The sequence below is a fragment of the Caballeronia sp. AZ7_KS35 genome, assembly GCF_023631045.1.
Lineage (GTDB): Bacteria > Pseudomonadota > Gammaproteobacteria > Burkholderiales > Burkholderiaceae > Caballeronia > Caballeronia zhejiangensis.
In genome coordinates this window covers 1-56,664 of the sequence record NZ_JALQDV010000025.1, presented here as the reverse complement: position 1 = coordinate 56,664, position 56,664 = coordinate 1, and the positions used below count along the sequence as shown (strand labels likewise).

Annotated in this window: 54 protein-coding genes (1 of these 54 only partly in view); 9 read left to right on the top strand and 45 right to left on the bottom strand. The window is 64.2% G+C overall.

Annotated features, from left to right (window positions below):
• The 3 genes in view from NCT05_RS16055 to NCT05_RS16045 are tightly spaced (at most 32 nt apart) and all read right to left on the bottom strand, a layout consistent with a single transcriptional unit that may run on beyond the window.
• Window positions 1–574, bottom strand: partial view of a hypothetical protein gene (locus NCT05_RS16055; protein WP_008354074.1) — the 5' portion only. It extends 38 nt beyond the left edge of the window; 574 of the gene's 612 nt are visible here — the first part of the coding sequence; its start codon is at window positions 572–574; the stop codon falls past the left edge of the window.
• 32 nt (window positions 575–606) lie between these two features.
• The gene (locus tag NCT05_RS16050; RefSeq protein ID WP_250440360.1) at window positions 607–1,380 is read right to left on the bottom strand and encodes a molybdopterin-dependent oxidoreductase; all 774 of its coding nucleotides are present in this window, start codon (window positions 1,378–1,380) and stop codon (window positions 607–609) included.
• 3 nt (window positions 1,381–1,383) lie between these two features.
• Entirely contained in the window at window positions 1,384–2,007 is a 624-nt protein-coding gene (locus tag NCT05_RS16045; RefSeq protein ID WP_250436347.1) for a cytochrome b/b6 domain-containing protein, read from the bottom strand.
• 115 nt (window positions 2,008–2,122) lie between these two features.
• On the opposite strand from NCT05_RS16045, the gene NCT05_RS16040 reads away from it, so the two are divergent.
• Both NCT05_RS16040 and NCT05_RS16035 read left to right on the top strand, forming a co-directional pair.
• Window positions 2,123–2,794, top strand: a complete 672-nt coding sequence (locus NCT05_RS16040; protein WP_175982952.1) for a heavy metal response regulator transcription factor — start codon at window positions 2,123–2,125, stop codon at window positions 2,792–2,794.
• Entirely contained in the window at window positions 2,791–4,212 is a 1,422-nt protein-coding gene (locus tag NCT05_RS16035; protein ID WP_250436346.1) for a heavy metal sensor histidine kinase, read from the top strand. Before NCT05_RS16040 ends, NCT05_RS16035 begins: the two co-directional genes overlap by 4 nt.
• Here NCT05_RS16035 and NCT05_RS16030 read toward each other — a convergent pair.
• From NCT05_RS16030 to NCT05_RS15930, 21 genes are all read right to left on the bottom strand, one after another.
• Complete coding sequence (locus NCT05_RS16030) at window positions 4,163–5,089, bottom strand: LysR substrate-binding domain-containing protein (RefSeq protein ID WP_008354080.1); 927 nt, start codon at window positions 5,087–5,089, stop codon at window positions 4,163–4,165. The genes NCT05_RS16035 and NCT05_RS16030 overlap by 50 nt on opposite strands.
• A gap of 84 nt (window positions 5,090–5,173) precedes the next feature.
• Window positions 5,174–6,436: a cytosine permease gene (locus NCT05_RS16025; RefSeq protein WP_250502709.1), complete on the bottom strand. Its 1,263-nt coding sequence runs from the start codon at window positions 6,434–6,436 to the stop codon at window positions 5,174–5,176.
• 29 nt (window positions 6,437–6,465) lie between these two features.
• Window positions 6,466–6,858, bottom strand: coding sequence for an allophanate hydrolase-related protein (locus NCT05_RS16020; protein WP_250502708.1), 393 nt, complete (start codon window positions 6,856–6,858; stop codon window positions 6,466–6,468).
• Window positions 6,859–6,898: 40 nt separating this feature from the next.
• Window positions 6,899–7,861: a carbamate kinase gene (locus NCT05_RS16015; RefSeq protein ID WP_250502707.1), complete on the bottom strand. Its 963-nt coding sequence runs from the start codon at window positions 7,859–7,861 to the stop codon at window positions 6,899–6,901.
• The gene (locus NCT05_RS16010) at window positions 7,858–9,285 is read right to left on the bottom strand and encodes a YlbE family protein (protein ID WP_250502706.1); all 1,428 of its coding nucleotides are present in this window, start codon (window positions 9,283–9,285) and stop codon (window positions 7,858–7,860) included. Before NCT05_RS16010 ends, NCT05_RS16015 begins: the two co-directional genes overlap by 4 nt.
• A gap of 15 nt (window positions 9,286–9,300) precedes the next feature.
• Window positions 9,301–10,851: an acyl-CoA synthetase FdrA gene (gene fdrA, locus NCT05_RS16005; RefSeq protein ID WP_250502705.1), complete on the bottom strand. Its 1,551-nt coding sequence runs from the start codon at window positions 10,849–10,851 to the stop codon at window positions 9,301–9,303.
• A 60-nt stretch (window positions 10,852–10,911) separates the two neighbouring features.
• The gene (locus tag NCT05_RS16000) at window positions 10,912–11,826 is read right to left on the bottom strand and encodes an oxamate carbamoyltransferase subunit AllH family protein (protein WP_250502704.1); all 915 of its coding nucleotides are present in this window, start codon (window positions 11,824–11,826) and stop codon (window positions 10,912–10,914) included.
• Window positions 11,827–11,844: 18 nt separating this feature from the next.
• Window positions 11,845–12,513 carry a cysteine hydrolase family protein gene (locus NCT05_RS15995; protein WP_250436340.1) on the bottom strand — a complete coding sequence of 223 codons (669 nt, stop codon included), beginning with the start codon at window positions 12,511–12,513 and terminating at the stop codon, window positions 11,845–11,847.
• 381 nt (window positions 12,514–12,894) lie between these two features.
• A complete protein-coding gene (locus NCT05_RS15990) occupies window positions 12,895–14,697 on the bottom strand; it encodes an FAD-dependent oxidoreductase (protein WP_250502703.1) in 1,803 nt (600 codons plus the stop codon).
• Window positions 14,694–15,806, bottom strand: a complete 1,113-nt coding sequence (locus NCT05_RS15985; protein ID WP_008354090.1) for a DedA family protein/thiosulfate sulfurtransferase GlpE — start codon at window positions 15,804–15,806, stop codon at window positions 14,694–14,696. Before NCT05_RS15985 ends, NCT05_RS15990 begins: the two co-directional genes overlap by 4 nt.
• Before the next feature lie 274 nt (window positions 15,807–16,080).
• The gene (gene denD / locus NCT05_RS15980) at window positions 16,081–17,046 is read right to left on the bottom strand and encodes a D-erythronate dehydrogenase (RefSeq protein ID WP_250502702.1); all 966 of its coding nucleotides are present in this window, start codon (window positions 17,044–17,046) and stop codon (window positions 16,081–16,083) included.
• Between the two features lie 16 nt (window positions 17,047–17,062).
• Window positions 17,063–17,851, bottom strand: a complete 789-nt coding sequence (gene otnI, locus NCT05_RS15975; RefSeq protein WP_008354092.1) for a 2-oxo-tetronate isomerase — start codon at window positions 17,849–17,851, stop codon at window positions 17,063–17,065.
• A gap of 334 nt (window positions 17,852–18,185) precedes the next feature.
• Complete coding sequence (gene otnC, locus NCT05_RS15970) at window positions 18,186–18,827, bottom strand: 3-oxo-tetronate 4-phosphate decarboxylase (protein ID WP_175982946.1); 642 nt, start codon at window positions 18,825–18,827, stop codon at window positions 18,186–18,188.
• Entirely contained in the window at window positions 18,827–20,104 is a 1,278-nt protein-coding gene (gene otnK / locus NCT05_RS15965; protein ID WP_250502701.1) for a 3-oxo-tetronate kinase, read from the bottom strand. Before otnK ends, otnC begins: the two co-directional genes overlap by 1 nt.
• Entirely contained in the window at window positions 20,101–20,997 is an 897-nt protein-coding gene (ltnD, locus tag NCT05_RS15960; RefSeq protein ID WP_008354095.1) for an L-threonate dehydrogenase, read from the bottom strand. The genes otnK and ltnD overlap by 4 nt, the downstream gene beginning before the upstream one ends.
• Before the next feature lie 10 nt (window positions 20,998–21,007).
• Window positions 21,008–21,712: a FadR/GntR family transcriptional regulator gene (locus NCT05_RS15955; RefSeq protein ID WP_250502700.1), complete on the bottom strand. Its 705-nt coding sequence runs from the start codon at window positions 21,710–21,712 to the stop codon at window positions 21,008–21,010.
• 87 nt (window positions 21,713–21,799) lie between these two features.
• Entirely contained in the window at window positions 21,800–22,138 is a 339-nt protein-coding gene (locus NCT05_RS15950) for a thioredoxin family protein (RefSeq protein WP_008354098.1), read from the bottom strand.
• 55 nt (window positions 22,139–22,193) lie between these two features.
• Window positions 22,194–22,721, bottom strand: coding sequence for a chromate transporter (locus tag NCT05_RS15945; RefSeq protein ID WP_175982943.1), 528 nt, complete (start codon window positions 22,719–22,721; stop codon window positions 22,194–22,196).
• The gene (locus NCT05_RS15940; RefSeq protein ID WP_250502714.1) at window positions 22,718–23,269 is read right to left on the bottom strand and encodes a chromate transporter; all 552 of its coding nucleotides are present in this window, start codon (window positions 23,267–23,269) and stop codon (window positions 22,718–22,720) included. Before NCT05_RS15940 ends, NCT05_RS15945 begins: the two co-directional genes overlap by 4 nt.
• A gap of 5 nt (window positions 23,270–23,274) precedes the next feature.
• Window positions 23,275–24,201, bottom strand: a complete 927-nt coding sequence (gene panE / locus NCT05_RS15935; protein WP_008354101.1) for a 2-dehydropantoate 2-reductase — start codon at window positions 24,199–24,201, stop codon at window positions 23,275–23,277.
• A gap of 29 nt (window positions 24,202–24,230) precedes the next feature.
• Entirely contained in the window at window positions 24,231–24,572 is a 342-nt protein-coding gene (locus tag NCT05_RS15930) for a hypothetical protein (RefSeq protein ID WP_033536684.1), read from the bottom strand.
• Window positions 24,573–24,858: 286 nt separating this feature from the next.
• Here NCT05_RS15930 and gnd point away from each other — a divergent pair, with 286 nt between their 5' ends.
• A complete protein-coding gene (gene gnd / locus NCT05_RS15925) occupies window positions 24,859–26,265 on the top strand; it encodes an NADP-dependent phosphogluconate dehydrogenase (protein WP_008354103.1) in 1,407 nt (468 codons plus the stop codon).
• A gap of 145 nt (window positions 26,266–26,410) precedes the next feature.
• Here the strand turns inward: gnd and NCT05_RS15920 are convergent, their stop codons facing one another.
• From NCT05_RS15920 to NCT05_RS15895, 6 genes are read right to left on the bottom strand one after another with little or no spacing between them, the layout of a single operon-like run.
• Window positions 26,411–27,535, bottom strand: coding sequence for a Gfo/Idh/MocA family protein (locus tag NCT05_RS15920; protein ID WP_175982941.1), 1,125 nt, complete (start codon window positions 27,533–27,535; stop codon window positions 26,411–26,413).
• Window positions 27,532–28,599, bottom strand: coding sequence for a sugar phosphate isomerase/epimerase family protein (locus NCT05_RS15915; protein WP_250502699.1), 1,068 nt, complete (start codon window positions 28,597–28,599; stop codon window positions 27,532–27,534). Before NCT05_RS15915 ends, NCT05_RS15920 begins: the two co-directional genes overlap by 4 nt.
• A 45-nt stretch (window positions 28,600–28,644) precedes the next feature.
• Entirely contained in the window at window positions 28,645–29,610 is a 966-nt protein-coding gene (locus NCT05_RS15910) for a substrate-binding domain-containing protein (protein ID WP_175982940.1), read from the bottom strand.
• A gap of 25 nt (window positions 29,611–29,635) precedes the next feature.
• Window positions 29,636–30,652: an ABC transporter permease gene (locus tag NCT05_RS15905; protein ID WP_250502698.1), complete on the bottom strand. Its 1,017-nt coding sequence runs from the start codon at window positions 30,650–30,652 to the stop codon at window positions 29,636–29,638.
• Window positions 30,633–32,120 (bottom strand): sugar ABC transporter ATP-binding protein, encoded by a 1,488-nt coding sequence (locus tag NCT05_RS15900; protein WP_250502697.1) that lies wholly within the window; start codon window positions 32,118–32,120, stop codon window positions 30,633–30,635. The genes NCT05_RS15905 and NCT05_RS15900 overlap by 20 nt, the downstream gene beginning before the upstream one ends.
• 2 nt (window positions 32,121–32,122) lie before the next feature.
• Window positions 32,123–33,142, bottom strand: coding sequence for a LacI family DNA-binding transcriptional regulator (locus tag NCT05_RS15895; RefSeq protein WP_250502696.1), 1,020 nt, complete (start codon window positions 33,140–33,142; stop codon window positions 32,123–32,125).
• A 193-nt stretch (window positions 33,143–33,335) separates the two neighbouring features.
• Here NCT05_RS15895 and NCT05_RS15890 point away from each other — a divergent pair, with 193 nt between their 5' ends.
• On the top strand, window positions 33,336–33,752 hold the full coding sequence (locus NCT05_RS15890; protein WP_250459161.1) for a YciI family protein: 417 nt from the start codon (window positions 33,336–33,338) through the stop codon (window positions 33,750–33,752).
• Window positions 33,753–33,761: 9 nt separating this feature from the next.
• On the opposite strand, the gene NCT05_RS15885 is transcribed toward NCT05_RS15890, so the two are convergent.
• The 4 genes from NCT05_RS15885 to NCT05_RS15870 all read right to left on the bottom strand — a co-directional run bounded on the left by NCT05_RS15885 (window position 33,762) and on the right by NCT05_RS15870 (window position 36,503).
• Window positions 33,762–34,955, bottom strand: coding sequence for a thiolase family protein (locus tag NCT05_RS15885; protein WP_250502695.1), 1,194 nt, complete (start codon window positions 34,953–34,955; stop codon window positions 33,762–33,764).
• A gap of 13 nt (window positions 34,956–34,968) precedes the next feature.
• Window positions 34,969–35,676: an SDR family oxidoreductase gene (locus NCT05_RS15880; protein ID WP_250502694.1), complete on the bottom strand. Its 708-nt coding sequence runs from the start codon at window positions 35,674–35,676 to the stop codon at window positions 34,969–34,971.
• 81 nt (window positions 35,677–35,757) lie between these two features.
• Window positions 35,758–36,186, bottom strand: coding sequence for a MarR family winged helix-turn-helix transcriptional regulator (locus NCT05_RS15875; RefSeq protein ID WP_033536665.1), 429 nt, complete (start codon window positions 36,184–36,186; stop codon window positions 35,758–35,760).
• A 32-nt stretch (window positions 36,187–36,218) separates the two neighbouring features.
• Window positions 36,219–36,503 (bottom strand): hypothetical protein, encoded by a 285-nt coding sequence (locus NCT05_RS15870; protein ID WP_175982935.1) that lies wholly within the window; start codon window positions 36,501–36,503, stop codon window positions 36,219–36,221.
• On the opposite strand from NCT05_RS15870, the gene NCT05_RS15865 reads away from it, so the two are divergent.
• Window positions 36,476–37,630 (top strand): branched-chain amino acid ABC transporter substrate-binding protein, encoded by a 1,155-nt coding sequence (locus NCT05_RS15865; RefSeq protein WP_008354116.1) that lies wholly within the window; start codon window positions 36,476–36,478, stop codon window positions 37,628–37,630. The genes NCT05_RS15870 and NCT05_RS15865 overlap by 28 nt on opposite strands.
• 36 nt (window positions 37,631–37,666) lie before the next feature.
• On the opposite strand, the gene NCT05_RS15860 is transcribed toward NCT05_RS15865, so the two are convergent.
• The 5 genes from NCT05_RS15860 to NCT05_RS15840 all read right to left on the bottom strand — a co-directional run bounded on the left by NCT05_RS15860 (window position 37,667) and on the right by NCT05_RS15840 (window position 41,896).
• The gene (locus NCT05_RS15860; RefSeq protein ID WP_051079078.1) at window positions 37,667–38,125 is read right to left on the bottom strand and encodes a hypothetical protein; all 459 of its coding nucleotides are present in this window, start codon (window positions 38,123–38,125) and stop codon (window positions 37,667–37,669) included.
• A gap of 21 nt (window positions 38,126–38,146) precedes the next feature.
• Window positions 38,147–38,362 carry a hypothetical protein gene (locus NCT05_RS15855; RefSeq protein WP_008354118.1) on the bottom strand — a complete coding sequence of 72 codons (216 nt, stop codon included), beginning with the start codon at window positions 38,360–38,362 and terminating at the stop codon, window positions 38,147–38,149.
• Window positions 38,363–38,577: 215 nt separating this feature from the next.
• Window positions 38,578–39,249, bottom strand: a complete 672-nt coding sequence (locus NCT05_RS15850; protein WP_008354119.1) for a response regulator — start codon at window positions 39,247–39,249, stop codon at window positions 38,578–38,580.
• Entirely contained in the window at window positions 39,246–40,730 is a 1,485-nt protein-coding gene (locus NCT05_RS15845; protein WP_250502693.1) for a sensor histidine kinase, read from the bottom strand. The genes NCT05_RS15850 and NCT05_RS15845 overlap by 4 nt, the downstream gene beginning before the upstream one ends.
• Window positions 40,731–40,984: 254 nt before the next feature.
• Window positions 40,985–41,896 (bottom strand): LysR substrate-binding domain-containing protein, encoded by a 912-nt coding sequence (locus tag NCT05_RS15840; protein WP_034473137.1) that lies wholly within the window; start codon window positions 41,894–41,896, stop codon window positions 40,985–40,987.
• Between the two features lie 130 nt (window positions 41,897–42,026).
• On the opposite strand from NCT05_RS15840, the gene NCT05_RS15835 reads away from it, so the two are divergent.
• The 3 genes from NCT05_RS15835 (at window position 42,027) to NCT05_RS15825 (ending at window position 45,670) form a co-directional block, all read left to right on the top strand.
• The gene (locus NCT05_RS15835; RefSeq protein ID WP_008354122.1) at window positions 42,027–43,181 is read left to right on the top strand and encodes a methionine aminotransferase; all 1,155 of its coding nucleotides are present in this window, start codon (window positions 42,027–42,029) and stop codon (window positions 43,179–43,181) included.
• A gap of 22 nt (window positions 43,182–43,203) precedes the next feature.
• On the top strand, window positions 43,204–43,986 hold the full coding sequence (locus NCT05_RS15830; protein WP_008354124.1) for an ABC transporter substrate-binding protein: 783 nt from the start codon (window positions 43,204–43,206) through the stop codon (window positions 43,984–43,986).
• Between the two features lie 94 nt (window positions 43,987–44,080).
• Window positions 44,081–45,670, top strand: coding sequence for a DHA2 family efflux MFS transporter permease subunit (locus NCT05_RS15825; protein ID WP_008354125.1), 1,590 nt, complete (start codon window positions 44,081–44,083; stop codon window positions 45,668–45,670).
• A 21-nt stretch (window positions 45,671–45,691) separates the two neighbouring features.
• On the opposite strand, the gene NCT05_RS15820 is transcribed toward NCT05_RS15825, so the two are convergent.
• The 3 genes from NCT05_RS15820 to NCT05_RS15810 form a co-directional block, all read right to left on the bottom strand.
• Window positions 45,692–46,195 carry a DUF29 domain-containing protein gene (locus NCT05_RS15820; RefSeq protein ID WP_250459182.1) on the bottom strand — a complete coding sequence of 168 codons (504 nt, stop codon included), beginning with the start codon at window positions 46,193–46,195 and terminating at the stop codon, window positions 45,692–45,694.
• A 27-nt stretch (window positions 46,196–46,222) separates the two neighbouring features.
• Window positions 46,223–49,909 (bottom strand): DUF748 domain-containing protein, encoded by a 3,687-nt coding sequence (locus tag NCT05_RS15815; RefSeq protein WP_250502692.1) that lies wholly within the window; start codon window positions 49,907–49,909, stop codon window positions 46,223–46,225.
• Between the two features lie 157 nt (window positions 49,910–50,066).
• Window positions 50,067–51,530, bottom strand: a complete 1,464-nt coding sequence (locus NCT05_RS15810; protein ID WP_250436328.1) for a DUF1254 domain-containing protein — start codon at window positions 51,528–51,530, stop codon at window positions 50,067–50,069.
• A gap of 412 nt (window positions 51,531–51,942) precedes the next feature.
• Between NCT05_RS15810 and NCT05_RS15805 the strand changes: the two genes are divergently transcribed.
• Window positions 51,943–54,186, top strand: a complete 2,244-nt coding sequence (locus tag NCT05_RS15805; RefSeq protein ID WP_250502691.1) for a heavy metal translocating P-type ATPase — start codon at window positions 51,943–51,945, stop codon at window positions 54,184–54,186.
• Here NCT05_RS15805 and NCT05_RS15800 read toward each other — a convergent pair.
• Genes NCT05_RS15800 through cdhC form a run of 3 tightly spaced genes read right to left on the bottom strand, consistent with a single transcriptional unit; the run spans window position 54,126 to window position 56,526 of the window.
• Window positions 54,126–54,608, bottom strand: coding sequence for a thioesterase family protein (locus tag NCT05_RS15800; RefSeq protein ID WP_250502690.1), 483 nt, complete (start codon window positions 54,606–54,608; stop codon window positions 54,126–54,128). The two genes, NCT05_RS15805 and NCT05_RS15800, sit on opposite strands and share 61 nt — an antisense overlap.
• A gap of 20 nt (window positions 54,609–54,628) precedes the next feature.
• Entirely contained in the window at window positions 54,629–55,576 is a 948-nt protein-coding gene (locus NCT05_RS15795) for an L-carnitine dehydrogenase (RefSeq protein WP_250502689.1), read from the bottom strand.
• Window positions 55,577–55,596: 20 nt separating this feature from the next.
• Window positions 55,597–56,526, bottom strand: coding sequence for a 3-dehydrocarnitine:acetyl-CoA trimethylamine transferase CdhC (gene cdhC, locus NCT05_RS15790; protein ID WP_008354133.1), 930 nt, complete (start codon window positions 56,524–56,526; stop codon window positions 55,597–55,599).
• Between the last annotated feature and the right edge of the window lie 138 nt (window positions 56,527–56,664).

The window sequence follows — 56,664 nt, the reverse complement described above, 5'->3', positions numbered from 1 at the left end:
TGCGTTGCGCCGCGAAGTCCGAACCAGCCGGAGTCGCGACGACGAACACTTTCTTTCCGGGCTTCAGGTCATCGTGCGTCGCGGGGGCGAACGTCACAACGGGCACGTTCTCCGGTACGGTCACCGAGTTCGCGCCGCCCTTGTACGAGAGCTTCAGATCGCGGCCGCTCGTGCCTTGCACGACCTGGTCGACGTTCGCGTTGGTCATCGAGCTCTTCGGTCCGAGATCCCATTCATAGTGGCCTTCGCCTGTGCCGCGCGCGGCTTCCGGGAACACGAGTACCTCGGTCGCGGTGAGCTTGCCGTCGGTGCCGGTGGTCGCCGCCGTGCCGACGAACGAGCCCGGCTTGATGTCCTGCAGCTTGATGTTCTTCAGCGCGGTGACGGGCGTATCTGCCTTGACGGCGATCTTCACGGTGTCGCCGCTGCGTCGATGAACGGTCAGCGTATCGCCCGACAGCGACACGATATCGCCGCGAATGCGCGCGGGTTTCGCGGCGGGCGTCTGAGCAAGAGCCGCGGATGCGAGTGCGAGCGTCACGATGCTGACGCCAAGTTTGAGTCGAATCGACATGCAATCTCCTTCTGGTGATGAAAGCAAAGGCTTCAGGAACCGCCGAACCAGTTGTAGCCCTGGTTCTCCCAATAGCCGCCGGGATAATCGTTCGTCACAGTGATCGCGACGATGTGCTTCGGATTCTTGTAACCGAGCTTGGTCGGCATGCGCAGCTTCATCGGGAAGCCGTACTTCGCCGGCAAAATCTGGCCGTCGTAGGTGAGCGTGAGCAGCGTCTGCGCGTGCAGCGCGGTCGGCATGTCGATGCTCGTCGAGTAGTTGTCGGCGCAATGAAAGGCCACGTATTTCGCGCTCGTATCGGCGCCTGCACGCGCGAGGATTTGCGCGAATCGCACGCCGCCCCACTTGCCGATCGCACTCCAGCCTTCGATACAGATATGCCGTGTCACCTGGCTTTCCTGCGGCATCGCGTGCAGTTCGTCGAGCGTCCACACACGCTTGCCTTTGACGAGGCCGCCAATCTCCAGCTTGTATGTCGATGGATCGACTTCGGGCACTTCATCGATGTCATAGAACGCGTTGAACGGAAACGGCCGCGTGATCATCGAGTCGGGATAAGTCGGCGCGAGCTGGTTCGGGTCGAATAGCAACGCCTGCATGTCGTCGTTGAAGGATGAAATGCGGCGCAGCATCGCGTTGACCGATTTGTCGTCGGTGATGTTGCAGCCCGACAGCATCGCGAGGCCGCCCAGCGAAAGAATGCGCTTGCCGAACAAACGGCGCGCCGGCGCCTTCAGTTCCTTCGCGGCATCCTTGATGATGAGTTCAGCGTCGGGTCTCGATTTGAATAGCTTGAGCGACATGTGTTAGCGACCTCGGATCATCAGCACGAGCGAGCGCGGCACGAGCGCGACCATCGCGACGTGCACGACGAAGAACGCCACGAGAAAACTCATGCCGAAGAAATGCACGATGCGAGCGTTGTCGTAACCGCCCATCAACGTGCGAAGCAAGGGAAACTGCACCGATTTCCACACCGCGAGTCCCGACAGGATCACGATCGCGATGTCCACGATCACCGCGAGATACGCGAACTTCTGCACCGCGTTGTAATGCGTGAGATCGTCGTGACCGAGCTTGCCGCGTAGCGCGGCGAAGGCGTCGGTGAAAATGCTCTTGATGGAGAGCGGAAACATGCGGCGGCGCAGGCGTCCGGTGAAGAGATTCATCGCGACGTACACGATAAAATTCGCGACCAGCAGCCACATCGCCGCGAAATGCCATTGCAGCGCGCCGCCGAGCCAGCCGCCGAGCGTGATCGCGGACGAGAAGGTCAGCGATTTGAAAATCGGCGATGCGTTGTAGATCTGCCAGCCGCTCGTCACCATGATCAACACGGCGAACGCGTTGAGCCAGTGCGTGATGCGCAGCCATAACGGTTGGATTTGCACGTCGTCGAGCCTCGCGAGTCGTTGAGATTTCGAGGGCATGGTAGCGACGCGCCGCTGATCGATCGATGACCTCTCGATGACTTTTTTGTCATCTTTGCGAGCGTCGCGCGCGCTCTGGCTAGAATGTCGGCAATCCATCGAATGCAGTGCGAGCATGACCATCCTCGTTATCGAAGACGACCGCAAGACAGGCGACTACCTGAAGAAAGGGCTCATCGAGTCCGGCTATCAGGTCGAGCTCGTTCGCAACGGCACGGACGGTCTGCACCAGGCGCTCGCGAATTCCTACGAACTGATCGTGCTCGACGTGATGCTGCCGGGCATCGACGGCTGGCAGGTGATGTCGGCCTTGCGCGCGAAACGTGACTTGCCTGTCATTTTTCTCACCGCACGCGATCACGTGACGGACCGCATTCACGGACTCGAACTCGGCGCGGACGATTATCTCGTCAAGCCCTTCTCTTTCACCGAACTCGTCTTGCGCATTCGCACGCTGCTCAGACGCGGCGTGATGCGCGAATCCGATACGTTCCAGATCGCGGATCTTCATGTGGATGTGCTGCGTCGCAAGGTGACGCGCAAGGGCATCGACATCGTGCTCACGAACAAGGAATTCGCGCTGCTGCATCTCTTTTGCAAGCATCAGGGCGAGGCGCTGTCGCGCACCCTGATCGCATCGGAAGTGTGGGACATGAACTTCGACAGCGACACCAATGTCGTCGACGTCGCGGTGAAGCGGCTGCGCGCGAAGATCGACAATCCATTCGATCTGAAGCTCATTCATACGGTGCGCAGCATCGGCTATTCGTTCGGGGAGAATCCTTGAACCGGCCATCGCGCTCGCTTGCGGTACGTATCGCGTTGTCGTTTGCGGTGATCGTGTGCATCGTCGTCGGCATGATCGGCGCATCGCTCTATCACGCGACGAATCGCGCGCTGTCCACGCGCGCGGATTACCAGCTGATCGCGCGCGTCGAGCATTTCCGCTCGCTTCTGCACGATCTCTACACGATCAAGGAAATCGAAGCGCGACCTCGGCTCTTCGAAACGATGCTAGGCGATCGTCAGGACGTCATCCTCTTCCGACGCGCGGGCTCGGGGCCTTTCATCTACGTCAATCCGGAGAAGATGCCGTTGCCGCCGCTCGATGTCGTGCCTGTGACGCGCGCCATCGGACTCGATGACCTGTACGAAGGCTCGCGCGCGGACGGCGTGCGGATGCGCTGGGTCGGCGCGCAGGCGCGCATCGGCGAGAACGGCGAGGTCGTCGAGATCATCGCCGCGCATGTGATGACGCAGGAAGCGATCGTGTTGTCGGCGTATCTGAAGCGCGTATGGATCAACGTGATCGGCGCGGTGCTCGTGACGTTGCTGCTCGCTTACTGGGTCACGAGCCGCGGACTCATGCCGCTCAAACTGATGGCCGATAAAGCCGCCGAAATCACGCCGAACCGATTGTCCGCGCGGCTCGACGTCGCCCATGCGCCCGCCGAATTGCAAAGCCTCGCGGCGTCGTTCAATGCGATGCTCGACCGGCTCGAACACGGCTACGAGCGTCTGGTGCAGTTCTCCGCCGATCTCGCGCATGAACTGCGCACGCCGATCGGCGTGTTGGTCGGTCAAACGCAGGTCACGCTCGCGCACGAGCGCAGCGTCGCGGAGTATCGCAGCGTGCTCGAATCGAATCTGGAAGAACTGGAGCGCCTCGCGCGCATCGCGCAGAACATTCTCTTTCTCGCGCAGGCGGATCATGAGCAGCAACAGATCGAACGGGAGCGGCTCGATATCCGCGAAGAGCTCGAGACGATCGGCGCTTACTTCGAAGGCATCGCCGATGAACGCCGCATCACGTTCGATATCCAGGCCGAAGGCGAAATGCTTGCGAATGCAATCATGTGCCGCAGGGCGATCGGCAATGTCGTCGTGAATGCGGTGCGTTATGCGACGGCGGGCACCGTGGTCCGGCTGCGCGGTTACGCGGATGAACAAGGCGCGAGCATCGTCGTGGGCAATCGCGGCGCGCACATCGAGAAGGAAGAGCTCGCGAAGCTGTTCGACCGCTTTTATCGCGGCGACGCGGCGCGCAGCGAGTTCACGGAATCGAGCGGACTCGGCTTGTCGATCGTTCAGGCGATCATGCGGCTGCATGGCGGCGTCGCATCCGCCGAATCCACGCCGGACGGGTGGATCGAATTCACCTTGCGCTTCCCTGCTGCGGAGCATCGCCGCACAACCACGCCCTGAATTCCGGTCGCATCAGATAGTCGACGCACCATGCCCGCACCTTGCCGACGCCATCCGAACGATGCGCGAGGAAGAGCCGCGTCGCGTGCTTCTGCTCCTGAATCGACTTACTGACGAGCCCGGCGTCGCCGAATGCCGCGCGGATATGCGTGGGCACATAGCCGATCGCGACATTGCGCGCGATGATTCTCACGGCCATCGAAAAGTCGGGAACGAAGATCGGCTTCTGCCCTTCCAGAAGCCACGCATGCATCGGATCGAAATCGATCGACGTGTCCTTGATGCAGACCGCCGGATACTTCCGCAACTCCGCGCTTTGCAGGATATGCGGCGCATCCGCGAGCGGATGATCGGCGCCCACGAGAAAGTCCCACGCGAGATGGCCGAGCGCGACGCTCGTGATGCCGTCGGTCTTCGGCACGAAATGCGGCGCGCCGACGACGATATCCGCCTTGCTTGCATAGAGCGCGTCCCAGCAGCCGTTGTACACCTCCTGCTGGATCGTGACGCGCGTCGTCGGATACGCATCTTCCAGATCGCACAAGAACTGGATGATCGCGTCGCGCGGCACGATGTTGTTGACGGCCACGGTGAGCTCGGGCTCGATGCCCCCCTGAACGATGGCGAGATTGCATTTGAGCGCCTGCAGATCGTCGAGAATCGCCTTGCTGTGCGCGATGAAGTATTCGCCCGCCTCGGTGAGCCGGATATAGCAACCGCGGCGCTCGAACAGCTTCGCGCCGAACGATTCCTCGAGCTTCCTGACGGTGTAACTGATCGCCGACGGAACCTTGTTCAGCCGTTCCGCGGCCGCCGTGATGCTTTGATACTGCGCAACCAACCGGACTATCCGAATGCTTTCGTCCGAAGTGAACATCGAGCCTGCTTCCACATGAGTATTTGTCCTGCCACATGAGCGAAGCGCGCGATGAACACCGTGCGCTTCGCTCACATCGTTGCGTCAGTGCCCGCTGGGCTTGACAGTGCCGCTCGCCTGCGCGAACCGGCTCAGGATCATGTAGCCGATGCACGCAACGAGAATCGAATCGAGTGAGGGAATCGACGTGACCGTGAACATGCCGTTCACCGTCGCGAAACCCGTGAGCGATCCGAGAATCCACGCGACGAAGGTCATGATCTTGATCTGCGGTTCGCGCTCTGGCGCGGCAGCATCATACCCGTTGCGCCGATACATCACGAAGTCCGCGATATAGATGCCCGCGACGGGCGGCGTCGCGATGCCGAGGAACAACAGGAACGGAATGAACCACGACATGATGTTCATGCTGCCGACGATCGCCGCCAGCACGCCGAGCGCAACCGTGATCTGCCACTTCGGAAAGCGCGTGATGAGCGTCGATGTGACGAGCGTGCCCTGGAACATGTTGCCCGCGTTGCCCGTGACCGTCGCGAAGATCAGCAGCAAGGCGGCCGGCAAGGTCGCGCCGAACACGGCCATCGCGGTGAGCAGCGAGCTCTTGCCCGTGAGCACGCTCGGCGTCGCGCCCGCCCAGTACAGCAGCGGATAGGCGATCAGGAACGTGAGCAGCGCGCCGCCGACCGCGTGTTTGCGGTTATGCGTGAAGCTGCCGAAGTCGGGCAAGGTCGCGACCAGCACGATGATCGTGCCGACGACCGTCGATACCGCGACGCCCATCGGCATGCCGGCGATCGCATCGACGGCAGGCGCCTGGCCATTGAGCGCGACGCGCACGATATAGCACATCATCAACGCGATGACCGGCACGGCGAACTGCGCCACCTTGCCGAGCACTTCGAAGCCGAACGCGGTGGACGCGACGAAGATCACGCAGCCGATCGCGACGAGCAGCGGCGCGGGCACGTTCACGCCATGTTGCGCGAGCAGGTCGGCGACCGAGTGGCCGAACATGTTGGCCGTCACCGCGATCCATCCGAACAGGCTGACCGCGAGCAGCACGTTGATGGCGATCGCGCCTTTCTCGCCGAACGGATACTTCACGATGCCGTAGGTCGGCAGCCGTGCTTTCTCGCCGACCGAGATCGTGATCGACGCGAGAATCGCGAGGATCAGGCTGCCGATCCCGACGACCTTGATCAGATCGCCGTTCGACATCTGATTGCCGAGACTCGACGACGACAGCAACACCGGCGTGACGGCGATGCCGAGCAGGATCATCGCGATGCGATAGCCCGGCGCAGTGCCGGGCGAAGCGCTGACCCGGCTCTCTTTCGATTGACTCATGACAGTTCCTTTGCTGATGCCGATTCCATTCAGGGCGTGTAGTGGTGGCCGGTGTATTCGCGCCATCCGCCGGATGCCGTGATCTCCTTCTGTCCTTCGACGAGCCACGGTTCGGCGAGGACGCCGAGCACTTCGCTGCCGTCCGCGAGCACGACCTTGCCGATCGAAAGACCCGCCGGTTCGCTGAGCAAGAGCGCGCCGAGATTGGCCATCGGCAATTCCCAGACTTCCAGCGATACGGCCACGCCGCCGCTCTTCACGCGCAACATGCCGGGATGACGATCGTTGATGGTCCAGATGCGATAGCACGCGTCCGTGCGATCCTCGCGCACGAATTCGCCCTTCGCCGCCAGCATGTTGTGGTCCAGCCCGAGGCCACGCATCAGCGTGCCGTTCACGGCGAGCAGTATCTTGTCGTTCATGTGTGTCCTTCTCCTTGTTGATGTCGGGGGCGTATGCGCGTTACGGCGTGATCCACGTACCCGTGCGCCGTTCGAGCGCGGGCCTGATCGCCGCCGGACTCGTGATGAGCCCTTCGCCCGCGTGGCCGTCCGGTTCGATGTGCGACACGAAGCGCAGAATCGCCTCCACTTTCGGCAGCATGCTGCCCGCGCCGAACTGACCCTGCGCGATCAGCTCGCGCGCTTCGCTCACGCTCATCGTGTCGAGCCAGCGCTGCTCGGGCGTGCCGAGGTTCACCGCGACCTGTTCGACGCCGGTCGGAATCAGCAGCAGATCCGCTTTCAGTTGCTGCGCGAGCAGCGCCGATGCGAGGTCCTTGTCGATGACCGCCTCGACGCCGGACAGCTTGCCGTTCTTGCGCACCACCGGAATGCCGCCGCCGCCGCACGCGATCACCACGCAGCCTTGCGCGAGCAGGCTCGCGATGACATCGCGCTCGATGATTTCAAGCGGCTCCGGCGACGGCACCGTGCGCCGCCAGCCGCGTCCCGCGTCTTCCATCAAGGTCCAGCCGAGCTCTTCCTGACGCTTCTTCGCGGTCGCTTCGTCGAAGAACGCGCCGACCGGCTTGGCCGGCTTCTCGAACGCGGGATCGTCGGCGCTGACGCGCGTCTGCGTCACGAGCGCAACGACGCGCCGTTCGATGCCGCGACGGTGCAGCTCGTTGGTCAGCGCCTTCTGGAACATGTAGCCGATCGCGCCTTGCGTATCGCCCACCGCGTAGTCGAGCGGCACGGGCGCGACTTCCTGAGACGCGAGTTCGGAACGCCGCAAGATGAAGCCGACTTGCGGCCCGTTGCCATGCGTGAGCACGACGTTCCATCCCGCCGCGATCATGTCGGCGATATGTGTCGCGCTCTCCGTCACCGCTTCGTATTGATCGGGAATGCTCAGATGACGATCGTCGCGAATCAGCGCGTTGCCGCCCACGGCGACGACTGCCAGAGGTTTTCGAACTGTCATGATGCTTGTCCGCTGTGTTGTTTGACGGTCTCGGCGAGCGCGCGAATGGCTTCGACGAAGCACTCCATCGGCGCGGTCGTGATGCCTGCGCCGATCTGCCCGACGCCTGCTTGCTTGTGAGCGATGCCCGTATTGATGACGGGCAAAATGCCGCGGTCGGCCACCTTGCGCGCATCGATGCCCGCGGCGGTCGGCGCGAAGTTGAGCGCGGGCAGCGTGAACGCCGGATTGCCGCCGAGCGTGATGGCCTGCATGCGGCGGCTGTTCGCGGTCGCATCGGCGGGCGTGCCGCCGACGAACTTCACGATCGCGGGCGACGACGCCATCGCGAAACCGCCCACGCCGGCCGTTTCGGTGATCGCGCTGTCGCCGAGATCGGCGGCTGCGTCATCGACGCCATAGCCCGGAAAGAACAGGCCCTCGACCGGATTCGCCTTCGCCTGGAACCAGCGGTCGCCGGTGCCCGACAGACGGATGCCGAAGTTCACGCCGTTGCGCGCCATCACCGAGACCATCGAGCTGAAAGGCACGTTGGCGCACGCGTCCATCATGGCCTTGCACGCGGCCATCGAGATGTTGAGGAAGAAGTGATCGTTGGCGATGATCGCCGCGCTCGCTTCGCGAATCTGCGCGAGCGGCAGTTGCGTGCCGAGCAGCGCGGGCACGATGCGCTTGATGAAGAGGCCCGTCGCCGCGCTGTTGCGGTTGTGGACTTCATCGCCCATATGCAGCGCCTGCGCCATCAGCGGCTTCAGCTCGATCTCGCCGGACACCGCGAGCGCGGCCTTCAGCGCGGGCGCGAGCGTCGCTTTCATCCAGCGCAGACGGTCGAGCACTTCCGTGCTGTTCGCGCCGAAGCGCAGCACCTTGCCGAGACCTTCGTTCAGATTGCTGTACGTGCGATGCCCGTTCGCCTTGTTCTCGACGACGAAAAGCGGCATCGACGGACTGATGATGCCCGCCATCGGACCGACGGCCTGATGGTGGTGACACGGCTCGAGATCGACCTTGCCGTCGAGAATCAGGCGTTCGGCGGCGGCGTGATCGGCGGCCCAGCCTTCGAGCATCACCGCGCCGATGATCGCGCCCTTCACCGGCCCGCACATGTTCTCCCACGCGATCGGCGGACCGGAGTGGAGAATCAGCTTGCGCGCGCCCATAGCGCTGATTGCTTCGGATGCCGTAGCGATGTCTTTCAACACCGGCTGCGCTTCGAGATAACGCGCGAATGCAATGTCGTTCGCCTGCTCGACGAGCGGATGACGCATCAGCCACGCGAGATCGAGGCCCGCGGCGACATCGCCGAGAGCGGGCGGCTGCCAGTTGACGTGACTGACTTCGCCGCCCGCGAGACGCAGGTTGTCGGCGAAGCTCGTGAGCCCGCAGTTCACCACTTTCAGTGGCTGACCAAACAATCGGTTCATTCTTTTTGCTCCTTTTTACGCGTGGCGTCGCGCCTGCAGACGCGCGACGCGGCTCGCCCACAACGCGGCCTCGGCGTTGCATCCGGCGACGAGAACGCCTGCCTCGCGCAATGCGTCGATCTGACGGCTTCTGACTTGCGGATCGGATTCCGTGCCGCACACATGCGCGATCAACAGCGGCGCGTTTTCGCGCGGCAATTGCGCCAGCAATGCGATGAGCCCTTGCGCCGGTTCGTCCGCCGCGCCGTAACCGAGCACGAGATCGAACAGCACGACGGCAGTTGCGGGATCGAGCATCTCGGCGCGCACGCGTTCGTCGCGCAGGGTCGGGTCGATCATCGGATGCGGACGGCCGCGCGTGAAATCGTCGTCGCCCATGTCGACGATCGTGTGGCCCTCGCTTTTCCAGATATCCGCGAGCTTCGCGTTGCCTTTCACCGGCGTGTTCGAGCTCGCCATGAAACCTTCCGCCTTGCAGAGCAGTTGGCTCTCGTAGCAGAACGTGCCGCCCGCGAACACGCCGCGAATGAACTTGCGGCCCGCGCCGAGCGTTTCGCTCCGCTTGACGAGCGTCGCTTCGTCGTTGGCTTCCACGCGCGCGACGCTCGCCGGCAGCGGCGCGCCGTTCAGCAACGCGACGGCGAACTGCGCGGCATCGGCGAGCGTGTGCGCGGGCGTGAAGCCCGGCGCGCGCATCTCGTCTTCGGAAGCGCCGAGAAAATTCACGACGACGGGCTTGCCCGCCTTGCGCGCGCTCTCCAGAATGCGCTCCGCGACCGCGCGTGCGGGCGGCTTGGAGATCAGCACGATCACGCGCGTGTCGGGATCTTCGGCGAGCGCGTCGAGGCCGAATTGCATCGAAATGCCGCCGATGTCCTCATGCAGATCGTGTCCGCCCGTGCCGAGCGCCTGCGAAATGCCCGCGCCGAGCTGGTCGATACGGCAGGTGACTTCCTGCAGCCCCGTGCCCGATGCGCCCACGACGCCGATGCCGCCGCGCCGCACCACGTTGGCGAAGCCGAGCGGCATGCCGTTGACGATGGCCGTGCCGCAGTCGGGGCCCATGACGATGAGGCGCTTTTCGCGCGCGAACGTCTTGATGGCCTTTTCGTGCGCCATGCTGACGTTGTCGCTGAAGAGCATGACGTTCATGCCGAGCTGCAGCGCCTTGATGGCTTCGGCGGCCGCGTAATCGCCCGGCACCGAGATGAGCGCGAGGTTCGACGCGGGTTCGTCGTCGCAGACCATCGCGAGACTGGTGGCCTTGAGCGCTTCGCGCGTCTGCGTGTCGGATGTCGACGCGCGCGCGCTCAGGCGTTCGCGAGCGAGACCGAGCGCTTCTTCGCAAGCGGCTTCGTCGCCGCGCACCGCGATGACGAGATCGTTCGGGCTTGCTTTCACGTCGTCGCCGAGTCCGGCGTCGGCGAGCTGCACGAGATTGGCCGGCGTACCCATGACGACGGACGCCTGCTCGACGCCCGGCAGCTTGCCGATATGCGCCGAAATCTGCATCAGGGAAACCGAATCCTGATACAGATTTTTGAATATTTCGATTTTGATGGCCATTGCACCTCTCCGTTCTTTAATTGCGATTCGCGGTTTCTTGAAAACAGAATCGCAAATGCTTCAAGCCGATTCCGGGAATAATGATTTCGCTTCGCGCATTCGAATCGTTTCTCGCCATGCGCGCATGCCGTGCAAAATGCCGCCGAGACAATCCACGCCGGACGACGCGCCCCAGCGCATCACGGCATCGGCGGCATGTTCGATATCCGCGCTTTCGTCCGCCGCCGATGCAAGCGCGATAAATCGATCGACCGGTTCGTTGAAATGTCCGTCGAGCGCGAGTTGCAGGTAATGGCGGCTGATATCGTTCGTGCGATGCAGATTCGCGCGCAGCTCGGTCGACAAGACATGCCGGTGCGCGTCGATTTGCGGATCGCCGCGCGCGGCCCAAATCGCCGCGAGATAGCCGAGCAGATAATCGTCGCCGTCGGGCGTGAGACCGCCGCCGAGGCCGACGAGCGCGTGAACCGTGGCAGCGAGCGTGGCGGGGTCATCGTGTGGACTCAGCCTGACGGCGCGCGCGTGCGCCGGCCAGCCCGGCAGCCACTGCAGCGCGCCTGCCACGGCGTGCCGCGCGCAGTGCGCCGCAAGCCGCGCCGCGACGCGCTCATGCCGCGCCGACAACGCATCCGGCGACATCCGCACGCCGGTTCCGCTTTGCAGCGCGGGCTGCCAGCACGCCGCGGCGGTCAGATCGACCTGCCACGTCGCGCCGCTCAGACGGCCATTGGAAAACGGGACGCGCTCGCCAGGCCGCGCATGGTCGCGCCAGTCCCAATCCGGCGGCGCGCTCACGCGCGCGCCGCACGACAGGTTCTCGCACGCGGCATCGACGAGCGTGAACCAGTCGCCCGTCTGCGCGACGAGATTGAGCGCGTGCCTGAAACTGCTGTGCACCGCGAAATCCCCGGTGCGCGACAAGCCCGGCCGCGCCAGATAGCCGATGCTCAGGCCGCGTAGCGTGATCGGACTCATTCGCGGGCTCAGCGCGCCTTAGCCGCGCAGCGCTTCGATGACCGCGCCGGCGTCGCTGACCCAGCCGAAGATCGCGCCTTGCGCCTTGATCATCTCGAGCGCGTACTTCTGGAACTCGGGGAAGTACGAACCGACGCAATCCTGCGGCACGATGCATTCGAAGCCGCGATCGTTGGCCTCGCGCACGGTCGTCGTCACGCACACTTCGGTCGTCACGCCGCACACGATCAGCGTGCGGATATCGTGATTCTTCAGGATGAGATGCAGGTCGGTTTCATAGAACGCGCCCTTGCCCGGCTTGTCGATGACCGGCTCGCCCGCGACCGGATACAGTTCCGGAATCAGGTCGTGGCCCTTCTCGCCACGCACGAGGATGCGGCCCATCGGACCGTCGGAGCCGATGAAAGTCTTGCCGCCGCGCGTGAGTTTGGCCGGCGGGCAATCGGTCAGGTCGGCGCGATGGCCTTCCCGCGTATGAATGACGAGCATGCCGGCGTCGCGCGCCGCGGCCAGCACGCGCTTGCACGGTTCGATCGCGGTGCGCACGAACGAAACGTCGTTGCCCAGCGCTTCGCCGAATCCGCCGGGTTCGACGAAATCGCGTTGCATGTCGATCATGACGAGCGCCGTGTGTTTCGGCTCGAAAGCCAGATCGAAAGGTTCGGCGCGGAAATGTTTTTGCGTCACGGCATACTCCTCTTCTTCGTTGAATTAAATGGATCGGTTCGATTGGTTTAAACGCACGAACTCATAAGGAATTCGAAATAATTGAATTCTCCGTTCGCGCGATTATTCGATTCTTAATGCCACTGAAAATCAGTGCGGTTCAAATTCGACAGAACTTCGAACTGATTATAGGCAGCGCGAATTGGAACACGATGAAATGATTGAACGCCGAGGATCAAATTTCTCGAAGCTCAATAATGAGCGCCCAGAGCGTCAATACTGGCGCGGCTTTAGACAGTCTTTTGCAACTGAGTCGGAATGTCGCGTGATCGCGTGATATTCGAAAATAAAAACGGCCACTGTCGAGTGGCCGTTTTTATCGTCCGGAGCGTGATGCGCGTTTTACGCCACGGGCACGCTCAAAGCTTCGCGCTTCGCGAGCAAGCCGTGAATCTGCGCGACGACCGCAGCGCCTTCGCCGACCGCCGCCGCGACGCGTTTGGTCGAACTCGAGCGCACGTCGCCGATAGCGAACACGCCCGGCACGCTGGTTTCCAGCGCCATGACGCCTTCCGTGCGCCCTTCGTGGGCCTCCGGTCCAGTCAGCACGAAGCCTTTCCCGTCGACGTTCACGTTGCAGTTGCGCAACCAGTCGGTATTCGGGTCCGCGCCGGTGAAGAGGAACAGATGCCGCGACTCGATCGTGAGCGGCCCATCCGGCGACTTGCAATTGACCGCCGTGAGCGCGCGGCCGTCGCCGTCGAGCGAGGTGATCTGCGTATGCGTTCGCACCGTGACGTTCGGCAGCGAGCCGATGCGCTCGACCAGATAGTGCGACATGCTCGACGACAGCCCCGCGCCGCGAATCAGCACATGGACGTGCTTCGCATGCGTCGCGAGATAGACGACGGCCTGTCCCGCCGAATTGCCGCCGCCGACGAGCACGACTTCCGCGTTCTTGCAGAGCTTCGCCTCGACCGGCGACGCCCAGTAATACGTGCCGTGCCCTTCATACCGATCGAGCCCCGCGATGTCCGGCCGCCGATACGCCGCACCCGAAGCGATCACGACCGTCTGCGTCGTCACGCGCGTGCCGTTCTGTAGTTCGATCTGGATCGGATTGCAGTCGCAATGCAGCGCCTTGATCTTCGTCGGAATCGCGATATGCGCGCCGAACTTCTGCGCCTGCACGAACGCGCGCCCGGCGAGCGCCTGACCCGAGATGCCGGTCGGAAAGCCGAGATAGTTCTCGATGCGCGAGCTCGCGCCCGCCTGCCCGCCCGGCGCGCGGCAATCGAACACCGCGACCGACAGACCTTCCGACGCCGCGTACACCGCCGTCGCGAGACCGGCCGGACCCGCGCCGACGACGGCGACATCGTAGACATGCGCGGGATCGAACTCCGGCAGCCAGCCGAGCTGCGTCGCGACCTGATTTTCATCGGGCGCGCGCAACACGGTGCCGTCCGGGCAGATGACGAGCGGGAAATCGGCCGTCGATGCCGAAATGCGTTCGAGCAGCGAGATCGCATCGGGGTCGGTGCAGGCGTCGATCACCGTGTGCGGATAACCATTCCGGCGCAGGAAGCCTTGCAGCGACACGAGACGGCCGTCGTCGGACGGGCCGAGCAGCACCGGTCCGCTGCCCTTTTCGATGAGGCCGACGCGCCGCAGGATCAGCGCGCGCATGATGCGCTCGCCCAGTTCCGCTTCGGCGACGAGCAGCGCCCGCAGACGCTCCGGCGGAATCACGATGCCATCCACTTCGCCGACCGCCATGCCGTCGACGAGACACGGCTTGCCCGAGAGTTGCGCCACTTCCGCGAGAAAATGCCCCTCGCCGTGCTCGCGCACGATGTGCTCGATGCCGAGCGCATCGCGCCGCGTCACGCGCACCGCGCCCTTCAGGACGATCACCATGCCGCGCCCGGTTTCGCCGACGCGGAAAATCCACTCGCCCGCGCGATAGTGCGCCGGCGTGCCGAAGCGGCTCATGCGCTCGATCTCGTTATCGGTCAGGCGCGGGAACATCTGGTGCACGCGGCTTTCGAGCGGCGAGAAGGGCGCGTTGTCGTCGCTCGTCGAGGATGCGGCGGCGGGCGTCGGCACCACGTTCGGATTCGGACTCTCCATCGGCTCGCGCGCGCTCCATGCGACGACATTCGGCATGTCCTGAGAGGACTCGTTGAACGGCGTGATACTCATGCGCGATCTCCGTGTGGAAAACCAGCTTCATGCAGGGATGCGGTGCCCGCGGGCGATGCCGACGCCGATCCCGATACCGACGACTTGACGGGCCACGGGCACATCGCCGCCATTTCCGCGACTTCCTCGGGCGACGACGCCGCGAGCTCGCCGAACTCGGTCAGCGTCGCGACGTGAAAACCGGCGAGCCGCCACGCGTCGAGCCCGCCCGTGAGCGGCACGACGTCGCGAAAACCCGCGTTACGCATGGTCTTCGCCATCCACGCAGCCGACACTTCGTTCGGACACGAGCAATAGATGACGACCTTGCGCGACTTGTCGTAGCTCTCGATGATCTTCGCGAGATCGCGTTCGTCGGCGAACATCGAGCCGGGAATCGCTTCGGGATCGAGCATGCGTTTTTCGGGCGAACGGATGTCGAAGATTACGGGCAGCGGCTCGTCGTTCATGAGCGCATACAGCTCGTCCACGCTGATGCGCGCTTTTTCCAGCGTCGCCATGAGCGCGCGGCGGCGCCACCAGCGGTACGTGACGTAGATCGCGAGCAGCACCGCGACGACCGCCACCGCCTGCCGCCCGAGCTGCGAGATCATCGCGAAGACCATCTCCAACTGCGCCGCGAAGATGACGCCGACCGTCAGCCCGACCGCGCCCCACAGCGCGATGCCCGCGCCGTCGTGCGCGATGAAGCTGCGCAGCTTCACGCCCATCGCGCCCGCGAGCGGCACGGAGACGAGCGAAAGACCGGGGATGAACTTCGCGACGAGCAGGATGCGTACGCCCCAGCGCCCGAAGAAGCGTTCGGTCTTCTTCACGCAGGTATCGCGCGAAAGCGAGAGCTTGCAGATGGTCTTGAGCGTTTTGTCGCCATACTTGCGCCCGCCCTGGAACCAGACGAGATCGCCGAGCACGCCGCCCGCCACCGCGACGCACAGCACGCCCACGAGCGGCGGCCAGAATGCGCCGCCGTCGACCGCCATCAGCGCGATGGATGCGCCGACGACGATCATCGTCGGCATGGCGGGCACGGGCAGCCCGAGCGCCGAGCCCATCACGTTGACGAACACGATCGCCGGGCCGAATCGATCGACTAGCTGATGCAACAACATGGGAATCTCCCGCGCGGGAATGGTCTGTTCACGGGACGACGGGACGCGCGCCGCGAACGGCGCTGCGAAGGCGCACGGAGCACGTTAGGCACGCAAGGCACGAAAGCGAGAGAGATACGAGCGCTTGCGGCCGCTCGTGGTTCAACGCGATACGCGCGGCGCCGGGCCGACGTTCGTCACATTTAAGAGATAAGTGTAGCCCGGAAACGCGATCGTAAGCATGACAGGCGCGCGGGACGCGGGCATCGCGCGCGCGATGCCCGGAGAGTGGGATTCAGGCGAGGTCGTCGGCGATATAGGCGCGGATCACGTCGGCGAAATTTTTATCGCCCGACAGGCCGAGTTGCTCCGCGCGCGCCGTATTCCACGCGCCCGGCCAGCTGCACACGATCTTCTCGATGCGTTCGTCGCGCTGCCAGTCGATGCGCTGCACGACTTCGTCGCCCGCCACTGCGCGCAGCGCCGCGACCATCTCGTTCACGCTGACCGACAGCCCCGGCAGATTGATGACTGGCCGCAAGCCGAGCTTTTCGCGCTCGATTTCGCAGCCGGCGATCAGCGCCTCGACCGCGCTTTTCGGCGACAGCAGCCACAGACGCGTTTCGCCATCGACGGGACACGTCGAACGCTCGCCGTTCAGCGGCTCGCGGATGATGCCGCTCGCGAACGACGACGCCGCCGCGTTGGGCTTGCCGGGGCGCACGCTGATCGTCGGCAGGCGCAGCACGCGGCCATCGACGAAACCGCGCCGCGCGTAATCGGAGAGCAGCAGCTCGGCGATCGCCTTTTGCGTTCCGTACGACGATTGCGGATTCAGCGCGGTGTCGTCCTGCACGACGTCGGGCAGCGCGCCGCCGTACACCGCGACCGAACTCGTGAACACGACGCGCGGCTTGTGGCCCGCCGCGCGGCACACTTCGAGCAGCGCGCGCGACGCGTCGAGGTTGATCTTCATGCCGAGATCGAAATCCGCTTCGGCCTGGCCGCTCACGATCGCAGCGAGATGGAAGATGGCTTCCGTCCCCGTGTCGACGTGGCGTTGCAGCACCGCCGGGTCGGAGATGTCGCCGGTTTCGGCGCGCACGCGTTTGTCGTTCAGCAGGCTGTCGTCTTGCGGACGCGCTACGTCGAGCAGCACCAGTTCCGTGATCGGCTTGCCATTGAGCTCGTTGCGCGCGAGCAGCCGCTTTGCGAGTCGCTGACCGATGAAGCCCGCGCCGCCCGTGATGAGTATCTTCATGTGGTCGCTTCCGTTTTTACAGATAAGGTTTGAGCCAGCCGAGACCTTCCGACGTGCCGGCCTTCGGTTTGTATTCGCAGCCGATGAAGCCCTCGTAGCCAAGCGAATCGATCAGTTCGAAGAGATACGGATAGTTCAATTCGCCGATGCCCGGTTCGTGGCGCTCCGGCACGCCCGCAATCTGGATATGGCCGATGCCCGCATTCGGGCGCTTCATGTCGCGCTTAAGCTTCATCGCGATGTCGCCTTCCACGATCTGGCAGTGATAGATGTCGAATTGCACTTTTAAATTCGGCGCATTGATCTCATCGCAGATTTGCTGTGCTTCGTCTTGGCGGTTCAGGAAGAAACCGGGTATGTCGCGGGTGTTGATCGGCTCGATCACGATCGTTATGCCCGCTTTCTGCGCTTCTTTTGCCGCGTATTCGAGGTTCTTCAGATACACCGCGCGATGTTGCTCTCTGTTCTGATCTTTTGCGATCAGGCCGGCCATGACGTGCAGTTTCTCGTTGCCCAGCACGGCGGTGTATTCGAGTCCCTTTGCGACGCTCTGCTTGAACTCTTCCTCGCGGCCCGGTAACGAGGCGATGCCGCGTTCGCCCTTCGCCCAGTCGCCCGGCGGGGCGTTGAACAACGCCTGCGTCAAGCCATTGTCCGTTAAGCGCTGCTTGATTTCGTTCGCTTCAAAGTCGTAAGGGAACAGGAATTCCACCGCCTTGAAACCATCCTTCGCCGCTGCGGCGAAGCGGTCCAGGAAAGCGTGCTCGGGGTACATCATCGTCAGGTTTGCTGCGAATCTTGGCATTTGCTTGTGCTCCGTCTGTTCCGGTTTCGAATGCGCTTGCTTCCATGGAATCCTGTGTTCGAGTCGGTCTATTCGCGTTGCCCCTGTGCGGGGCGGCACTTACTTTCTTTGCTGCTGCAAAGAAAGTAAGCAAAGAAAGCAGCTTTTCAGGCCCGCGGTCACACGCAATTTGGGTAGTACTCTCGTCCACCGTGGCACTCGCCTAAAGAGTGCCCTCATAGGCCCCATCGGGCCTGGCTCGCGCACGGTCCGACCAGCTAGTCCGTTTCGCGCGCTGGTTCAGCACGAAACGGCTCCAGCCCGCTTCGCGGCCGATCGGTCAGTCGGCTCTGTGTTACCAGCGCGCGCCGAACGTCTTCTTCAATTCCTCTATCGCTTCTTCCGCCAACGGCTCCGGACGCGGCATCGTCGATAGATACAGCCGCGCCGTCTCCTCCAACTCCTCCAACGCATAGCTCGCGTGCGACACAGACTTCTCCCACACCACCGGCCCCAACCGCTCCAGCAACACCGCCCTCACGCGCGACGCCAACGCCGCCACTTCCTCCGCCACCGACTCGTCGCCCGGTCGGCGGTACGCTATCAGCGGAACATGGCCCACCTTCATCACGTAATACGGCGTGATCGGCGGCAATACATCGTCGTTCTTCCACACGCCCGCCAACGTCAGCGCCACCAGATGCGTCGAATGCGTATGCACCACGCCGCGCGCGTTCGCATCGTTTTCGTAGATCCGGCGATGCAGCGCCAACGTCTTCGACGGACGTCCGCCCGATACGTGATTGCCTCGCGCATCCACCTTCGCAATATCGTTCGGATCGAGGCGGCCCAGGCACGCATCCGTCGGCGTGATCAGCCAGCCATCGTCGAGCCGCGCGCTGATGTTGCCCGCGCTGCCCACCGTATATCGGCGCTCGTACAGGCTTCTGCCCGTCACGCAGATCTCTTCGCGAATAGCGTTCTCGTTCGATGCCATCACAGTGCCTTCAACGCCTTTTCAAAGAAATCGGTCGTGCCGAAATTGCCGGACTTGAGCGCCAGGCCCAGCGCCCCGCTTCCATCCGCGCCGATCGATTGCGTCGCCGGCACGCCCGGATCGATCTGCGGCCCGATGCGCAACGAACGCACGTCCAGCGCCTGCACCACCGCGCCCGACGTTTCGCCGCCCGCCACGACGAATTTGGCGCAGCCGTCATCGCGCAACGTCCGCGCTATCGACGCAAGCGCGTCTTCCACCAGATGCCCCGCCTTCTCGACGCCCAGTTCCTTCTGCACCGCCTTCACTTCTTCCGGCGATGACGTCGCGTAAATCAGCACCGGCTCGTCATGCTGGCGCGCGAATTCGACCGCGCTCTGCACGACCGGCTCGCCGCGCGACAACGCCATCGGATCGACGCGAAACGCCGGCTTCGATTCGCGCCAGTGCGCAACCTGCGCGTTCGTCGCCTTCGATGCACTCCCCGCCAGCACCACCGCTTTGCCCTCGATCGTCGGCAAATCGGCGGCGTGCTCCGCGTGCGCCAGCAGATTCGCCGCGCGGAAATTCTGCGGCAATCCAAGCGCGATGCCCGAGCCGCCCGTAATCAGCTTCAGATCGCGGCATGCGTCGCCGAGCACGTACAAGTCCGCGTCCGAAACGGCATCCGCGATCGCGAGGCGCACGCCGTCCTTCTTCAATTCATCGATGCGCGCGCGGATCGCGTCCGCCCCCTTCGCAATCGTGTCGTAACGAATGAGCCCGACCTTCGATTTCGTCTGACGCTGCAAGACGCGCACGAGGTTCGGGTCGGTCATCGGCGTGAGCGGATGATTCTCCATGCCCGATTCGTTCAGCAACACATCGCCGACGAACAGGTTGCCGCGAAAAATCGTGCGCCCATTCTCGGGAAACGCCGGGCACGCAATCGTGAAATTGTCCTTCAGCGCGTCGAGCAGCGCGTCCGCGACCGGGCCGATGTTGCCCTTGTCGGTCGAATCGAACGTCGAGCAATACTTGAAGAAGAACTGGCGGCAGCCCTGCGCACGCAGCCATTCGAGCGCATCGAGAGACTGGCGCATGGCGTCGTCGGCGGGAATCGTGCGCGACTTCAGCGCGACGACGATCGCGTCCGCCTCGATCCGCGCGCTCGCTTCCGGCACGCCGATGGTCTGCACCGTGCGCATGCCGCCGCGCACGAGCATGTTGGCGAGATCGGTCGCGCCGGTGAAATCGTCGGCGATACAGCCGAGCAGTGCCTGCGCCGCTTGCGTCATTGCTTCGCTCCCTTCGGAATGTCGATGCCCGGAAAAATCTTGATGACCGCGGAATCGTCCTCGCCGCCGTGTCCGGCCGTGGACGCCATCATGAACATCTGATGCGCCGCCGCCGACAGCGGCAACGGAAATTTCGACGTGCGCGCCGTGTCGAGCACGAGGCCCAAGTCCTTCACGAAAATATCGACGGCGGAAAGCGGTGTGTAATCGCCCGAAAGAATGTGCGGCACGCGATTCTCGAACATCCACGAATTGCCCGCGCTGTGGGTGATGACGTCGTAAAGCGCATCCGGATCGACGCCTTCGCGCAGGCCGAGCGCCATCGCTTCGGCCGCCGCCGCGATATGCACGCCCGCCAGCAACTGATTGATGATCTTCACCTTCGAGCCCGCGCCGTGGGCGTCGCCGAGCCGATAGACCTTGCCCGCGATCGCGTCGAGTACGTCCTCGCAGGCGGCGTAGGCGTCGGCGGGGCCGGAGGTCATCATCGTCATTTCGCCGGAGCTGGCTTTCGCCGCGCCGCCGGACAAGGGCGCGTCGAGCATGTGCACGCCCTTCTCGCCGATGCGCTTGCCGAGATCGGCGGCGAATTGCGGCGATACCGTCGCGCACGCGAGCACGACGCCGCCGGGTTTCATCGCTTCGACCGCGCCGGTTTCGCCGAACAGCACGGCTTCGGTCTGCGCCGCATTGACGACGACCGTCAGCACGACCGCGCACTTGCCGCCCAACTCGGCCGGCGACGCGCACGCGATGCCGCCTTCGGCCGCGAACGCATCGAGCACCGGCTGGCGCACGTCGCACGCATGCACGGCGAAGCCCGCCCGCAGCAACGAGCGCGCGACGCCCATGCCCATTGCGCCCAAACCGATCACTCCGACGTTTCGTGTCATCGCAGATTCCTTAACAGATGCCCGCTTCCGCCAGTCGGCGCGCGGCGTTGATGAGATGCGTCTGCGCGGCGTGGCGCGCGGCGTCGGGCTCGCGCGCGCGGATCGCCTCGACGATCGCCGCGTGCTCCTCGCGCACCTGACGCATGAAGTCCTCGCGCAGCGCCTCGTTGCCGCGCGTAACGAGCGTGCCCGCTTCCAGGTACTGGTTCAGAAAGGTGAGGGTTTTCAGGAAGTACGGATTGCCGGTCGCGTTGGCGATTTCCCGATGGAACGCGACGTCCTCGGCGACGCCGTCGCGGCCATCGCGCACGGCTTCATCGATGGATGCGAGCGCGTCATCGATGGCGGCGAGTTGTTCGTCGGTACGCCGCTGCGCGGCTTCGGATGCCACTTCGGCCTCGATCGCCCGGCGCAGCGCGAGAATCTGCACGACCGCGCCGGGCTCGACCGCCTGCGCATAATCGATGCGCAACGGCCGAATCCCCGCGCGCTCGACGATGAATACGCCGCTGCCCTGACGCGGCTCGACCATGCCTTCGTTCTTGAGCCGCGAGATGGCTTCGCGAATGACCGTGCGGCTCACGCCGAATTCCTGCGCGAGCACCGCTTCGGTCGGCAGCTTGCCGGTCGCGGCGAAACTGCCCTTCTCGATCAGCTTATGCAATTGTTGCGCGACGGTGTCGCTCAACGCGCGCGGCGGAATTTTCTCGAACATGCGACTCGATGCGCCTCGTCAGGTCATCGGGTCATCATACAAATTTTTACGATGGAAGTGGACCGAGGAATAACCCTCGGTCGTGGCTTACTGCGCGAGCGGCTCGTCGATGAGCGCGAGCGCGTCACGAATTTCGGAGACGTCGCCGGGGCGCACGAGGCGCGCGACTTCCTTGCCGCCGAGCATGAAGACGAGCGTCGGCCAGAGCTTTACGCGAAACGAACGTCCGAGCGGGCGGCCGCTGCCATCCTCGATCTTGATGTGCTGCACCGCGCGATGATCCTGAAATGCCTGCGCGATCAACGGTTGCGCGGCACGGCAGAAACCGCACCAGTCGGTGCCGAACTCGACGACCGTCGGGCCGGTGAGCGCGTCGATTTCCGTGCGATCCGGTGCGGTCTTCGCGTATTCGATGTTCATGCTCATGGCGTGCTTCCTTGTCTTTTGTTGTCGATGAAGCCAGCAGAAAACTTGCCCGATCTTACTGGCCGAAACCCGTCAGCCCGATGAGCGCGCCGCCCGCGAGCAGCCACAGCGGATGCAGCTTCGTCCGGTACGAGACGAGCGCGACGAGCGCCGTGATGGCCGCGAGCGTCCAGGTTCCATCGGATGCCTCGGCGATCAGCAGCGCGCTCGCCGCGACGAGCCCGGCCGTGATCGGCACGAGCCCGAGCTGGATGAAGCGCCGCCACGGGCGATCCTTGAAGCGCTCCCACGCGTGCATCGCGGCGATCGTCACGAGCGACGACGGCCCGAACTTCGCGATCGACGTCACCAGCACGCCGGGCCAGCCGGCGACATGCCAGCCGATCAGCGTGACGACCATCATGTTCGGGCCGGGCGCGGCCTGCGCGAGCGCGAAGAGCGCGGAGAAATCGGCCTTCGACATCCATTCGTGAACCTGCACGACCTGACGCTGCATTTCCGGCAGGATCGAATTGCCGCCGCCGAACGCGAGCAGCGAGAGCTGACTGAAGATCGCCGCGAGCGAAAGCAGATCGTTTTTCATCGGCGGACTTTCCACGCGATCAGCACCGAAATCGGCGTGAAGACGAGCATCGTCGGCAGGAGCGGCGTGCGCAGGATCGCTATCGACGCGAACATCAGAAGCGCGACCATCGCCGCTTCCGGCTTCCGGCGCAGCGGCCACATGATCTTCGCCGCCATCGCGATGAGCAGGCCCGCCGCAGCCGCCGCGAGTCCCGCGAACAGATGCGCGATGCGCGGGTCCTGATGCGTGCGCTGATAGATCACGCCGAGCCCGATCACGATGAGCGACGGTCCGACAAGCAGCCCCAGCAAGCCCGCGAGCGCGCCCGGCACGCCGCGAAAGCGCATGCCGATTGCCACCGACAGATTGATCACGTTGCCGCCCGGCAGGAACTGACAGAGGCCGAGGAGATCGGTGAACGCGTCGGCGTCGAGCCATTTGCGGCGCTCGACGATCTCGCGCCGCGCGAGCGGCAGCGCGCCGCCGAACGCCGTCAGCCCGAGCGTCAGAAAGCCGATGAAGATTTCGGCGACCGTCGGCCGTGGCGCGTGGCCGTCGCGGGACATGACGCTCACGCGCGTGCCCGGCGCGCTTCGTAGGCTTTCAGATGCGCGTACGCGACCGCCAGCGCCGACAGCCCGGCGATTTGCGTGCGCCGCCGCGACAGCAGATCGCCGACGATGTGATCCGCCTCGATCGGCGCGCCGTTCTCGAGATCGCGCAGCATCGATGCGGTCATCGGCGAGCCGCGCTCCGAGAAAAACGCCCGCGCGCGCGTGACGACCGCCTCGCCCGGTGCGTGCGCGTTGTCGCCGGCGATGCCGCAGCATTCGTCGAAGAGCTGGAACAGCAGCGCCTCGCCGCCCGGCGCCGCGAGAATATCGCCGATGGGCGCGCGCATCAGGCAGGTGCCGGTCGCGAGCGTGGCGAGGAACACCCACTTGTCCCACATCGACTGAAGGATGTCTTCGCTCACGTTTAAATCGAAGCCCGCGCCGTCGAGTTGCGCGGCGATTGCGTCGATGCGCGCCGAGCGGCCGCCCGTGCGCTCGCCGATAGTCATCGAATGCATGTTGTTCAGATGCACGATCTCGCCTTCGGCGTCGAGCGTCGCGGCGATCACGCATTGGCCGCCGAGCACGTTCGCGGGATCGAAGCGCGCGTCGAGCGCGTCGAGATGGCCCATGCCGTTCAGGAGCGGCAGGATCGCGGTATCGGGACCGACGGCGGGCGCGAAGGAATCGATCGCGCCTTGCAGGTCGTAGGCCTTGCAGCTCAGGAGCACGAGATCGTAAGGGCCGTCGATGTCTTTCGCGAGCACCATCGGCGGACAGGCGAACGCGAGATCGCCTTCCGGGCTCTTCACTTTCAGGCCGCACTGACGCAGCCGCTCGGCGCGGCGCTCGCGCACGAGAAAGGTCACGTCGCGGCCCGCTTCGAGCAGCCGTGCACCGAAATATCCGCCGATGGCCCCCGCGCCCACTACCAGAATCCGCATGTCTCGCTCCTCTTCGCTGTATGAATCGTTCACGCCTGCCAGACGCCATAGCCCGCTTCGCGCAAGCCGATCGCCAGTTCCACTTCCATGTCGCGCGCGCCGTCGTAGGGCATCGGGTTGTACATCTCATACAGTTGCGGCAGGAGCCGCAGCCCGTATTCGCGGACATAGCGATTCGACTGGATGCCGGCCTTGTGCTTGTCGAAGCGCACGTCGGGATCGATGCCCGTCATGCCCACGTAGACGAACGGCATGCCGATCACGTAATCCGGATTCGCGCGACGGAAACGCGCTTCGTTCCAGACCGTTCCGGACAGTTCGACGACGTAGACGGAGTAATGATGGCTGCGCGCGCGCCGGGCGGGCGGCATGTTTCGGATGGCCTTCGCGGCGTGCTCGTTGCGGGCGTCCATTCTATGACGGCGATGCTTTTGGCGCTCGATCGGACGGCGCGGCCCCTGCCGGATGCGTCTCAAAGTGGTAAATTCGGGCGGTCTGCGCTCGCGCAAAACGATCGGACATCGGCGCGGCCCATCGCGCCGCCGGTCGGAACCGGAGACGATCTCTCTCGCGCGGGCGCCGCCCCATCGACACGTTTTCATCCCGAAGCCGCGCGCCACGAGCCGCGCGACGCTTCGGTCATTCGGAGATCAAGCAATGAGCAAGCAAGCTATCGGCGTGGTAGGCCTCGCCGTCATGGGCCGCAACCTGGCCTTGAACATCGAGAGCCGCGGCCACGCCGTTTCGGTATTCAACCGCAGCCGCGCCAAAACCGACGAACTGATTGCCGAACATCCCGACAAGAAGCTCGTGCCGACCTACACGCTCGAAGAGTTCGTCGAGTCGCTCGAAAAGCCGCGCCGCATTCTGATGATGGTGAAGGCCGGCGCCGGCACCGACGAGACCATCGCTTCGCTGCGTCCGCTGCTGGAAAAGGGCGACATTCTCATCGACGGCGGCAACACGCATTTCACCGACACGATCCGCCGCAATCAGGATCTCGCGAAGTCGGGGCTGCATTTCATCGGCACGGGCGTGTCGGGCGGCGAGGAAGGCGCGCTCAAAGGCCCGTCGATCATGCCGGGCGGACAGAAGGAAGCGTACGAACTCGTCGCGCCGATCCTCACGGAAATCGCCGCGAAGGCGCCGGACGGCGAGCCGTGCGTCGCGTACATGGGCCCGGACGGCGCGGGCCATTTCGTGAAGATGGTGCACAACGGCATCGAATACGGCGACATGCAGTTGATCGCCGAGAGCTATGACGTGCTCAAGCGCGTCGCGGGTCTGTCGAACGAAGAGCTGGGCAAGGTGTATGTGGAGTGGAATCAGGGCGAACTGGACAGTTACCTGATCGAAATCACGTCGAAGATTTTCTCGAAGAAGGACGAGGAAACCGGCAAGGATCTCGTCGATGTGATTCTCGACCGCGCCGCGCAAAAGGGCACGGGCAAGTGGACGAGCCAGAACGCGCTGGACCTCGGCGCGCCGCTGCCTTTGATTACGGAAGCGGTGTTTGCGCGCGTGCTGTCGTCGCTGAAGACGCAGCGTGTGGCGGCGAGCAAGGTGCTGGCAGGCCCGACGCCGAAGTTCGACGGCGATCGCGCGGCGTTCGTCGAGTCGGTGCGGCGTGCGCTGTATCTGTCGAAGATCGTCTCGTATGCGCAAGGTTTTGCGCAGTTGCGCGCGGCGTCGGAAGAGTACAAGTGGGATCTGCATTACGGCGAGATCGCGAAGATTTTCCGGGCGGGCTGCATCATCCGCGCGCGCTTTTTGCAGAAGATCACCGATGCTTATGCTGCGAAGCCCGACCTCGCGAATCTGTTGCTCGATCCGTATTTCAGCGATATCGCGGCGAAGTATCAGGAAGCGCTGCGCGATGTCGTCGTGGCGGCCGTGAAGGCGGGGATTCCGGTGCCGGCGTTCTCGTCGGCGATTGCTTACTTCGATGCGTATAGGTCGGAGAGGTTGCCCGCGAACCTGGTGCAGGCGCAGCGCGATTTCTTCGGCGCGCATACGTTCGAACGCACGGATAAGGAAGGGAGTTTTCACGCGAATTGGGCGTGAGGATCTGACTGAACAGATCGAGAGCATGAGACGCGGCTTCCTTTGGAAGCCGCGTTTTTTCTTGCAGCCAAGCTGCGAAATCTTCGATTCGCAATCGAGCGTTTGGCGCGCATTTCGGCTGAAGGCGAAGAAAGTGGGTATTCGACTAATTCTTCAGCCCCACCCACTCCCCATTCCGCCCCCCACTCCTCAACACCGCCTCCACGAACCGCAACCCCGCGACCCCATCCTCGACGGTCGTCAGCCAGTCATCCCCCTGCGTCGTCCCGCTCGCGATACACGCCGCCGCATCCGTATAAACCTGCGCGAACGCTTCCAGATACCCTTCCGGATGTCCCGCCGGCACGCGCGTCGCGTGCAGCGCTTCAGGACTTTGCACGCGCCCGCGCGTGATGCGCTCCGACGCGCCGCCTATCGGCGTGAACCACAATTCGTTCGGCTTCTGTTGATCGAACGCAATGCCCGCCTTCGTCCCATACACGCGCAATCGCAACGCGTTCTCCTCGCCGGCCGCGACCTGACTCGCCCACAACATGCCACGCGCGCCGTTCTCGTAGCGCAACATCGCCTGAACATGATCGTCCACACGACGATTCGGCACGAACGTCGTCACATCGGCGGCAAGCTCGGATGGCCGCATCCCCGTCACGTATTCCGCAAGCTGATACGCGTGCGTGCCGATATCGCCGAGACATCCCGCCGGTCCAGCGAGCGCGGGATCGGTGCGCCATACGGCCTGCCGGTTCGCCTGCGTCTCGACAGGAAGAGACAGCCAGTCCTGCGCATACTCGATCTGCACCACGCGAATGTCGCCGAGCAAGCCGCGCTGTACCATTCCGCGCGCATGCCGCACGAGCGGATAACCCGTGTAGGTATAAGTCACCGCGAACACGCGATCCTTCTCGCGCGCAAGCTTCGCCAGCGCCTCGCCTTCATCGAGCGAAACGGCGAGCGGCTTGTCGCAAATCACGTGAATGCCCGCTTCGAGAAAAGCGGTCGCGATCGGCGCATGCAGATGATTCGGCGTGACGATCGCGACCGCCTCGATGCCGTCCGAGCGTCCAGCCTCGATGCGCGCCATCTCGCGAAAATCGTCGTAGCTGCGCGCGAGCCCGATCGCCGCGGCGCTCGATGCCGCGCGCCGCGCATCCGACGACAACGCGCCCGCGACGAGTTCATAGCGATCGTCGAGCCGCGCCGCAATGCGATGCACCGCGCCGATGAACGCGCCCTCGCCGCCGCCGACCATCCCCAACCGCACGCGATTCATCGCTTGTCTCCGGAATCGATGCCGAGCACGCCGCGCATCTGCTCGCGGCTCGCGCCGCTGCCCGCGAAGTCATCGAAGGCGCGCTCGGCCACGCGGATGATGTGATCGCGGATGAACACCGCGCCTTCGCGCGCGCCGTCTTCCGGATGCTTCAGCGCGCATTCCCATTCGAGCACGGCCCAGCCGCCGAAATCGTATTGCGCCATCTTCGAGAAGATCGCCTTGAAGTCGATCTGGCCATCGCCCAGCGAACGGAAGCGGCCGGCGCGATCGACCCATCCGGAATAGCCGCCGTACACGCCCTGTTTCCCGCTCGGCCGGAACTCGGCGTCCTTTACGTGAAACGCCTTGATGCGCGCGTGATAGATGTCGATGAACGCAAGGTAGTCGAGCTGCTGCAACATGAAGTGGCTCGGATCGAACAGGATGTTCACGCGCGGATGATCGTCCACCGCCGCGAGAAAACGCTCGAACGTCACGCCGTCATGCAGGTCTTCGCCAGGATGAAGCTCGTAACACACGTCGATGCCCGCGCGATCGAACTCGTCGAGAATCGGACGCCAGCGGTTCGCAAGCTCTTCGAACGCGGCTTCGACGAGACCCGCCGGACGCTGCGGCCACGGATACACATACGGCCACGCGAGCGCGCCCGAAAACGTCACGTGCGCGTTCAAGCCGAGACGCTTCGACGCCGCCGCCGCGAGCTTCATTTGCGCGATCGCCCATTCGGTCCGCGCGGCCGGATCGCCCCGCACATGCGGCGCGGCGAAGCCATCGAACAGCGTGTCGTATGCGGGATGCACGGCGACCAGTTGTCCTTGCAGATGCGTCGACAACTCGGTGATCGCGACGCCCGCATCGTCGACGGTGCGGCGAATCTCATCGCAATACGCATCGCTCGATGCGGCCTTCTCCAGATCGATCAGACGCGGATCGGCAGGCACCTGTATGCCCTTGTAACCGAGCGACGCCGCCCACGACGCGAGATTCGCGAGCGTATCGAACGGCGCCTGATCGCCCATGAACTGTGCGAGAAATATCGCCGGGCCTTTGATGGTTTTCATCTTTCGCCTCCACAAAAAGAAGGCCGGATGAACGGCCTTCGCGCATCAGAACGGCGAGTTCGGGAAATAGAACTGCTTGGCGTTGTCCTTCGTGATGAGCACCGACGGGATGATCGTCGTCGGCGGCAGCTTGTCGCCCTTCAGGCGCGCGTCGGCGGTCAGCTTGATCGCGTCGTAGATGAACTTCGGCGAATACGAGACATCGGCCGGCACGCGCGCATCGCCGTCCATGATGCGCTTCACCGCTTCCTTCGATCCCGCGCCGCCGAACACGATCTTGATGTCCGTGCGCTTCGCCTGATCGATCGCCTTCAGCACGCCGACCATCATGTCGTCATCCGCGGCCCACACCGCGTCGATATGCTTGAAGCGCGTGAGATAGTCCTGCATTACCTTGAACGCATCGTCGCGATTCCAGTTGGCGTATTTCGCATCGAGAATCTTGATGTCGGGATATTGCTTCAGCACGCCTTCGAAGGCGTTCCAGCGCTCGTTGTCGAGTGTCGTCGGAATGCCGCGTAGCGCGACGATATCGCCCTTGCCGTTCAACTGCTTCGCGAGAAACTCGGCGGGAATCTTGCCGAAAGCGGTGTTGTCGCCGGCGACGTACGCGTCCTGCGCGCTCGTGTCGGTCAGGCCGCGATCGACCACCGTCACATACACGCCTTTCTTCTTGACCTGCGCGACCGGTTGCGTGAGCGACGCCGATTCCTGCGGGAAGATCACGAGCGCATTGATCTTGTTGACCGTGACCAAATCCTGCAACTGGTTCGCCTGCTCGGGCGCGGTGCTCGCCGTCTTCACGATCACCTTCAGGTCGGGATGCGCCTTTTCCAGTTCCTTCTTCGCTTCGTTGGCCCACCACACGATGCCGCCCGTGAAGCCGTGATCGGCGGTCGGAATGGCGACGCCCAGCACGACCTTGTCGGCGGCGAATGCGGACGACGATGCAGCGGCGAACGCGCTCGCCGTCAACGTGAGCGCGCCGAGCGCGCGAAGCATTTTCTTCATGACGATGTCTCCTGTTTTAAGACTATCAACGACGACCGCGCTGCAGGAATGCTACGAGGATGATGACGGCGCCCTGCACCGCCGCATTCAGATACACGCTGATGATGCTCGTGAGATTCAAAATGTTGTTGATGACCGAAAGCAGAATCGCGCCGATGACCGTGCCGATCACGCGCCCTTCGCCGCCCTTCAGCGCCGTGCCGCCGACCACGACGGACGCGATCGCTTCGAGTTCCCACAGGAGGCCCGTCGTCGGCGTGGCGGAGCCTAAGCGCGGCACATACAGAATCGTCGCGACGGCCACGCATGAACCGAGCAGCACATACGTGACGATCTTCACACGATCCACGCGAATCGCCGCATAACGCGCGACCTGTTCGTTCGATCCGATCGCCTGCACATGACGCCCGTACACCGTGCGATTGAGCACGAGCGCACCGCCCGCCGCCACGATCGCGAACACCCAGATCGGCACCGGAACATGCAGCAGACTCGCGTAATAAACCGGCCCGTAAAGATCGACGAGCGAGTTGTCGAGCGTGAGCGCGCCGCCATCCGCGAGCCATGTGAGCAGCGCGCGAAATATGCCGAGCGTGCCGAGCGTGACGATGAACGGCTCGATGCGCCCTTTCGTCACGAGCACGCCATGCGCGAAGCCGAACAGCGCGCCGAGCACGAGCGCGAGCACGATGCCGAGCGCGATGATCAGAAGCGGCGGCACCGCGTGGCCGTGAAAGCCCTGCATCAGCGCGTTCATCATGTAGATCATGCTGCCCGCGATGAGCGCGGCCATCGAACCGACCGACAGATCGATGCCGCCCGAGATGATGACGAAGGTCATCCCCACCGCGATGATGCCAATGAACGACGTGCGCGTGAGCACGTTCATCGCGTTGTCGACGGTGGCGAAATCGCCGTTGAGCAAGGTGCCGCCGATACACAGCGCGATCAGCCCGATGAGCGGCCCGACGCCGAACATGAAGCGCGCGACGGTGGAGAGACGGCTCTCGCTTTCGGTGTCTTCAGTGTGTGCCGGTCGCATGCGCGATCAACCTCTCTTCGGTCAAAAGATCCATGCCGAGTGTCGCGACGAGTTCGCCCGCGCGCATCACCGCGACGCGATGACACAAGCCGATCAGCTCGATCAGTTCGGACGAGATCACGATCACCGCGCGGCCTTCCGCGGCCAGCCGATGAATCAGGAAATAGATATCGCGTTTCGCGCCGACATCGACGCCGCGCGTGGGTTCGTCGAGCACGATCACGCGCGGATCGGGATTCAGGAACTTCGCGAGCGCGAGCTTCTGCTGATTGCCGCCCGACAGCATGCGCGCGCGTATCGACGCGTTGCCGGTGCGTAGGCCGAAGTCCTTCACCGCCGCGTTCAGGGCTTCGCGTTCCGCGCGCGTATCGATGAGCGGATGCGCGTAGCGCTCCAGCGTCATCATCGTGAGATTGTCTTTCAGCGCCATGTCGACGTGGAGGCCGCGCCCCTTTCTGTCTTCGCTCAGATAAGTGAGGCCTTGCTGCATCGCTTCGCGCGGGCCTTTGAGCTTGACCGTTTTTCCGTCGATGACGACGCGCCCCGCAGAGAGCGGACGCAGGCCGACGAGCGCTTCGAACAGCTCCGTGCGCCCCGCGCCGACGAGTCCCGCGAAGCCGAACACTTCGCCCTTGCGCACCGAAAAGCCGATGCCGTCGGCCCAGCCCGGCACCGATGCGCCTTCGACTTCGAACGCGACCGGCGCGTCGTCGGACAACGGCGGCTTGTCGGGGAACATGTCGGAGACTTCGCGGCCGACCATCAGATTGGCCATCTGCTGACGCGTCAGCTCGTCGGTCGGCGCGCGCGCGACGAAGCGGCCATCGCGCATCACGATCACTTCGTCGGTCACGCGTTCCACTTCGTCGAGCTTGTGCGAGATATAGACGATGGTCGTGCCCGCTTCCTTCAGACGCGCCATCAGGCCGAAGAGACGCTGCGTCTCCGATGGCGTCAACGTCGCGGTCGGTTCGTCCATGATGAGCAGGCGCGCGCTGCGCAACATCGCCTTCGCGATCTCGACGAGCTGCTTCTCCGCGACGATCAGATCGCGCACCTTCGTATCGGGATTCTTGTGCAGGCCGACGTCGTTCAACGCGGCGCGGGCATCGTCGCGCATCGCGGCTTCATCGAGGAAGAAGCCTTTCTTCAGCTCGTGCCCGAGGAACATGTTCTGCGTGATGCTCAAATGATCCGCGAGATTCAATTCCTGATGGATCAGCACGATGCCGGCATGTTCGGCATCGCGCGAACTCGCGAAGTCGCGCGCGCGTTCATCGACGAAAAGCTCGCCCGCGTTCGCACGCTCGTAGCCCGCGAGAATCTTCATCAGCGTGGACTTGCCCGCGCCGTTCTCGCCGAGCAATCCGTAGATGCGGCCCGGCGCGAGATCGAAGCTGACGCCGTGCAGCACGCGCACCGGCCCGAACTGCTTTTCGATGCCCTGAAAGCGCACGGCGAGGCTCATCGTCACGCGCTCCTTCTTTGAATCAGCCGATGCGGCAGCAGCACGCCCGGCACATCCGCGCGCGGGTCGCGCAGGCGCTTGAGCAGCAGGTCGGCTGCGGTTTCGCCGAGCAGTTGCATCGGCTGCGAAACGGTCGTGAGCGGCGGATCGACATGCGCGGCAACGGCGATATCGTCGAAGCCGACGACAGCGACATCGTCGGGCACTGAAAAGCCCGCGCCGCGAAAGCCGTTCATCACGCCGATGGCGAGCGTGTCCGACACGGCGAAGGCGGCCGTCGGACGCGCATCGCCCAACGATGCGAGTTGCGCGGCCGCGCGCTCGCCCGCGTCGTAATCGAGGCTGTCGAGTTCGATCAGCCACTCCGCGCGCGGCTCGATGCCGGCTTCGATCAACGCATCGCGATAGCCCGCGAGCCGCTGTCGTCCATACAGATAACCCTGACCCGAGTTGATGAGCGCAATGCGCCGATGCCCCTTCGCCGTCAGATAACGCACGACATCGCCCGCGGCGAGATGATTGTCGATGCCGACGTACGGCACGCCCGCCGCCGGATCGAACTCGCAGCACGCGACCCACGGCAGCGTCGACGCTTCTTCGGCGAGCGCTTTTTGCACGGCGGCGGGATCGAGACAGATGGCGCCATCGGCGCGGCGGCCGCGCAGCAGATCGAAATAGCTTCGCTCGCGCAACGGGTCCGCGCCGGTATCGCACAGCAGCATGAAGTAGCCGTTCTGACGCGCGACGCTGTCGATGCCGCGCACGATCGCCGCATAGAACGGATTGCCGAAGTCCGGGACCATCGTGAGGAGCAGGCGGCTTTCGGCCGTGCGCAGATTGCGCGCCAGCTCGTTGATGCGATAGCCGCTCGTCGCGACCGCTTCGAGCACTTTTTCGCGCGTCGTCTCGCGAACGTTCGTGTGTCCGTTGAGCACGCGCGATACGGTCGCGACCGACACGCCCGCGCGTTCAGCGACGTCGGCAATCGATACTTCTTCGCGTGGTCGAACCGTATCTGACATCGCTTTGCCGCGCGTCGCGATCGAGATGTAATGGATTACATTATTTGATCTTACGGGTCGCGAAGGCAACAGCAATCGACTAGGGAAAAACGCTTAAGGGCGGGCATGTCGATCTCGTGTCATGTTGCTCGTCGTTAGGTGTGAGCGTACCGAAGACGCTCGATAAATACACCAACTTCAAGGAGCGATCCACATGCGATTCATGATGCTGATGATTCCGCGCGGCTACGAAAGCGCCGAACCGGGCACGATGCCGAGCGCCGAAGCCGTCGCCGCGATGATGAAATACAACGAGGAATTGCAGAAGGCCGGCGTGCTGCTCGCGCTCGACGGACTGCATCCGCCGTCGATGGGCGCGCGCGTCACGTTCGAAGGCGGCAAGCCGCGCGTCACCGACGGACCGTTCGCCGAAGCGAAGGAAGTGCTCGGCGGCTACTGGATGGTCCAGGTGAAGTCGCGCGAGGAAGCGATCGAATGGGCGAAGCGTTGCCCCGGATCGGACACGGAGATGATCGAAGTGCGGCAGGTCATGGAGATGGACGATTTCCCGCCGGACGTGCAGCAAGCCGCGGCGGGTTTCGATGACATGCAGAAGAACGCGAAGCGCTGACGCGAACGCCTACGCGATCGCTTCCAGCGCGAGCGCGATGCCCTGCCCGCCGCCGATGCACAGCGTCACGATCGCGCGCTTCACGCCGTCGCGGCGCATCGCGTGGGCGAGGCGCGTCGTCAGCACGGCGCCCGTCGCGCCGATCGGATGACCGTGCGCGATCGCGCCGCCTTCGACGTTGACGATGTCGTCGGGCACGCCGAGCGTTCGCGCCACCGCGATCGGCACCGCCGCGAACGCTTCGTTGATCTCGAAGCGCTCGACATCGCCGAGCGTCCATCCCGCGCGCTGCAACGCCTGCTGCACGGCGGGCACCGGACCGAGCCCGAACATCCCCGGCTCGACGGCCGCGACGCCGAACGCCGCCAGGCGCACGAACGGTTCGATGCCGCGCGCGTCCGCTTCGTTGCGGCTCGTCACGATCATCGCCGATGCGCCGCTGTTCAGCCCCGGCGCATTGCCGGCCGTAATCGTGCCGTTGGGACGGAATGCCGGACGCAATTTCGCCAGCGCCGCGAAATTCGTGTCGGGACGCGGCTGCTCATCGCGCGCAAACGCAACGGTTTCCTTGCCCGCCTTCACATCGACGCCGACGATTTCCGCATCGAACGCGCCGTCCTTCTGCGCCGCCGCAAACCACTGCTGCGAGCGCTCGGCCCAGCGATCCTGCGCCTCGCGCGTGATGTCGAACTTCGACACGAGATCTTCCGTGTGCCAGCCCGAATGCTCGCCCGAGAACGCATCGACGAGACCGTCGCGCAGCAGGCTGTCGTAGATCTGCGCGTTGCCCATGCGATAACCGCGACGACCGCCATCGAGCAGATACGGCGCGCGGTCCATGTTCTCCATGCCGCCCGCGATGGCAAGACGCGAGACGCCCGCCGCGATTTCCGTCGCCGCCGTCGCCACGGCCTGCGCGCCGGAGCCGCACACGCGATTGACCGTCAGCGCGGGCACGGAAACCGGCACGCCGCCGCCGACCGACGCCTGTCGCGCCGGATTCATGCGGTTGCCCGCCTGAATGACGTTGCCGAACACGACCGAATCCACCGATGACGGATCGAGCGCCGAACCCGCGCGCCGCAACGTTTCCGCGATGACGGCCGCGCCCAGATCGACGGCGGGCGTGTCCTTCAGCGAGCCGCCGAACCCGCCGATCGCCGTACGCACCGGATGACACAACACGATGTCCTGCGCAAACATGGCGAGCCTCCGATCAGCGCGGAATGCCGGTGAGGTAGATAGGGGCGTCGGTCGACAGCGATTGCTTGACCGCGCGCCCGGTGTCATCGACGAGCACTTCTTCCTGATTCTTCTCCACCGCCGCCAGCACTTCGCGCACGACATGTTCCGGCGTCGATTTCGGCGCGGTGACTTGCGCGGTCATGTCGGTATCGATGTAACCGGGATGCGCCGCCACGACGAGCGTGCCCTGCTCGCGCAATTCCTCGCGCAGGGCGTTCGTGGCCGCCCACGCCGCCGCCTTCGAGATGTGATACGCGCCACCCGCCGGCAACGAGACCCAGCTCAGCACCGAAAGAACGTTGATGACCGCGCCGCCGCCGCTCTTCTTCAGCACGGGCGCGAATGCCTGCGTGAGCGCGATGGGGCCGAACGTGTTGATTTCGAGCAGATCGCGAATGCCTTGCGTCGATGCCGGATCGACGAGCAAGCCGCGCGTCGTCACGCCCGCGTTGTTGACGATCACTTGGACGTCGGTGTAGGTCGCCGCTGCTTCCGCGATGTCGGCGGCGTTCGTCACGTCGAGGCGGATCGCTTCGACGCCCGGAATGTCGACGCTCTTCGGATCGCGCGCGGCCGCATAAACCTTCGCCGCGCCCGCTTCGATCAACGACTTCGCAAATTGCTTGCCGAGCCCGCGATTGGCGCCGGTGACGAGTACCACTTTTCCTTTGACCTGCATGATCTGCTCCGCTTGATTGTGCATATGCACTAATGCCGATGAATAAAAGGCTCGCACGCGGCGAGCCAGCGCTTGATCAACTCACTCCATCGTCGTCAATTCGAACAGCGACTGGCGCAATGCCTTCGCGCGTTTCTCGCCGAACTTCGTTTCGAATTCCGCCTGCGCCGCGCGCCATTGCGCCGCTGCCTTCACGAGCGTTTCCTTGCCGGTTGCCGTGAGACGCAAGCCGACGGCGCGCGAACTCGCCGATTCCTGCGCCGCTTCGACGAGACCGTCGCGCTGCAAGGGCTTGAGCGCACGCACGAGCGTCGTGCGGTCCATCACCATCGAATCGGCGAGTTCGAGCATCTGCACGCCGGGCTTGCGCCCGATCGCCGCGAGAATCGTGAACTGCGCCGCCGTGATGCCCGCTACGCTCAAATGCCGCTCGTACATTTGCGACACATAACGCGCCGCCTGACGGATCGCAAAACAGTTGCAGTCGAGAGGAGAAGAGTTGGAAGTCATGCCACGCAGAATATTTGTGCATATGCACTTTGTCAAGCGGCGGGATTCAATCGGCCCGATAGCAGCGTCTCGCGGATGGTCGGGAATCGTCGCGCGCGGCGCGTCGGCGAAACGCCCGAAGCCGCCATGGGGTTGAGATCGCGGCGTATCGGGCCTATGCCGAAATCCGCATCGGACGCGCGACTAAACACCAAGACGCGCCGAAATTGGCTCCCTACATTTCGCTTGTCCGATGCCAGGGCGTTCCATTCGATTTCGATTTGCCAGATCAAAAAGGAGAGGGAAAACCATGCGCTTCCGTACCAGACCTTTGGCATGGCTCGTGGCGTGCGCCGCGGCCACGCTCGGCGCCGTGCCTTTTGCCGCGAGCGCCGACGAACTTCCGGTGAAAGTGGGTTTCGCCGCGCCGCTGACCGGCGCGAACGCGGGTTACGGGAAGGATCTCCAGAACGGCGTGCAGCTCGCGCTCGATGAAGCCAACGCGAAAAAGATCACGATCGGTGGCAAGACGGCCAAGTTCGAGATCCGCGCGGAAGACGATCAGGCCGATCCGCGCGTCGGCGTGCAGGCGGCGCAGAAGCTCGTCGACGATGGCGTGGTCGTCGTCGTCGGACACTTCAATTCGGGCACGACGCTGCCCGCATCGCCGATCTACAACAACGCCGGCATCCCGACGATCGATCCCGCCGCGACCAATCCGACCATCACGACGCGCGGCCTCGCGAACATGTTCACGGTGATTTCCAGCGACGCGCAGAACGCGGGCAACGCCGGCGTCTACGCGGTGACGACGACGAAGGCGAAGCGCATCGCGATCATCGACGATCGCACGGCCTTCGGTCAGGGCGAGGCCGACGAGTTCGAGAAGGCGGTGAAGGCGAAAGGCGGCACGATCGTCACGCGCGAATACAGCGACAATCAGACCGTCGATTTCAGCGCGCAACTGACGCGCATCAAGTCGACCAACGCGGATCTGATCTTCTTCGGCGGCCTCGACCGGCAGGCGGCGGCGGTCGTCAAGCGGATGAAGCAGCTCGGCATGAACGCGCAGTTCGTGGGCGGCGGCGGCGTGATGGACGCGGATTTCCTCAAGCTCGCCGGCGACGCCGCCGAGGGCGCGCAGGCGTGGGAATACGGCAGCCCGCTCGACAAGCTGCCCGAAGGCAAGGCATTCAGCGAGAAGTTCCAGAAGCGCTTCGGCGTCGCGATCCTGTCGTATGCGCCGTTCGGCTACGACGCCGCGTGGGCCGCGATCAACGCGATGCAGAAAGCCAATTCCATCGATCCGAACGTGTACCGGCCGGTGCTGAAGACCAACAAGTTCGACGGCATCACGGGGCCGATCGCGTTCGACGACAACGGCGCGTTGAAGAACGCATCGTCGACGCTGTATCAGGTGAAGAACGGGCAGTGGGAATCGGTCGTGACGAAGCACGGCATGTGATCGAAACGCTTCGCGCGGCCGCCCGCGCGAAGCGTTTCAATGCGTGGGCGAATCGCTCGGGCGCGGCAACGTCGCGATGAAACGTTCGAGATGCTCGTTGCATTCGATGACCGCTGAAAGACGCACTTCTCTCATCTGCCGGTCGTGCTCGTTGATCACCGCAGTGAGCCGCGGCACCGCAGTCGCGGGAAGGCGCCAGTCGCCGACCGTCAGGCCGCGGTCGAGCAACGCGAGCACGTCGCCCTGCACTTCATCGAGCGTCGCGCGGTCCAGAATGCCGAAGCCCGCCTCGGTCAAGAGTCCAGACAGCAGCACGGCCTGCGCGATGCACTGCGCCTCGATCAGACTCGCCCGGCCACGCTTGACCGATTCGAGTGCGATCCGGCATTGAAGGATGACTTTGTCCGCCTCGACGCGCGGCATCGGCAGCCAGTAGATTCTGGCGTTCCGGTCTCGCGACGGTTTCGGGAGCCTTCGTATTTTCGTGTTCGACATCGTCTCGACTCCTCGTGGCGTTCAATCGACAAGCAGAAGACAAGCCAGCGAAACGAAACACAGAAGCGCGCTGAGACAGAAGAACCGGTCGGATTTCGCCAGCGGTCCGCGCGGCGTCTGCGGCAAGGGCGCGTCGTCCCGGATGATTCTCAAGACCGCGACGTACTCCACGATCGAACAGCACAGCATGACCGCCGCTGCGAGCAGGAAAGCAACAACCAGAATGTTGATCGACATAACTTCATGCACCCCCGATAGTGGTCGCAATGGTCCGGCGCGCCATGTCAAGAAGTGAAACGCGATTCACGCGCACATGACGTCCGACTGTTCCGGTCAGCGCATCATTCGCGCTTGTCGCGGAACATGAAACGCATCCTAGCCGCTCGAATCTTTCACGGCGCTATCGCGCGTGCTACGCATATCTAAGTATTGTCACCGAGCGCACACATCGATCATTCTTCGCGTGCGCGCAGGATATAGCCGAGACCGCGCAACGTCATGATCTGCGCGTTCGTTTCGGCCAGCCGCTTGCGCAAGCGATGAATATAGATGTCGATGGCATCGGCGCTGGCGACATCGTCGAGACTGAAGATGCATTCCATCAGCATCGACTTCGACACGGTCTTGTCCTGCCGCAGGATCAGCGCCTCGAGAATCGCGTGCTCGCGACGTCGCAGCGAAATGGGCGCGCCCCGATAGCTGAACTCGCGCGTGGCGAATGCATACCGGAGATCGCCGCACATCAGCGCGACGGCTTTCTGCGCGCTCTGACGACGCACCAGAGCCTTGATGCGGGCCACCAGTTCACGCGCATCGAAAGGCTTGACGACGAAATCGTCCGCGCCCGCTGCGAAGCATTCCACCTTGTCCTCGATCGATCCGTGCGCGGTCAGCATCAGTACGGGCACGGTGTCGCCGCGGCGCCGCAGCCGTCCGAGCAGTTCCTTGCCGCTCATCGCGGGCAGGCGCATGTCCAGCAATACGACATCGTAGGTGCATTGATTGAGGATCGACGTGGCGCATTCCGCGTTCGGCACATGATCGACGATGAAAGAATCCGCCTTCAACAGACTCACGATCCAGTGCGCCAGCTCGGCGTTGTCTTCGACGAGCAGCAGCTTCATCGGATGTCCCCGCCGGACCATGCGGGCAGCCTGACCGACACGGACAATCCTGCACGCGCGTAGCCCGCCCCGAGCGTGACGGTGCCGCCGTGGCGCAGCGCGATCTCCCGCACGATCGGCAGCCCGAGCCCGGTGCCATCGGTAAAAGCAGACGCGCGATAGAAGCGCTCGAACACATGCGCGCGTGCCTCGGCGGAAAGCCCCGGACCGTTGTCGACCACCTGCAACAGAACCTGCTCGTGCGAACGCCTGACGATCACGGTGACGCGCCCGCCCGGCTGCGTGTAGCGAATGGCGTTGTCGACGAGGTTCGACACGAGCGCGGACAGCAGCGCCGCGTTGCCCGCCACCATCGTGCCCGGTTCGGTTTCTGCGCCAAGGTCGATATCACGCCGCTGCGCCAGCACGATCAGTTCTTCGAGCACGGACTCGACGACATCCGTCATGTCCGTCATCGTTCGTATGGGTTCGGGCGTGGACTCTGCCTGCGCGAGCATCAGCAGTTGCTTCGTTACGGCTTTCATCTTTTTCATGCTCCGGCCCGCGCTCTTGAGCGCGATCTCGCATGCGCGCTCGCCGCCGCAGTTCAGGCAAGCGTATTGGATCTGAGTGTCGAGAAGCGTGAGCGGCGTGCTGAGCTGATGCGCCGCATCGGACACGAAATCGCGCTGTGTCCGCGCGTGATGCCTGACTTGCGCGATGCATTGATTGAGGGCGTCGACGATCGGCCGGAGTTCGCGTGGCAAAGCTTGCGCGCGCATCGGATCGATTTCCAGCGGCGAGCGCCCGGCGAGGTCGTCCTTGAGGCGCATCAGCGGACGGAGCGCGGCCGCGAGACCGAGCGGAACGAGCGCGGCGACCAGCGCGAGCATCACGCATGCGCGCAGCAACTGCGGGCGCCATAGCTGATCGCGCATGGCATGCCGCGAAGCCCGCGTCTTGGCGACGATGACCCGCGCCGCCACCGCCTTGCCGTCATCGAACAGAAAACGCGGATAAGAGATGGCGCGAACCTTCGTACCCTCGAACTCGGCGTCGAAATAAACGGCATGTGAGCTTTCGCGCTCGGGCATCGGAAGCTCCGGCCTGCCGCCGAGCAATCGGCCGCGTTCGGCGACGACCTTGTAATACACGCGATCCCGATATGGCGACTCGAACATTTCGAGGGCCGCTGGCACGATCTTGACGGTGAGTTCGCGATCGGACCACTCGATGCCATCGCCGATGGTCCGTGCGGAGGCAAGGAGCGCCGCGTCCTCCATCATGTCCGCCGTGCGGCACGCGGAATCGTACGAAGCGATCGATGTAATCAGCACGAAAAGGGCGAGCGGCGCGAGCAGCCAAAGAAGCAGGCGTATGCGCAGGCTCGTCCGTCCGCATCTCGCGAACCGCGCGCACGCCGGCCGCAGCGGACGTTTCAGATTTTCGGCAGACGTGGCTTCGCCGGATTGCCGGTGTCCGTTGATTTCACGCCCGGGCATAGGCACTCGCGCTCGGGCCGTATGAAGCGAAGGATCTGAGTCGCACCCAGGCATCTCCGTCTGTTCGCAGGCGGCGGCTGTCGCAGCCTGTCATCTTTTGTGTGCGGATTGTAGTGGGTCGAATCCTTCGCAGTTCTTTCGCAGATTCCTATTCTTAATACGGAGTTTCCATGAGTCGAAGAAACTCAAACATCGGCCGTTTAGGAATAGTTCTACGCTCTGCAGGATGTGCTTAACCCATAACCCGCAGCGGATCAAAGATTGCGACGAAGATTTTCACGCGTGTGCGCCGCCTCATCGGCAAGCCATTGCGCGAACTGCTGCAACGCGGGCGACGGCGCGGGCCGCTCCGGATACACGAGGTAGTACGCCGCGCCGCTCGGCACGCACAGCGAAAACGGCGCGATGACGCGCCTGGCGCGCAGGTCTTCTTCGATCAGCGAGAGGTCGCCGATCGTCACGCCCAAACCCTGCATCGCCGACGAAATCGCCAGATCGAGCGTGTCGAAATGCTGCGCTTTCGTCGACGGCAGGCCGGCGTAACCGTAAGCGCCGAGCCACAGTAGCCAGTCGCGGCGGTCGCGCGTGGGATGCAGCAGCGTTTTCCCGGCGAGATCGTCGGGTGTTGGCGAGGCGTTCTTCTTAGGCTTCCACAATTCAGGCGCGCAAACCGGCGTCAGCACTTCATCGAAAAGATGATGCACGCTCGCGCCCTTCCCCGACGGCGCCGCGCCGAAGACGATCGCTGCGTCGAACTGCTCCGCGCTGAATTCGACGCCATGCGCCACCGACGCCGTCACTTCCACGACCAGTTCGGGCCGCTCGTTCTGCAGGCGGATCACGCGCGGCAGCACCCAGCGCATCGCGCAGGTCGGGCACTTCACGCGCAGAATGCCGGATTGCGCGCCGCCTTTCGCGAGGGCATCGTCGATCTGTCCGAACGCCTGCTGCAACGGCGCGACCAGCAACGCGCCGTGATGCGTGAGCGCGAGCCCGCGCGCCTGCCGCGTGAAAAGCGCATAACCGAGATGCGCCTCCAGCCCGGCGATCTGACGGCTGACCGCGCCCTGCGTCACGTTCAGCACCTCGGCCGCGCGCGTGAAATTCAGTTTCTGCGCCACCACCAGAAAGGTTTTGAGCACGTCGAGGGAAGGCAGGGGTTTCATCGGGTTTTTGACATGTAGCCATGATCTGCAAGCATGGCTAGTATGACAAAGTTTCGATTGTCCGCGCTTTATTGCTGCGGTTGAATCGACGGCAGATTTTCGTCGAACCGCAATTCCGGAGACATCCGCCGTGCAAAGCGCCTGCATTCCCGAGTCGAAGCTGCCGAACGTCGGCACGACCATTTTTACCGTCATCGGCCAGTTGGCCGACGAGCATCACGCGCTCAACCTGTCGCAAGGCGCGCCGAACTTCGCGTGCGATTCGAAGCTCATCGAAGGCGTCGAGCGAGCCATGCGGGCAGGACATAACCAGTACTCGCCGATGTCCGGCGTGCTCGCGCTTCGCGAAGCAATCGCCGTGAAAACGCAGAAGCTCTACGGCGCAACCTACGATCCGGGCACGGAAGTCACCGTCGTCGCGAGCGCGAGCGAAGGCCTGTACGCGACGATCAGCGCGCTCGTGCATCCCGGCGACGAAGTGATTTACTTCGAACCATCGTTCGACAGTTACGCGCCGATCGTGCAGTTGCAGGGCGCGAAGCCCGTCGCGATCAAGCTCTCGCCGCAGGATTTCCGCATCGACTGGGACGAGGTCGCCGCCGCGATCACGCCGAAGACGCGCATGATCCTCGTCAACACGCCGCACAACCCGACGGGCAGCGCGTTCACATCCGCCGACGTCGAGCGGCTCGCGGCGCTCACGCGCGACACGAAGATCATCGTGCTGTCGGACGAAGTCTACGAGCACGTCGTATTCGACGGCGCGCTGCATCACGGCATGGCGCGTTATCCGGCGCTGGCCGAGCGCAGCGTCATCGTGTCGTCGTTCGGCAAGTCGTATCACGTAACGGGCTGGCGGGTCGGCTACTGTCTCGCGCCCGCCGCGCTGACGGCGGAAATCCGCAAGATTCACCAGTTCATGACCTTCTCCGCCGATACGCCGATGCAAATGGCCTTCGCCGAAGCGCTCGCGGATGAATCGAGCTATCTGAATCTCGGGCCGTTCTATCAGCACAAGCGCGATCTGCTCGCGGAATCGCTGAAAGCATCGCGCTTCGAGTTGTTGCCGAGTGCGGGCAGTTTCTTCATGCTGGCGCGTTACGACGCGATTTCCGATCAAGGCGACAGCGATTTCGTGCTGCGCCTGATTCGCGAGGCGCGCGTCGCGACGATTCCGCTGTCGGCGTTCTATACCGACGGCACCGACAACCGCGTGATCCGTCTTTCGTTCGCGAAGGACGACGACACGCTCATCGAAGGCGCGCGCCGCCTTTGCTCGATCTGACGATTTCCTGGAGACCAACACGATGAAACTGAACCACATCGCCAGCGCGCTGTTCCTCGCATGCACGTTCACGAGCGGCGCCGCGCTTGCCGCCGATACGCTGCGCTTCGGCCTCGAAGCGCAATATCCGCCGTTCGAATCGAAATCGTCGACGGGCGAGTTGCAAGGGCTCGACATCGACGTCGGCAATGCCGTGTGCGCCGCCGCGAAAATGCAGTGCAAATGGGTCGAGACCTCGTTCGACGGCCTGATCCCCGCGCTGCAGGGCCGCAAGTTCGACGCGATCAACTCGGCGATGAACGCGACCGAGCAGCGCCGCCAGGCGATCGATTTCACGACGGTCGTGTATCGCGTGCCGACGCAGCTCATCGCGAAGAAGGGCAGCGGCATCGAGCCGACGTCGGCATCGCTGAAGGGCAAGAGCGTCGGCGTGCTGCAAGGCTCGATTCAGGAGACGTTCGCGAAGGCGCACTGGGAAAACGACGGCGTGAAGGTCGTGCCGTATCAGGATCAGAACCAGGTCTACGCCGATCTGAAGTCCGGCCGTCTCGACGCGACGCTCGTGCTCGCGCCCGCGGGACAGAGCGGCTTCCTGTCGAAGCCGGACGGCGAAGGCTTCGCGTTCGCCGGTGCGCCCGTGCGCGACGACAAAATTCTCGGCAGCGGCATCGCCTATGGCATCCGCAAGGGCGACGATGCGCTCAAGACCAAGCTCAACGCGGCGATCGAGAAGGTCAAGGCGGACGGCACCATCGACAAGTACGCAAAGAAGTATCTGGGCGATATCGATATTTCGGCGAAGTAAGCAGCTTTTTTTGAGCGCAGGCACACTGGCGGCTTGATCTTTTCCGGCCGCCAGCCGCGTCTTGCAAGCTGGCGGCCTCAAGCATGGAAGCCGCATGAGCACGCCGACGACGCCCAAACCCGCCGCCGCACCGTCACCCTCACCGTCCGCGCCGCCGCCGCTCGAAGGCGGCAAGCTCGTTCTCGCCACCTTCGCGGTGGCGCTCGCGACGTTCATGAACGTGCTGGATTCGTCGATCGCCAATGTCGCGATCCCGACGATCTCCGGCAATCTCGGCGTGTCCGTCAACGAGGGCACGTGGGTTATCACCGTGTTCGCGGCGTCGAACGCCGTCTCCATTCCGCTGACCGGCTGGCTCACGCAGCGGCTCGGGCAGGTGCGTCTTTTCGTCGGCGCGATCCTGATGTTCGTGCTGTCGTCGTGGCTGTGCGGGCTCGCGCCGAATCTGCCGGTGCTGCTCTTCGCGCGCGTGTTGCAGGGCGCGGTCGCCGGGCCGCTGATTCCGCTGTCGCAGGCGATCCTGCTCGGCTCGTATCCGAAAGAGAAGGCGTCGATGGCGCTCTCGCTGTGGGCGATGACCGCGACCGTCGGCCCGATCGCCGGTCCCGCGCTCGGCGGCTGGATCACGGACAGCTATTCGTGGTCGTGGATCTTCTATATCAACATTCCGGTGGGCATCTTCGCGGCGGGCGTGACGTGGATCATCTACCGCGACCGCGAATCGCCGACGCGCAAGGCGCCGATCGACGTGATCGGTCTTCTGCTGCTCGTCTCGTGGGTCGCTTCGCTGCAGATCATGCTCGACAAGGGCCGCGATCTCGACTGGTTCTCGTCGCCGCTGATCGTCGTGCTGGCGATCGTCGCGGTGATCGCGTTCGCGTTCTTCGTCGTGTGGGAGCTGACCGACAAGAATCCCGTCGTCGATTTGCGGCTTTTTGCCGGGCGCAATTTCTTCGGCGGCACGGTGGCGATTTCGGTCGCGTACGGCGTGTTCTTCGGCAATCTCGTGTTGCTGCCGCAATGGATGCAGCAGTATCTGAATTACCGGTCGATCGACGCCGGGCTCGTCACCGCGCCGCTCGGCATTTTCGCCGTGATCCTCGCGCCGATCATGGGCAAGGTGCTGCCGCGCAGCGACGCGCGCATCATCGCGACGGCGGCGTTCGTCGGCTTCGCGTTCGTGTTCTGGCTGCGCTCGAAGTACGTGATCGAGATCGATACGTGGCATCTCGTCTTGCCGACGCTGCTGCAAGGCATTCCGATGGCGATGTTCTTCGTGCCGCTCACGGCGATCGTGCTATCGGGCTTGCCGCCGTCGAAGATTCCGGCGGCGGCGGGGCTGTCGAATTTCGCGCGGGTGTTTTGCGGCGCGGTAGGAACGTCGCTCGCGGGCAACGCGTGGGACAACCGCATCGCGCTGCATCACGAGCGGCTCACCGAGCAGGCGAATGTCTACAATCCGGCGTTTTTGCAGTCGCTCGGGCTATCGCAATCGACGCTCGACGTGAGTGAAGCGCAGGCGCGCGGCATGTTCAATTTCACCGTCAACTCGCAAGCCGCGATGATGGGACTCAACGATATCTTTCTGATCTCGGCGGTGATCTTCATTCTGATCATTCCGCTGATCTGGATTACGAAGGTGGCGAAGGGCGGGGGTGGCGGGGCGGCGTCGGGGGCGCATTGAATGATGCTCGCGCCCCGGGTGCTATTCGGGCAGAAAGCCCTCCTCCAGCACTGACGACATCGGCCATGGACAGCTTGCGGGGAACGTATCGAAGTCGATACCTGTTTCCGCTTCGGCCTGAGTCCGCGCTTTCGACCAGACCAAGTCGAGCCACTGAACATCATCGAAGCGTCGCCGCAAGCTCGGTGCTTCATTCAACACGAACAACGCCTCCCTTCGCTGCGTGCGAATGGTACTCGTCCAACTCCGGCTTCGGCGCTCCGGCTGAAATTGCCATTTGAGCAAATGCGCGAGCAGTACCGCCAATCTGCTTCGCAGCTCGCGTGATTCAGTTTTTGCCACGTCCTCGATTTCCTCAGCGATATGCTCGATATCGATGGACGCAAATTTCCCCGCACGCAGCAGCGCCGCCTGTTCCCAGGCCCACGCCACCACGTCCTTCTCATAAGGCGTTCCCATCGGCTGACTCCCGTTCTCTTCATCGTTCCCGGTGTCGCCGATATTAGTTTGCATTCCTTTGTTCATCCAGATCGTCCGTTTGGCCAACGCTCGTCACTTCAGCCCCAGTTCGACGCGCGAACCCGCGCCCTTGTCCTTGATGTCGTCCGCGTTCAACTTCGGCGCGACGACGAAAATCCGTTTGCTGTCGATTTTCCCGTCGAAATATTCCTGCACCGCCTGCGCGCGACGCTGCGCCAGATCGCGCAACGATCCTTCGTCGACCGGTGCGTTCTTCGTGAGCGCGGCTTTCATGTCCTCATCGGGCACCGACTTCGTCATGCCGATGAAGTTCGTCGGCTTCTTGAAATCGGCCGACTTGTACGCCTTCGTCAGATACTTGTCGTAGTCCGCGTCCGTCACCTTGATCGCGTTCCAGTCGACGTTCTCGCCATTGCTCGACATGTCGCGCACCTTCGCGCGCTTCACCTGTTGATCGAGCCACGCGGAACGCAACGCCGGCTCGTCCGTCTTCGGATCGACGCGGCCCGTCACGTCCAAGCGCACCGACGGCTTGTCCGCCAGCGCCTTCGCGATCGTATCGAGCTTCTTCTGCGCGGCATCGTTCAGCGTGGCCGAGCCCGCATCGAATTCGATGTAGTTGAGATCCTCGCCGCCGCCGCCGCCGAACGCATGCGCGAGCAGCGTGAACGGCGCGGTCACCGCCTTCTGCACCAGATTCACGATAGCCTGCCACACGAGCCCACCGATCGAAAACTCGGGATTGTCCAGCGAGCCGGAAATCGGAATATTGACATCGATCTCGCCGCGCGAATTCTTCAGCAGCGACACCGCGAGCCGCACCGGCAGCTTCGTCGCCGTCGGATTGTCGACGTGATCGCCGAACGTCAACTGATCGATGAACAAGTGATTGTTCGCCGTGAGCTTGTTGTCGGCGAGCATGTAATGCAGATCGACGTTGAGCTTGCCCTTCGTGATCGGATAACCCGCGTACTTCGACGAATACGGCGTCAGATTCGTCAGCTCGACGCCATGCGCGCTCGCGGTCAGATCGAGCGCGGGTTTCTCGATGAGCGGATTCACCTGCCCCTTGATCGAGACCGGCCCGTTCGCCGCGAGTTTCGCCGACACGTCGACGGGCGCGGACGTGGTCGAATGCGTGCCGAACGCGCCGATCGTCCCGTTGATCGCAACGAGATTCGCGGTGTAGTTCGGCTTGATGAAGTTATCGGTGTAAGTGACGCGGCCGTCCTGCAGCACGAGCTGGCCGAAGCGCATGTTGACCGGCGGCCCCGACGGCTTCGCCGCCGTCTTCACCGGCACCGTCGCGCTCGCAGCGGCCGGCGCGGACGCGCCCTCTTCCTTCGCACGGTCGCGCGTCACCGATTGCGGGCCGTTGTCGCCGGCCACGACGCTCTTGAGGTTCAACCTGCCCTGCGCGTCGAGCAGCACCCGACCGTAGAACTTGGCGAAGGTCACGCGCGCCGCTTCGACATCGGTGCCGCGCTCGCTGTAGTCCGCCTTCACGTTCGAGAGCGAGAGCAGCTTCCAGCCGGCGAAGCGGTCGGAGGTCGCCTTGTCGAGCATGCGTACGTCCGTCAGCGACACGTCGCCCTTATAGGACGCCGCGAGCGTCTTGCCGCTGCCCGACATCGCGACGTCGCCGTTCGCGTTCAGATACGCGCTCGTCACGTCGATGTTGAGCATGTCGCCGAAATACGGCTCGAACGCGGAGGCGTCGACCTGATCGCCCTTGACGTGCAACGCGAGCTTGAGCGGCGACACCGTGACGTTGCCGCCAATCGCGAGCGCCCCCTTGCCGTTCAGCGTCAGCTTACCGTCGACGGCGAGCGGTTTCGTCAAATCGTCGCCGAACTGCCTGACGTTGAGCGCGAGCGGCGCGACGCGCAGCTTGACCGGCTTCGTCGTGGTTTCATCGGTGATATTCGCCGATGCATCGGCGAGCGCGATCTCGCCGATCCGATACCGCCACGCCGGCCCCGCCGCCTGCGCCTTCTGGATCCTGCGCGTCGCCGACTGCTCGGGCGCGGCTTCGTGCGGCGCGGCGAGCGCGGCCAGATCGATGCTGCCGTCCTTGCGGCGCGTCGCATCGAGCGCGAGGCCGTTCAATTGCACGCTGTCGAGCGTCGCGTTGCGCGCGGACACATCGACCTTGGCGATCTTCGCCGTCGCCGACGCCAGCTTGATCGGCACGCCGCCGCCCGCGTTGGGCGCGAGCGTGAGCGCATCGAGCTTCACATCGCCCGCGCCGATTTGCACGCCGCCATCCGCCTTGCTCCAGTCGACCGACACCGGCAGATTCGCGCCGAGCGTGCCGCTCGTCACGCGCGCGGCCACCATGTTCGCGAGATACGGCTGCAACGGCGGCAGCGCCAACGCGCTCAGCGCGAGCTTTGCGTCCGCCGTTTTCGTGGCGAGCGTCACGTTGCCCGATGCATCGAGCGCGCCGCCCTTGTCGAATGCCGTCTTGAGCGTGTATTTCGCGGGCGTTTTGGCAAGCGTCGAGAAATCGTCGAGCGTCACGGCGAAGCCGGTCAACGCGGCCTCAACACGCTGTTTGAGCAACTGGTCGTCGAGCGCGATCCGGCCGTCTTCAATCGCGAGGTGGCGAATCGCCAGATCGAGCGGCGGCGCTTCCTTCTTGACTTCCTCCGCTGAAGGCTTCGGCGCGGGACCGGCCAGCTTCTGCACGTTCAGTTGACCCGTCGAATCGCGCGCGAGATGGACATCCGGATTCGACAGCGTCACTTCGTCGAGGTGATAGACATCGCGCAGCGGCTCGGCATTCGCGATCTTCACGTGCAGCGCGCGGGCCGCGATGAGCGGCGCGCTCGCCTTGTCCGTCACCGCGAGATCGGCGAGCTCGGCGGTGCCGTCGATGCGGATCGTCGGGGTATCGCCCGAGATCGCGAAGCGCACGTTGAGATCGGTCGAGAGCTTGCCGCTCTTCACCGCGACCGGCACCGACGCCGGCGCGTAAGACGCCATCTGCGGCACGTCGAGGCCGTCGAGCGTGAGCGCGATTTCCGATTCGCGCGACTGCGCAAACGGCTTCGTGCGGCCCTTCACGACGAGCGGCGAGCCGTCGATGCGGGCCTGCAACAGCGGCGTCACGAAGATATCGGTGGCGGACGGCAGCGTCGCGATGAACGGAATGCCGAGCGCGAAACGGTCGACGACGTGCTTCGTTCTCAGAAGCCTGTCATCGAACGTGATCTGGCCGTTTTCGAGCTGAATGTTCGATACCGAGAAGCGCGCAGGCTTGTCCGAAGGCGGCGACGATGGCTTCGCGAACTTCGCGATCAGATCGGAGAAATTGAAATGCTCGCCGTCGAAACGCACGACGCTGATACGCGGCGAATCGATCTTCAGTTCGTTGACGACCGGCGCGAGTTTGAACACCGACGCCCACGACGTACGCACGACGAGCCTCGACACATCGACGAAACCGGCCGCCGCGCCCGGCGCCTTCGCGAGATTCGCGGGCGATTCGCCGATATGGACGTCATCGGCTTCCAAATCGAGCGTGTACGGATTGAGCCAAATACGCCTGATGCTGACGGGCCGGTCGAGCTGCTTTGCGAGCTGTTGCTCGGCGATATGTCGGATAACCGGCGGCGCGACGAAGAACCCGAGCACGCCGATAACGAGTATCGCGATCAGCAAGCCGATGAAAAAGCGCCGCGTGCGCCGCGCGTGAACGACGCCGCGCAGCGTCTGCCCGGCGGAGGCGAGAGAAGACTTCGTGATGCTCGACATTCGATGCGCGACGACGAGCCGCCGTCCCCGGAAAGATGATGTTCGAGTATACGACGATGCGACCCGCAAACGTTCGCCAAAGCGTGCGTCAAACGCATGAAGGCCGCGAAAAAATCGCGGCCTTCATGTTCGATTCAACTGTTTGCGCGCAGCGGAATCACTGCCGTTCGACTGACGGCGGCGCCCACGAGCCGTCGCTCGCCTGCGGCTTGGGCGCATAAAGACGCATCGTGAGCTGGAACTGGCCTTCGGGCGCGGGCAGCCAATTCGCTGTCTGCGCGCGGCCCGGCGACTTCGCCGACACGATCACGTCGATGGAGCCATCGCGATTCTTCTTCAGCCGGTCGCGATCGGAAAGCGAGAGCCGCGGCAGTTTCGCATCCGAGAGCGCCCCGTCCTTCGTGTAGGCGGTCAGGGTCCAGAAGCCGCGCACCGGCGGCAGTTGCTCGGGCTCGAAGTGCAGCGTGTACGCGTTCGCGCCGTCGAGTGCGTGGCCTTCGCTGTCCACGTGCGTCACCGGCTTCACTTCGCCTTCCTTCGTGCTCGTCGCGGTCTGCCGGCGCGCAAGATAGGCGCGCAACGTGTAATCCGTACCGTAGACGCCGACGCCATCGCCGAACCAGGTCCAACCGTTCTTCGTGATCGCGTTGGGCGGCGTCGTCTCGAGCCGCTCGCGTGCATCGGCGAGACCGGAATCGAGCAGCGGTGCGTCGGTCTTCTTGAACTGCACCGGCTCGCCCGGCTTCACGCCGAGATCGGCGAGCTGGCTGATCGCGTGACTGTCGTCGGTGGCGGCGGGATTGTCGTCGAGCGAGCGGGCGAGGCGCGCGAAGAACGCGTTCGCATCGAGCGCTTCGGCCTGCGCGCCCGGCGCGATCGTCGCCAGCGCGGATGGCAGCGGCGGCACTGCGGGTTGCTTCGCGCCGTTCGCGGGCCACGCGCCGGAGACGACCGGCGTCGGATCGGCGGCGGAGCCTTTCGCGGGCGTCAGCGTGTCGATTCGCATCGCGGTCTGCAGCTTGCGCGCTTCGCGCACGTCGCGCGCGCCGTTCACGCGCACGCGCACCGAAAGCCACACGTAACGTGTGCGCGTTTCGACGCGCGTCGCGTTCGCGGGCAGCGTGCCGGTCCAGCCAGCGGGCACGAACGCGATGAGCTGCATCTTCGGATAGGGCGTCGTGTCGGCGCTGGAATAGAGTGCGTTGGTCCACGCATCGAACGCGCGGGCGTCGAGATAGCGGCCGCGCGGCGCGGCGGGCAGCGTGACGATCACCGGATCGGCGGACACATCGAGCCATGCCGACGATTCGAGCGTGTCGACGCTCGCCCAGCCCGGCGCGCCGGCGGGCGGCAGCGCGCTCGCGTGACGGAAGGTGTTGAGCGGCGTCTGGCCGGGCTGCCCGGCGCGGCCGCTGGCGCGTTCGCGCGCGATATCCGACGCGACGAGCGGAAAGCCGAAGGTATAGGCATCGGCGACCTGATTCTTCACCCAGCCCGTGCTGGTCGCCTTGGCTTCGGGCTGCTTGGTCGCACAGCCCGAAAGGACCGCCATGCCGGCGAGACTCACGCTCATCCAGATTGCGGTGTTGAGCGGAAACGTCCAGCGTCGCTTGTTCTTCATTCGAATGGAAATCCAGTTCTTCTTTCGATTTGGGTTCTCGCACGCATCTTCGTAGGAGCGATGCGCGGCACGCTCGGAAGCGTATCGGCGCCGCTGCCACTCCCCGCGCGGCGCGCCACGAGCGTTATCTCGAAATTCGGGTTTTAACTTATCCGCTGACGATAGGCAAGATTAAGTCAGCAAAAGCGCTGCGGCATGCCGAAGAATGCACCAGATGCCGGTCAAAAGCACTGAATGGCGCGCTTTTCGTCCTTCGAATACGGTCTTCTCGCAGCATTTTTCGCTCCCGCGCGGCGGGACTCGACATTGCACGACGCGCTTCATTCAGGCCTTGACCTTCCAGTCATTGGAAGGTCGATACTGTTCCTTATGTGGGATCTTCGCGATCCCGGCCAGAACGGAGCGTTTCGATATGTCCACAGCAGCATCCGACCATCCGCGGACCGCTGAGTTGTCCGTCAGCGGGATGACGTGCGCGTCGTGCGTCGCGCGCGTCGAGAAAGTGCTTAAACGCGTGCCGGGCGTCGAAAGCGTCGCGGTCAATCTCGCGACCGAGAAGGCGACCGTGCACGCGAGCGCCGCCGTCACCGACGATCAGCTCGTCGCCGCCGTCGCCAAAGCCGGCTACGAGGCCGCGCCGATCCTGCCCGACGCCGCGCCGGAGCTCGCCGTTTCCTCCGGATTCGATCGCGAGCTCGCGGCCGTGCTCGCGTCCGCCGTGCTCACCGTGCCGCTGCTCGCGCCGATGTTCGGCCTCACGCTCGACCCGTGGCTGCAACTCGCGCTCGCGAGCGTCGTGCAGTTCGGCTTCGGCGCGCGTTTCTATGCGGGCGGCTATCGCGCGGTGCGGGCGTTCGCGGGCAACATGGATCTGCTCGTCGCGCTCGGCACGTCGGCGGCGTGGGGCTTGTCCGTCTGGCAGATGTTCGCGCACGGCGGCATGACGGAGCATCTGTTCTTCGAGGCGTCGGCGGTCGTCATCACGCTGGTGCGCTTCGGCAAATGGCTGGAAGCGCGCGCCAAGCGCCAGACCGCCGACGCGATCCGCGCGCTCAACGCGCTGCGGCCCGACAAGGCCCGCGTGCGCGACCGCGACGATCCGGCGCGCGAACGCGAAGTGCCGCTCGCTCACGTGCGTATCGGCGATATCGCCATCGTGCGGCCGGGCGAGCGCGTGCCGGTGGACGGCATCGTGCGCGAGGGCCGCACGCACATCGACGAATCGCTGATTACCGGCGAAAGCCTGCCGGTCGCGAAGGAACCCGGCGCGCGCACGACCGGCGGCTCGATCAACGGCGAAGGCGCGATCGCGATCGAAACCACGGCGATCGGCGCGGAAACGACGCTCGCGCGCATCATCCGGATGGTCGAATCGGCGCAGGCGGAGAAGGCGCCGATCCAGCGGCTCGTCGATCGCGTATCGGCGGTGTTCGTGCCGGCAATTCTCGCGATCGCGCTCGTCACGCTCATCGGCTGGCTGCTGCACGGCGCCGATGCAGAAACGGCGCTGCTGAACGCGGTCGCGGTGCTCGTGATCGCGTGCCCGTGCGCGCTCGGCCTCGCGACGCCGACCGCGATCATGGCCGGGACCGGCGTCGCGGCGCGTCAGGGCATTCTCATCAAGGACGCGCAGGCGCTCGAACAGGCGCACGCGATCAAGATCGTCGCATTCGACAAGACCGGCACGCTGACGGTCGGCAAGCCGGGCCTCGTCGCGTTCGATGCCGCGCCGGGGCAGGATCGGAGCGCAGCGCTCGGACTCGCCGCCGCCGTGCAGCGCATGAGCGAGCATCCGCTGGCGAAGGCCGTCGCCGCCGCCGCGAGCCACGCACCGCGCTTCGAGGCGAGCGCGGCGCGCGCGGTCGCCGGACGGGGCGTGGAGGCGAACGTCGGCGCGCGGCGCATCGCGATCGGCAGTGCGCGCTGGGTCGCGGAACTGGGTTTTGACGTGCCGCCGACGCTCGCCGCTCGCGCTCGCGAACTCGAAGCGCAAGGGAACACGATCTCGTGGCTGATCGATCTCGACGGAGAAGTCCTCGCGCTGCTCGCGTTCGGCGATACCGTCAAGCCGACCGCGCGCGATGCAATCGAACGTCTTGCGCGCATGGGCGTGAAGAGCGCGCTCGTCACCGGCGACAACGAAGGCAGCGCGCAAGCCGTCGCGCGCGCGTTGGGTATCGCGCCGGAACGCGTGTTCGCGCAGACCTTGCCCGACGACAAGGCGCGCGTCGTCGCGCAACTCAAGGCGTCGAACGAAGGCATCGTGGCGATGGCCGGCGACGGCATCAACGATGCGCCCGCGCTCGCCGCCGCCGATATCGGCATCGCGATGGCGAGCGGCACCGACGTCGCGATCGAGGCGGCCGGCATCACGCTGATGCGCGGCGATCCGGCGCTCGTCGCGGACGCGATCGATATTTCGCGGCGCACGTATCGCAAGATTCAGCAGAATCTGTTCTGGGCGTTCGTCTACAACCTGATCGGCATTCCGCTCGCGGCGTTCGGCCTGCTCGATCCGATGTTCGCGGGCGCGGCGATGGCGTTTTCGAGCGTGAGCGTCGTCACGAACGCGCTCTTGCTGCGGACGTGGCGCGCTCAGGCCGGCGCGGCCGCTGACGAAGCGCGCGCCGGCAAGCCGATCACGCGGCCCGCGTAACGCGCGTCCTTCGGCGCGACCGCAGGTTCGGCGGCGATGCGCGCGGCGATGTCATCATCGAACGATGCGGATTTCGGCGCGCCGCTCGAATCGATGTGCATCAGCATCTGCTCGCACGCGCAAACGGCTTCCGTCGAGTCGCCTTCGAACATCTCCATATAGAGATGCACGCGCTTTTTGTCATGCGCGATCACGCGCCACTCGACGCGCACCGGCGCGCCCTCCTTGATCTCGCGCAGATACGTGACATGCGCTTCGAGCGTGTAGAGCGTGCGCTGGCGTGCGCGGCGGCCCGCGTCGTCGAGACCGATGCGGTCCATGAAGGCATCGGTCGCGAGGCTGTAGATCAGCATGTAGAACGCGTCGCGCAGATGGCCGTTGTAGTCGACCCATTCGGGTTTGACGGTGTCGCGATAGGTCATCGTGGTGCCTTGCGGTTCCGTTAGTCTTCGATCCCGTGACGCGCTTTCGCCTGCGCGATCGCCTCGATCACGCTCGCGATGCAGTCGTCGCGATAACGCTCCAGTTCCTTGATGCCGCGTCCGTTCGTCTGATTCGACGTACCGTCGACGACGCGGTCGATGAGTTCGTCGGTCAGTTTCGGCGCGACGAGTTTCGTCCACGGCAATTCGAGCGCGGGGCCGAACTGCTGCATGAAGTGTCGCATGCCCGCTTCGCCGCCCGCCAGCGTGTAGGTCAGGAACGTGCCCATGAACGACCAGCGGATGCCCGCGCCGTAGCGGATGGCGTCGTCGATTTCGCCGGTTGTCGCGACGCCGTCGTTGACGAGATGCAGCGCCTCGCGCCAGAGCGCTTCGAGCAGCCGGTCCGCGATGAAGCCGGGCACTTCCTTCCTCACGCGCAAGGGCCGCATGCCGATGGACGCGTAGAAGCGCATCGCGGCATCGATCGCTTCGCCGGATGTCGCTTCGCCGCCGAGCACTTCGACGAGCGGCAGCAGATACACCGGATTGAACGGATGCCCGACGACGCAGCGCTGCGGATTCACGGCGCGCGCGTAGAAGTCGGTCGGCAGAAGGCCGGACGTCGACGACGCGATGATCGCATCGGGCTTCGCCGCGCGGCTCGCGCGTTCGTGCAGCGCGAGCTTGAGTTCCTCGCGTTCGGGCGCGCTTTCCTGGATGAAGTCGGCATGGGCGACGCATTCCTCGACGGTATCGACGAAGCGCAATCGTTGTTGCGACGCGCCCGGCGCCAGTCCGACGCGCTCGAGCGCCGGCCACGCGTTCGCGACGTTCGCGCGCAGTTGCGCTTCGGCGCCGGGCGCGGGATCCCACGCGGTGACGTCGAGTCCTGCTCCGAGGGCGCGCGCCACCCAGCCGCTGCCGATCACACCCGCGCCGAGCGCGGCGAATTGCTTGACTTGCATGTCTTCGTGTCCTTGTCGGTTCAGGCGAATTGTTCCGCGATGCGTTTTTCCAGCAGGCGTTCGCCGCGCGCCGGGAGGCCGAGCTTCTTGCGGCCTTCCGCGGGCGTGAGCGCGCGTGCGCCGAGCCGCTCGATGATTTCCACCGCGCGCTGGACGAGCGCGCCGTTGGTCGCGTGCACGCCGCGATCGAGCCACAGGTTGTCTTCGAGACCGACGCGCACGTGTCCGCCGAGGAGCATCGCTTGCGCGACCATCGGCATCTGCATGCGGCCGATGCCGAAGCCGGCCCAATGCGCGCCGGGCGGGAGGTTATCGACCATGGCTTTCATCGTGCCGGTGTCGGGCGGTGCGCCCCACGGAATACCCATGCACAGTTGAAAGAGCGGCGGGTTGTCGAGCAGGCCTTCTTTCAGAAGTTGATTGGCGAACCACAGATGGCCCGTGTCGAAAATTTCCAGTTCGGGCTTCACGCCGAGTTCCTGGATGCGTTTGGCGCCGGCGCGCAGTTGCGCGGGCGTCGATACGTAGATGTAGTCGCCGTCGCCGAAATTGAGCGTGCCGCAGTCGAGCGTGCAGATTTCGGGCAGCAGTTCTTCGACGTGCGCGAGGCGCGTGAGGCCGCCGACGAGGTCGGTGCCTTTGCCGAAGCGCATCGGGTCTTCGCCGGCGCCGATTTCCAGGTCGCCGCCCATGCCTGCGGTGAGGTTGATGATCACGTCCGTGTCCGATGAGCGGATGCGGTCTACCACTTCGCGGTATAGCGCGGGGTCGCGGCTGCCTCTTCCTGTCTTCGGGTCGCGAACGTGGCAGTGGGCGACGGTGGCGCCCGCGCGGGCCGCTTCTATCGCTGCTTCGGCTATTTGCTTCGGCGTGACTGGGATGGAAGGGTGCTTGCCGGTCGTGTCGCCAGCGCCGGTTACTGCGCAGGTCACTATCACTTCGTAGTTCATTTTCGATGTCCTTTAGGGTTCCTGTATTTTTTCTTCGGCTTTCGTTAAGTCCTGATTTCGCGTCGGTCTATTAGCACTGCCCCTGTGCGGGGCGGCACTCACTTTCTTTGCTGCTGCAAAGAAAGTAAGCAAAGAAAG

Coding starts and splice junctions, on each gene's coding strand:
- NCT05_RS15805 (WP_250502691.1), top strand. CDS start 51,943: ATGTCCACAGCAGCATCCGACCATCCGCGGACCGCTGAGTTGTCCGTC.
- NCT05_RS15830 (WP_008354124.1), top strand. CDS start 43,204: ATGAAACTGAACCACATCGCCAGCGCGCTGTTCCTCGCATGCACGTTC.
- NCT05_RS15985 (WP_008354090.1), bottom strand. CDS start 15,806: ATGTTGTTGCATCAGCTAGTCGATCGATTCGGCCCGGCGATCGTGTTC.
- NCT05_RS15890 (WP_250459161.1), top strand. CDS start 33,336: ATGCGATTCATGATGCTGATGATTCCGCGCGGCTACGAAAGCGCCGAA.
- NCT05_RS16045 (WP_250436347.1), bottom strand. CDS start 2,007: ATGCCCTCGAAATCTCAACGACTCGCGAGGCTCGACGACGTGCAAATC.
- NCT05_RS15825 (WP_008354125.1), top strand. CDS start 44,081: ATGAGCACGCCGACGACGCCCAAACCCGCCGCCGCACCGTCACCCTCA.
- NCT05_RS15895 (WP_250502696.1), bottom strand. CDS start 33,142: ATGTCAGATACGGTTCGACCACGCGAAGAAGTATCGATTGCCGACGTC.
- NCT05_RS16050 (WP_250440360.1), bottom strand. CDS start 1,380: ATGTCGCTCAAGCTATTCAAATCGAGACCCGACGCTGAACTCATCATC.
- NCT05_RS15945 (WP_175982943.1), bottom strand. CDS start 22,721: ATGAAAAACGATCTGCTTTCGCTCGCGGCGATCTTCAGTCAGCTCTCG.
- NCT05_RS16040 (WP_175982952.1), top strand. CDS start 2,123: ATGACCATCCTCGTTATCGAAGACGACCGCAAGACAGGCGACTACCTG.
- NCT05_RS15900 (WP_250502697.1), bottom strand. CDS start 32,120: ATGAGCCTCGCCGTGCGCTTTCAGGGCATCGAAAAGCAGTTCGGGCCG.
- denD (WP_250502702.1), bottom strand. CDS start 17,046: ATGAAGATACTCATCACGGGCGGCGCGGGCTTCATCGGTCAGCGACTC.
- gnd (WP_008354103.1), top strand. CDS start 24,859: ATGAGCAAGCAAGCTATCGGCGTGGTAGGCCTCGCCGTCATGGGCCGC.
- NCT05_RS15875 (WP_033536665.1), bottom strand. CDS start 36,186: ATGACTTCCAACTCTTCTCCTCTCGACTGCAACTGTTTTGCGATCCGT.
- fdrA (WP_250502705.1), bottom strand. CDS start 10,851: ATGGCCATCAAAATCGAAATATTCAAAAATCTGTATCAGGATTCGGTT.
- NCT05_RS15860 (WP_051079078.1), bottom strand. CDS start 38,125: ATGTCGAACACGAAAATACGAAGGCTCCCGAAACCGTCGCGAGACCGG.
- NCT05_RS15840 (WP_034473137.1), bottom strand. CDS start 41,896: ATGAAACCCCTGCCTTCCCTCGACGTGCTCAAAACCTTTCTGGTGGTG.
- NCT05_RS15820 (WP_250459182.1), bottom strand. CDS start 46,195: ATGAACAAAGGAATGCAAACTAATATCGGCGACACCGGGAACGATGAA.
- NCT05_RS15870 (WP_175982935.1), bottom strand. CDS start 36,503: ATGCCAAAGGTCTGGTACGGAAGCGCATGGTTTTCCCTCTCCTTTTTG.
- NCT05_RS15885 (WP_250502695.1), bottom strand. CDS start 34,955: ATGTTTGCGCAGGACATCGTGTTGTGTCATCCGGTGCGTACGGCGATC.
- NCT05_RS15905 (WP_250502698.1), bottom strand. CDS start 30,652: ATGCGACCGGCACACACTGAAGACACCGAAAGCGAGAGCCGTCTCTCC.
- NCT05_RS15955 (WP_250502700.1), bottom strand. CDS start 21,712: ATGTTCGAGAAAATTCCGCCGCGCGCGTTGAGCGACACCGTCGCGCAA.
- otnI (WP_008354092.1), bottom strand. CDS start 17,851: ATGCCAAGATTCGCAGCAAACCTGACGATGATGTACCCCGAGCACGCT.
- NCT05_RS16000 (WP_250502704.1), bottom strand. CDS start 11,826: ATGAGTCCGATCACGCTACGCGGCCTGAGCATCGGCTATCTGGCGCGG.
- NCT05_RS15880 (WP_250502694.1), bottom strand. CDS start 35,676: ATGCAGGTCAAAGGAAAAGTGGTACTCGTCACCGGCGCCAATCGCGGG.
- NCT05_RS15930 (WP_033536684.1), bottom strand. CDS start 24,572: ATGCCGCCCGCCCGGCGCGCGCGCAGCCATCATTACTCCGTCTACGTC.
- otnK (WP_250502701.1), bottom strand. CDS start 20,104: ATGACGCAAGCGGCGCAGGCACTGCTCGGCTGTATCGCCGACGATTTC.
- NCT05_RS15915 (WP_250502699.1), bottom strand. CDS start 28,599: ATGAAAACCATCAAAGGCCCGGCGATATTTCTCGCACAGTTCATGGGC.
- NCT05_RS16015 (WP_250502707.1), bottom strand. CDS start 7,861: ATGACAGTTCGAAAACCTCTGGCAGTCGTCGCCGTGGGCGGCAACGCG.
- NCT05_RS16030 (WP_008354080.1), bottom strand. CDS start 5,089: ATGTTCACTTCGGACGAAAGCATTCGGATAGTCCGGTTGGTTGCGCAG.
- NCT05_RS16010 (WP_250502706.1), bottom strand. CDS start 9,285: ATGAACCGATTGTTTGGTCAGCCACTGAAAGTGGTGAACTGCGGGCTC.
- ltnD (WP_008354095.1), bottom strand. CDS start 20,997: ATGACACGAAACGTCGGAGTGATCGGTTTGGGCGCAATGGGCATGGGC.
- NCT05_RS15850 (WP_008354119.1), bottom strand. CDS start 39,249: ATGAAGCTGCTGCTCGTCGAAGACAACGCCGAGCTGGCGCACTGGATC.
- NCT05_RS15800 (WP_250502690.1), bottom strand. CDS start 54,608: ATGACCTATCGCGACACCGTCAAACCCGAATGGGTCGACTACAACGGC.
- NCT05_RS15865 (WP_008354116.1), top strand. CDS start 36,476: ATGCGCTTCCGTACCAGACCTTTGGCATGGCTCGTGGCGTGCGCCGCG.
- NCT05_RS16025 (WP_250502709.1), bottom strand. CDS start 6,436: ATGAGTCAATCGAAAGAGAGCCGGGTCAGCGCTTCGCCCGGCACTGCG.
- NCT05_RS15910 (WP_175982940.1), bottom strand. CDS start 29,610: ATGAAGAAAATGCTTCGCGCGCTCGGCGCGCTCACGTTGACGGCGAGC.
- NCT05_RS16020 (WP_250502708.1), bottom strand. CDS start 6,858: ATGAACGACAAGATACTGCTCGCCGTGAACGGCACGCTGATGCGTGGC.
- NCT05_RS15855 (WP_008354118.1), bottom strand. CDS start 38,362: ATGTCGATCAACATTCTGGTTGTTGCTTTCCTGCTCGCAGCGGCGGTC.
- NCT05_RS15815 (WP_250502692.1), bottom strand. CDS start 49,909: ATGTCGAGCATCACGAAGTCTTCTCTCGCCTCCGCCGGGCAGACGCTG.
- otnC (WP_175982946.1), bottom strand. CDS start 18,827: ATGGCATCGAACGAGAACGCTATTCGCGAAGAGATCTGCGTGACGGGC.
- NCT05_RS15810 (WP_250436328.1), bottom strand. CDS start 51,530: ATGAAGAACAAGCGACGCTGGACGTTTCCGCTCAACACCGCAATCTGG.
- NCT05_RS15990 (WP_250502703.1), bottom strand. CDS start 14,697: ATGAGTATCACGCCGTTCAACGAGTCCTCTCAGGACATGCCGAATGTC.
- panE (WP_008354101.1), bottom strand. CDS start 24,201: ATGCGGATTCTGGTAGTGGGCGCGGGGGCCATCGGCGGATATTTCGGT.
- NCT05_RS15940 (WP_250502714.1), bottom strand. CDS start 23,269: ATGTCCCGCGACGGCCACGCGCCACGGCCGACGGTCGCCGAAATCTTC.
- NCT05_RS15920 (WP_175982941.1), bottom strand. CDS start 27,535: ATGAATCGCGTGCGGTTGGGGATGGTCGGCGGCGGCGAGGGCGCGTTC.
- cdhC (WP_008354133.1), bottom strand. CDS start 56,526: ATGAACTACGAAGTGATAGTGACCTGCGCAGTAACCGGCGCTGGCGAC.
- NCT05_RS15795 (WP_250502689.1), bottom strand. CDS start 55,576: ATGCAAGTCAAGCAATTCGCCGCGCTCGGCGCGGGTGTGATCGGCAGC.
- NCT05_RS15950 (WP_008354098.1), bottom strand. CDS start 22,138: ATGAGCATGAACATCGAATACGCGAAGACCGCACCGGATCGCACGGAA.
- NCT05_RS15845 (WP_250502693.1), bottom strand. CDS start 40,730: ATGCCCGGGCGTGAAATCAACGGACACCGGCAATCCGGCGAAGCCACG.